The organism is Gracilibacillus oryzae (assembly GCF_009498735.1).
GTDB lineage: Bacteria > Bacillota > Bacilli > Bacillales > Amphibacillaceae > Gracilibacillus > Gracilibacillus oryzae.
In genome coordinates this window covers 140,537-183,362 of the sequence record NZ_ML762429.1, presented here as the reverse complement: position 1 = coordinate 183,362, position 42,826 = coordinate 140,537, and the positions used below count along the sequence as shown (strand labels likewise).

Here is a 42,826-nt window from a genome sequence, read left to right as displayed (position 1 = left end):
CATTCATACTGCATTGCAGAATAATCGTAAGATAACGACTGATTCAGAAGGATCTGAACCAAATCGGTATGTTGTAATCCATCCAGTTAAATAATAATGATAAAAAGTAATGGTTAGTTAATCTGGCCATTACTTTTTTTTATATCTTCAGGTCTTATTTCCCTCCATTCATTTCTGCCATCTATGAGAATTTTCCGATAATGATAAACAAAGTTTATTCACACCCTGCAACTTACGAAGAGAGAAACCACTTTTTTTAAAAAAAGTTATTCACATGTGGATAATTGCTCCGGAATATAAAACAATAAAATTAGTGTGGATATCTTTTCAAAAGGGGTCGTGTTGTGATATTCTAATAAGTTAGTGGTAGTTTTTTTATAAAAGAAGTTACAGGGTTATTAAAATAGATAAAAAAATGTATGTTTGGAGGTGAAATAATAATGGAAAAAGATACAATTGCGGCAATATCGACTCCAATAGGGGAAGGGGCCATTGCCATTGTGCGTTTAAGTGGAGAAGAAGCAGTTAAGATCGTCAATCCTTTGTTTGATGGCAAAGATTTAGCAACTGTTGACTCTCATACGATCCATTATGGTAAATTAATTGATCCCAATACAAATGAAATGGTCGAGGAAGTTATGGTAACTGTCATGAGGGGACCAAGGACGTTTACCAAAGAAGATGTAATTGAAATCAACTGCCATGGCGGTTTAGCATCTGTCAATCGTTTACTGGAACTTGTCTTATCAAGAGGGGCGCGTTTAGCAGAACCTGGTGAATTTACGAAGAGAGCTTTCTTAAATGGAAGAATTGACTTATCCCAGGCAGAGGCAGTAATGGATTTGATCAGGGCAAAAACAGACAAAGCAATGAACATTGCATTGAAGCAGTTAGATGGGAAATTATCAAAATTAGTCCAGCAATTGCGTCAATCCTTAATTGAAACAGTCGCACATGTGGAAGTGAACATTGATTACCCAGAATATGATGATGTGGAGCAGATGTCCCATCAATTATTACGGGAAAAAACAGTCGAGGTACACCAGGAAGTGGAACGCCTGCTTAGTATGGCACGACAGGGTAAAATATTGCGCGAAGGAATTGCAACAGCCATTATTGGGAGACCGAATGTTGGGAAATCTTCTCTGTTGAATGCATTAGTTCACGAGACAAAAGCGATTGTAACAGACATTCCTGGTACAACAAGGGATGTTATCGAAGAATATGTAAATATCAGAGGTATTCCTTTGCGACTTGTTGATACGGCTGGGATACGTGAAACAGAGGATATTGTGGAGAAGATTGGTGTCGAGAGATCCCGTCAGGCCTTGAAAGAATCAGATTTAATTTTGCTTGTATTAAATTATGGTGAAGAACTGTCAGAAGGGGACAGGCAATTATTTGAGGCAGTCAATGGACTGGAATTTATCGTTATTGTGAATAAAACAGATTTGCCGCAAGCCTTAGATTTAGAGGAAGTGAAACAATTAGCTGGTAATCAAAAAGTGATTACGACAGCATTGATTGAAGATAAAGGTCTTGATCAGTTAGAAGAAGCAATTGTTGCGACATTTTTTGCAGGCGACATTGATGCAGGGGACTTGACTTATGTTTCAAATGTACGCCATATTCAGTTATTGCAGCAAACAATGCAAGCATTAGAAGATGCAAAAGAAGCAATTGATGCAGATATGCCAATTGATTTAGTTCAGATAGATGTAACAAGAGCATGGGAGTTACTTGGTGAAATTGTTGGGGATACAGTGCAGGATAGTTTAATTGATCAACTGTTCTCACAATTCTGCCTCGGAAAATAATTGAAATAGAAAGAAGGAATCAGCGATGTCAACTTATGAAGCTGGTCAATATGATGTAATAGTTATCGGTGCAGGACATGCTGGGGTAGAGGCGGCCTATGCTGCTGCAAGTCGTGGTGCAAAGACATTAATGCTCACAATGAACCTTGATATGATTGCGTTCATGCCATGTAACCCATCAATAGGCGGTCCGGCAAAAGGGATAGTTGTTCGTGAAGTAGATGCGCTTGGCGGATTAATGGGGAAAGTAATTGATAAAACGTATATCCAGATGCGGATGCTGAATACAGCAAAAGGGCCTGCTGTAAGAGCCTTAAGAGCCCAGGCGGATAAACCTCTTTATATTCAGGAAATGAAAAAAATGCTAGAACAGGCGCCAAATCTTACCTTAAGACAAGGGATGGTAGAGAAGTTAGTAATAGAAGACGGTAAATGCCAGGGTGTTATTACAGAAACGAAAGCATTATACCGTGCGAAATCGGTTATTATTACAACAGGTACATTTATGCGCGGTCGTGTGATTATTGGCGATATCTCTTATGAAAGTGGTCCGAATAATCAGCGGGCAAGTGTGAAATTAGCAGAAAACCTTGAAGAGCTCGGTTTTGAATTAGTTCGTTTTAAGACAGGTACACCGCCACGTGTCATTAATCATTCGATTGATTACAGTAAAACAGAAATTCAGCCAGGGGATGAGAATCCACAGCATTTTTCTTATGAAACAACAGAAGCCATTACGGATCAAATTCCTTGCTGGTTAACCTATACAAATGAAAATACGCATGGAATTATTAATGATAATCTTGGTTTATCTGCAATGTATTCCGGGATGATTAAAGGAACCGGACCACGTTATTGTCCATCAATTGAGGATAAAATAGTTCGTTTCCATGATAAACCCCGTCATCAAATTTTCTTAGAGCCAGAAGGAAGAAATACAGAAGAGGTATATGTGCAAGGATTATCAACCTCCTTACCCGAATATGTACAAAGAGAAATATTAAGAAGCATTCCTGGGTTGGAAGAAGCAGAGATCATGCGTGCAGGTTATGCGATTGAGTATGATGCTGTAGTGCCTACCCAATTGTGGCCAACATTAGAAGTGAAGAATGTGGAAGGTATATTTACTGCAGGACAAATCAACGGAACTTCTGGTTATGAAGAAGCGGCTGGCCAGGGAATTATGGCAGGGATTAATGCAGCAGCGAAAGCATTGAATAAAGAGACACTTATTTTGGATCGTTCACAAGCATATATTGGTGTGCTGATTGATGACCTGGTGACAAAAGGAACAAACGAACCATATCGTTTATTGACATCCCGTGCGGAGTATCGTCTATTATTAAGACATGACAATGCAGATTTACGCTTAACAGACATTGGTTATAAACTTGGACTAATCCCGGAAGAGCGTTACAATAAATTTGAAGAGAAAAAACGTCTTATTGAAGAAGAGAAAAACCGTTTGCAGGAAGTTCGTCTGAAACCGACAGAACAATTGCAGACATTGTTGGAAGAAATCGGTAGTACAAGACTGAAAGATGGTATTTTAGCATTTGACTTACTAAAGCGGCCAGAAGTAACGTATAGGCTTATTGACAAAGTTTGCCCTGCTGACAAAGAATTAGCTGCAGATGTAAAAGAGCAAATTGAAATCCAGATCAAATACCAAGGATATATCGCCAAATCAAATCAACAAGTGGAAAAAATGAAGAAAATGGAAAATAAGTTAATTCCCGATAATATTGATTATGATGCCATTACTGGGATAGCAACAGAAGCAAGAGAAAAATTGAAAAAGGTACGTCCGTTATCTGTTGCACAAGCTTCCAGAATAGCCGGCGTTAACCCTGCTGATGTTTCCATTTTGCTTGTCTATATTGAACAAGGAAATGTTGCAAAAGTTTCCAATGAATAATGACTAGGCATTAATGAAAAGGAGCATATATTTCTATGAATGTAAATGCTTTTCGTGAGCAATTAAAACAAAAAGGAATTGAGTTATCTGATTATCAGGTAGCTCAATTCGAAAAGTATTATGAAATACTGGTTGAGTGGAATGAAAAAATGAATTTAACTGCCATTACTGAAAAAGAAGAGGTTTTTGTAAAACATTTTTATGATTCCATCTCGGCTGCATTTTATTTTGATTTTACCCAGGACATCCAATTATGTGATGTAGGGGCTGGAGCAGGCTTTCCCAGTATCCCGTTAAAAATCTGCTTTCCCAATATAAAGGTGACAATTGTTGATTCATTAAAAAAGCGAATCACATTCTTGAACCATTTGGCAGCAAACTTAAAATTGCAAGGGGTGTCATTTTATCATAACAGGGCAGAAATATTTGGGCAGGATGAACAATTCCGCCACCATTATGATGTCGTTTTAGCCCGTGCAGTTGCTAAGATGTCTGTCTTAAGTGAATTATGTCTGCCATTAGTTCGCACAAATGGTGTCTTTATTGCCATGAAAGGTGCCAATGCGGCCCAGGAAATGGAGGAGGCAGATGCTGCAATCGAATTACTTGGCGGCAAAATGGACAGAATAGAAACATTTCAGTTACCTGAGGATAATGGGGAAAGGAACATCGTTGTTTTAAATAAACGCAAAAAAACACCAAAGAAATACCCTCGCAAGCCGGGTGTTCCAAACAAAACACCACTATCTTAATATTTAGCTGAAAATATTGTTGGGAAAAGTAAATATTACGAATATTTTACTATCTTATTTCAATTTATTTATGATAAAATATAGAAGTAGATATATATTTGCTATGTTCCACGTGAAACACTTGGAATATAGATCGGCTTCTTTGACTTGCTTTCCGATTTAAAGCAAGTTTTTCTAACTGATATGGCTAGCTTAGCTCCAACTATCATTATTGCTGAAAAGGTTCACAGGATGCTAAGCAGGTGCTTATCTGCAATCATTAGTTTATATTATTTCGGTTAAGTTTTATAAAGGTGGTGTTTTTTTATGTTACACCCATTTGGTCGGTTATTTGGTATGGGAGATAAAGCGGATGACATAGAAACTATTGAAGAAGAAGTAACAGTTGACCATGATGAGGTTATTTTTCTTCCTATAGCTAATATACAAGCAAATCAGTATCAGCCAAGGTCTATTTTTGATGATGAAAAAATCAAAGAATTAGCACAGACACTCCATACGCATGGGCTTATTCAGCCAATTGTAGTAAGACCAGTAGAGAATTCAGAAGATCAATATGAGATTATCGCAGGTGAGCGTCGCTGGCGAGCGGCAACTAGTCTGAATTGGGACAAGATTCCGGCAATTGTTCGGGAAATGTCAGATAAAGAGACTGCTTCTGTTGCATTAATAGAAAATTTGCAACGGGAAGAATTGACAGTAATAGAGGAAGCTAAGGCATATTCCAAATTAATAGAATTGCATCAATTAACACAAGAAGCACTGGCACAAAGGCTGGGAAAAAGCCAGTCAACAATAGCTAATAAAATGCGGTTATTAAAATTGCCGGAAGAAGTTCATCAGGCAATAATGGAAAAAAAGATAACCGAAAGACATGCAAGAGCATTAATACTGCTGAAAGAGGAAGAACAGCAGCTGAAAGTTCTGCAGAATATAATAGAAAGAGATTTAAATGTTAAGCAGACAGAAGCACATATTGAAAAGTTACTAGATACTACTAAACCGAAAAAGAAACCAAGACTAAAAGGAATCAATAAGGATATGAGAATTGCTATGAATACAATCAGGCAATCACTAGACATGGTTTCTGAAACAGGTATAGATCTTGAAACAGACGAACAAGATCTTGAAGATTATTATCAAATAACGATTAAAATTCCTAAGAAGAAATAAACATCCTTCACTCATCTACACAAAAAGATGGGTGAATTTTTATGTGTGTTAAGAGAGAAATAGTTGTAATTCAGGTAAATTCACCATCAGAAAGACTTATAAAAAGGCGAATCTATAATTAAAATAAAAAATAAGTTGAAATTTGTAATTTTTAAGAAAAAATAAAAATATCAGTGTTATAATAGAATAGAAAATTTGAAAAGTTGCAAGAGGTAGGTGACGTCATGGGAAGAGTCATTGCTATAGCTAATCAAAAAGGCGGCGTAGGAAAAACTACTTCATCTGTCAATCTGAGTGCATGCATGGCACATTTAGATAGAAAAATACTCTTAGTAGATATTGACCCACAAGGGAATTCCACAAGTGGACTAGGGGTGAATAAGGCAGATGTAGATTCATGTGTTTATAATATATTAGTCGATGATATAGAAATAGCTGATGTAGTTGTCCAATCAAAAATCGCTAACTTAGATGTAATCCCTGCAACAATCCAATTAGCAGGGGCAGAGATTGAATTAGTTTCAACTATATCTCGGGAAATCCGGTTGAAAAAGGCGATTGACAGTGTAAAAGATCATTATGATTTTGTCATTATTGATTGCCCTCCATCATTAGGATTATTAACAATTAATGCATTAACTGCTGCAGATTCAGTATTAATTCCTGTTCAATGTGAGTATTACGCACTGGAGGGATTGAGTCAATTACTCAATACAATCCGCTTAGTACAAAAACATTTAAACCAGGATCTGGCAATAGAAGGTGTGCTGTTAACAATGCTTGATGCCAGAACAAATTTAGGACTACAAGTGATTGAAGAAGTTAAGAAGTATTTTCAGAGTAAAGTTTACCAATCTATTATTCCAAGAAACATAAGGTTGGGTGAGGCACCGAGTCATGGCCAGCCAATTATTACTTATGATCCAAAGTCAAAAGGGGCAGAAGTATACTTAGATTTAGCAAAGGAAGTGATTGCTAATGGCTAAAGGGTTAGGAAAAGGCTTGGATGCTTTTTTTCCTGGAATGGACGAGGATCCAGATGAAAAGATTGAAGAAATCTCATTAGCGAAATGTCGCCCTAATCCATATCAACCTCGGAAAGTATTTGAAGCAGATGCAATTGAAGAACTTAAGGAATCCATATTGCAACATGGAATTCTTCAACCAGTTATAGTAAGAAAAAGTCTACGAGGATATGAGATAGTCGTTGGTGAGCGAAGATACAGAGCTGCTAAAGAAGCGGATTTAAAAACAATTCCGGCAATTGTTAAAAAATTAACAGATGACCAGATGATGGAATTTGCTTTATTAGAAAATATACAGCGCGAAGACTTAACTCCGATTGAAGAGGCAAATGCGTATGACCGATTAATAAATGAATTAGGTATTACTCAAGAGACATTGGCACAAAGATTGGGAAAAAGCCGTTCACACATCGCTAATCTAATTCGTCTTCTGAGTCTGCCAGAGGAAGTCATTGCGAAAATTAATCATGGCGCAATTTCTATGGGGCACGGCAGGGCATTACTTGGACTGAAAGATAAAGAAAAGATGATACCTTTAGCCAATAAAATATCAACAGAAAAATTAAATGTAAGGCAAGTGGAAGCATTAATCCAAACATTGAATGAACAGAAACGAAAGAAGATAGAAAAGAAAGGAAAGAAAGATATCTTCCTTGAAGAAAAAGAGAATCATCTGAAAGATTACTTTGGAACAAATGTGAAAATTAATCGGGGCAAACGAAAAGGTAAGATAGAAATTGAATTCTTTTCCGAAGATGATTTGAACCGGATTTTGGATAAAATGGAAAGTTAACATTTAAATAAATGGAGCTAGTCTGATCACTCTTTCGTTTGAGAAGATCAGGCTTCTTCATGTTTAATCTTGCCTTTATAAGAATGGAGTGAGTTAATGGAATTGTATGGGACTTTAGTTAATGGGGTGCTGATTATTATTGGCACATTGATCGGTTTAGTATTCAGAAACATACCGGAGCGGATTAAGACTACCGCGCTTCAGGGAATCGGATTAGTCGTTGCCTTAATAGGATTACAGATGGCAATTCAGGCAGACAATATCGTGCTGATTCTGTTAAGCTTACTCATTGGTTCGATTATCGGCACTGCTATACAGTTAGAGGACCAATTAAATCGGATTGGTCAAAAATTGGAACGAAAGGTTAGTAAAGAAAATAAAGGCAACCTGACAGAAGGCTTTATCACCGCCACCTTGATATTTGTCATTGGCGCAATGTCCATTATTGGTGCATTAGATGGAGGATTACGAGGTGACCATGAAGTACTCATAACAAAATCCTTCTTAGATGGTTTTATGGCGATGGTATTATCGTCAACACTTGGGTATGGCGTTATTTACTCTGTTATTCCTGTAGTAGTCTATCAAGGTACCATTGCATTGCTTGCAGTACAAATTAACAAATGGATTCCAGATAATTTTCTGGATATATTTATCTCAGAAATGACAGCACTTGGCGGTTTATTAATATTAGCAATCGGTTTAAATATCTTAAATTTGACGAAGATAAAGATAGGCAATTTTTTACCATCTATCGTTTTATTTATTCTGTTTTTCTTTGGTTATCATTATTTCCTCTAAGTTTTAACCAGATCCATACATAAATCCTCATAGCATGGGCAATTGATGCATACTTTTATATTATCTGCTATTACATTCAATTTTAAAAAGTATGTAGCAAGATGGGGGAATAGCTATGTGGAAATCTGGATTGAAATGGATGTTTTTAATAATTGGGACAATGATTGGTGCGGGTTATGCTTCTGGAAGAGAACTTTGGCAATTTTTTGGCCATGAAAGTGGACTAGCTATCGTGCTTTTCACCTTGTTATTCATTATTGGTGTTTATATTATTATGCATATAAGTTACCTGCATAAAACTACCAGTTATTTCACTGTATTAGAAATATTAATGGGTAAAAAAACTGCTAAATATTATGATATACTCATCTTCTTTTATCTGGTTTCTACAACTGTTGTCATGATAGCAGGAAGTGGGGCCACGTTTGAAGCTTTTTCAATTCCATCATGGATTGGAATTATTTTTATTGTCTGTATTATGATTATTGTATTTATCCGCGGTGTTCAAGGTGTGGTCACATTAAATATATGGCTGTTGCCAATCCTGATTTTTGGTTTAATGTCCATTTTAATTATGTACAGTATTGATCAACAGCTGAGTTTTATAATTGATTGGGGGCACCAGCATAATTGGTATGCTGCTTTTACGTTTACTGCTCTTAATATTTTATCCATATTAGCTGTCCTTGGAGCAATTGGTGAAAAGATTAAAACAAAGGGTGAAATTTGGATAGCCAGCGTTGGGAGCGGGCTTATCTTAGGCATAATCTCTTATATTTACAATAATAGTTTAATCCAGATCTCGGAGATAATTATATTATATGAAATTCCCTTATTTGCTATATTAAAAAATTATCCTGCCTATACTTATATTGTGATGACAATTTTATTATGGGCTGCAATTTTTACGACTGCCATCTCAGGTTTATTAGGGATTGTGACAAGGATTCAATCATTCACCTCTATAGAAATATGGAAGATCGCAACAGCAACTGTGATCATCTTACTACCACTGACACAATTAGGATTTTCCAATCTAATTGCCTGGATCTATCCTGTATATGGAATTGTCAATTTGGTATTATTAGCAGCTATATTACTTTTTCCATTAAGTTTTAACAAATTCTCAAAGGATACGTTATGATTTATTTCTTTTCTATATTATAATAGAAGAATGAATCGATGGAGCAAGAAGGTGATGGAATGGAAAAGAAAGAATTTCAATTAAATGATATTGTAGAAATGAAAAAGGCCCATCCATGTGGAGAAAACCGCTGGAAAATCATCCGAATGGGGATGGATATCCGCATAAAATGTGAAGGATGCGGCCATAGTGTAATGTTACCAAGAAGAAGGTTTGAACAGAAAATGAAAAAAGTAATCCAAAGTGCTGAAGAGTAAAAATGTTTCACGTGGAACAAATTTTTAACTTTAGCAGCATGAATGGAAGAGAATATATTAATAGATGATAAAAACACTGTATTCCGTAAGTTATGCAGCGATAAAAAGCTATTTTTAAAACTTGTCAATCATGATAAGTAAATCTATAATTGGTATGACCGAAACGTTCATATGGACGGTAATCCTTAAGGAGTGAAAGTTTAATGGCATTGACAGCAGGAATCGTTGGTTTACCTAACGTGGGTAAGTCAACTTTATTTAACGCAATAACACAAGCTGGAGCAGAATCAGCAAATTATCCCTTTTGTACGATAGACCCCAATGTAGGGATTGTAGAAGTACCTGATACAAGATTACAAAAGTTAACAGAACTAGTAAAACCAAAGAAAACCATTCCAACAGCGTTTGAGTTTACAGATATTGCAGGAATCGTAAAAGGGGCGAGTAAGGGTGAAGGGTTAGGCAACCAGTTCCTTTCCCATATTCGTCAGGTTGACGCTATTTGTCATGTTGTCCGTTGTTTCCAGGATGATAACATTACACATGTCAGCGGGAAAGTAGATCCTATCTCTGATATTGAAACAATTAATCTAGAATTGATTTTGGCAGATTTGGAAACAGTGTCAAAAAGAGTCCAGCGTGTGGAAAAACTGGCAAAGCAAAAAGATAAAGAAGCTTTGGCAGAATTTGATGTACTGTCTAAGTTGAAGGAAGCATTTGAAGAGGAAATCCCTGCAAGAGCAGTGGAATTCACAGAAGAGCAAGAGAAGCTTGTCAAAGGCCTTCATCTGCTCACAAGCAAGTCTGTCCTCTATGTAGCAAATGTAGGAGAAGATGAATTACTGGATGCAGACAATAATGAGTATGTGCAAATGGTGAAAGACTTCGCTGAAAAAGACGAAGCAAAAGTAATTGTGGTAAGTGCTAAGGTAGAATCCGAAATTGCTGAATTAGAAGGAGAAGAGAAAGAAGAGTTCCTTCAGGAGTTGGGCATACCTGAATCAGGTCTGGATCAATTAATCAAAGCAACTTATCAATTACTTGGCCTGGCAACATACTTTACTGCAGGTGAGCAGGAAGTACGTGCATGGACATTTAAAAAAGGCATTAAAGCACCACAAGCAGCTGGCATTATTCATAGTGATTTTGAAAAAGGATTTATTCGTGCGGAAACCGTGTCTTATGATGATCTGACAGAAGCTGGATCGATGCAGGCAGCAAAAGAAAAAGGCAGAGTTAGATTAGAAGGAAAAGAGTACTTGGTGAAAGATGGAGATGTCATGCATTTCCGCTTTAACGTATAGTCTGAATCACCTGTAGACATATTTATTTAAAATATATTTGCAATGGTATGCAGTATTTGGTATAATATCTTATTGTGAGTAATGACGTATATTACTCCTTGCTCTATTTTCTAATATAGAGCCGCTAAGACCAAAAGGAGGTGCAAACGGATGAATAAATATGAAATTATGTACATCATCCGCCCAAATATCGAAGAGGATGCCCAAACTGCTTTAATCGAGCGTTTTAACGGAATCCTTACTGATAACGGTGCGGAGATCGAAAAAGTTGAAGAAGTAGGCAAGAAACGCCTTGCTTATGAAATCAATGACTATCGTGATGGTTACTATGTAGTTATTAACTTCAAAGGTGACGAAGCAGCAATTAATGAATTCAATCGTCAAGCGAAGTTCTCTGATGATGTAATTCGTTACATCGCAGTTCGTGAAGATGATCAATAATAAGGAGTGGTTCTGATGTTGAATCGTGTCGTACTTGTCGGCAGGTTAACGAAAGATCCAGACTTACGTTATACACCAAGCGGAGTAGCTGTAGCTAACTTTACCATTGCAGTTAACCGTCCTTTCTCTAATCAGCAAGGACAGCGTGAAGCAGACTTTATTAACTGTGTCGTATGGAGAAGACCAGCTGAAAACCTAGCCAATTTCATGAACAAAGGAAGTTTAATTGGTGTGGATGGACGTGTTCAGACACGAAGCTATGATGATCCTGATGGGAAACGTGTTTTTGTAACAGAAATTGTTGCTGATTCTGTTCAGTTCCTTGAATCTAAAGGCGGCTCACAAGGTGGACAGCCTGGTGGTCAAGGTTCTCAAGGTTACAATCAAAACCAGAATCAATCAAACCAAAACCAAATGAATCAGTATAATCAAAACAACAATCAAAATAATTCAAATAATCAGGGAAATAACAATGGCGATAATCCTTTCCAGGATAGCGGAGAGCCAATTGATATTTCTGATGATGACTTACCATTTTAAGCATTAAAGGAGGTTATGAATAATGGCAGCTCGTCGTGGACGCGCTAAGCGTCGTAAAGTGTGTTTCTTCACAGCGAACGGAATTACACACATTGACTATAAAGATGTTGACTTATTAAGACGTTTCGTTTCAGAACGTGGAAAGATTCTTCCTCGTCGTGTAACAGGAACTTCTGCAAAATACCAACGTAAATTGACAAGAGCAATCAAACGTGCTCGTCAAATGGCTTTATTGCCATACGTGAGCGAATAATAGAAAAAGGCACTTCAGGGGTTTCTCTCCTGTGGTGCCTTTTTTATTATTTACCCCCAGATTTCAACTAATATCCATTTCCAGCTTTCTTTCTAATGCTTAGTAAACCAGAATACGAAGGTAGTGTTTCCAAACTGAAGAATTGCCAGATTGCGAAAGCGGAACAGCTATTCACATGGATCGTGATCCAGCAAAAATCCCCCTATATAAATTCAGCTCTTATTGCAGATCTCTTTCTTTAACTCGTACTTGGATTTCTGTTAGAAACTCTTCACTACGCATCGTATCACGATTATCTATTTCATATATTTCGAATGGATCACCTAATAAATCGTAGTTATTCGCTTTTGCGTATTCAGTAATCTTAAGAACTTTATCATAACTTTGACTGTAATCACCCCGATAGTAGAGAGAAAGATATACTCCTTCCGGGAGAACAAAATCATACTCATTTGACTTATGATTATCCAGAATAAAAAATACGGAATTAAATACATCTTTTATTCCATTATCAAGATCTGCAACAGAAATAGATGCGCCATAAGACTGATTACCAAAATCCTGGATCTCGCTCTCGTGTTTCTGGTGAAGTTGTTTGATAGCGAAGTCCATTTCTTCGTCTCTTGTAATCCTTGTTTTTAACTGCAAACAAGGACGGTCTGGCAGTGATTTAACAGTGATGACATTTGGTCTTACTTGTAAGGCAGATGATAAGAATTGTATTCTCTCATTAATTTTGTACTGATTGCTCTTAAGCTTCTCGAGCTGTATCTCAATAAGCGCTTGTTCTTGATGTAACAAATCGAGTGTATTTTCAATGCTCTGGTTATCCAGATAAAACTTTATCTGTTTCATGGAGAAGTCCAGTTGGCGTAAATCGCGTATAATATTTATCTTGTAAATATCTTTCAGACCATAAAGTCTATAACCATTTGTATCACGCTGAGGGACCAGAACACCAATCTTTTCATAATATCTCAGGGAATCAGCACCGATACCGTAAAGTTTCGCTATTTCATTTATTTTATAGGAATTTTTCATCTTTTCACCTTTATTAGATAAGATTTATCATTTGACCTTAGTATTGTACCAGAGTTTAGCATAGAATACATGCCTCTGTTGAGCTCAAAGGAAAGGTCTGAGATTTATTGTTTAGTAAATATTTATTTCACACAAATAAAAGGTTATTCACCCAGGAGAAGATAGTAAAAATTCTACTTGGCACTGCATTCATCTCTTTTGGATTATATAACGTTCATCAGCAATCAAATATAACGGAAGGGGGAATCCTAGGGTTAACATTGTTGTTTAATTATTGGCTGGGTATCTCACCATCTACTATTTCGCTATTGCTTGATCTGACTTTTTATCTTTTGGCTTTTAAGTATATGGGAAAGGACTTTATCAAGCTATCAATAGCAGCATCTTTATCATTAGCTGGATTCATGAGGTTATGGGAGCAATTTCCTCCGATACTGCCTGATCTCTCTTCGATCCCTTTAATTGCATCTATATTGGGAGGTTTACTTGTTGGGTTGGGAGTAGGCATAGTGGTAAAGCAAGGAGGATCCAGTGGAGGGGATGATGCATTCGTACTGACCATTCATAAACTTACACGCTTGAGGATTTCGGTAGTTTATTTAGCAACAGATCTGATGGTATTGATCATGTCCCTTTCTTACATTTCCTATCATCGTATTGTATATTCATTCTTAACTGTTATTATTTCCTCTTTGCTAATTGATTTTGTTCAGAATGCTGGTAACAAGAGTAAAATACTTAGCGATAAACATGGGATGGCAAAATAGGGATTAAAATCCAGTCATAAGAAAAGTAAATCAAAGAGGGTAAATTTTCCTTCAGTAAATAATGTTCGGTTTTTCGTTAGTAAAATGTGAAAACAGGCAATTAATAGACCATTTTTATCTAAAAAACCGAATTATTATCGTTTAAATCTTGACAAACATAATCATTCTGCTATGATAGAAAAAAATGATAAATCAAATGGTTATGAGTATAACGAAATTTTTAGTTAATTCAAACAATTTATCATCGCACCCGCTCAGAGAATGATGTTATAATGGAAACAGAAGTAGATAGGCCAGATGATATAAAGTGAAATGTTTCACGTATCACTAATATAGGGATAAAAATGGAGGGACAACAATTATGGCATTTAAAGTACTAATAAGCGATCCATTAAGTGAAGATGGAATTCAACCATTAAGAGCAGCAGATAATATTGAAGTAGATGTCCAGACAAGCTTATCAGCAGATGAACTGGCAGAGAAAATCGGCGAATATGACGCACTGCTTGTCCGCAGTCAAACAAAGGTAACAAGAGATATTATCAGCCAGGCGAAGAAATTAAAGATCATTGGCCGTGCAGGTGTCGGTGTAGATAATATTGATTTAAGTGCAGCGACAGAATATGGGGTAATTGTAGTTAATGCACCAGACGGAAACACTAACTCAGCTGCTGAGCATACTGTCGCAATGTTAATGTCTTTAGCTCGAAAAATTCCTCAGGCATATGCAGCATTGAAGAATGGAAAGTGGGATCGTAAGACGCATGTTGGGGTAGAGTTAAAAGGAAAAACACTAGGTGTAATTGGTATGGGACGTATCGGTGCAGAAGTAGCGGCTCGTGCTAAAGGCCAACGCATGAATGTAATTGCATATGATCCGTTTTTAACAAAAGACAGAGCAGATAAATTGGGTGTTGATTTCGGTTCTGTAGAGGATGTTATTAAAGTAGCTGACTTTATTACAGTCCATACACCATTAATTAAAGAAACGAAACATTTAATCAATAAAGAAGCTTTCGCAAAAATGAAAGATGGCGTTCGAATTATTAACTGTGCCCGTGGTGGGATTATTGATGAGGACGCATTATATGATGCAGTTAAATCAGGGAAGGTCGCAGGGGCTGCTTTAGACGTGTTTGAGGAAGAGCCAGCAACGGATCACCGTTTATTGGAATTACCGGAAGTTATTGCTACACCACACTTGGGAGCAAGTACGGTAGAAGCACAGGAAAATGTAGCAATAGATGTCAGCCATGATGTTGTTCGTTACTTAACAGAGGGAGTAGCACGCAATCCAGTTAACTTGCCTTCTGTACCGAAAGAAGTATTAAATAAAATCGAACCATACTTCCATTTGTCTGAAAAATTAGGCACATTTTTAACCTATCTGGCAACTGGTGTAATTGAAGAAATCAATATTTCTTATTCTGGTGAATTAACAGAAATGGAAGTTGCTCCATTAACACGCAATACAATCAAAGGTCTTCTCAAACGACACCTAGGTGATCATGTGAATGATGTAAATGCTTCTTACTTAGCAGAAAAACGAGGTATTCAAGTAAATGAAAATAAATCTTCCACACCAAAAGGATTTACAAATTTACTAAAAGTAGAAGTGAAGACAAAGGATGTTACTCGTTCTATTGCAGGAACGTTATTAAATGGTTTAGCACCTCGTATTGTTCAGGTTGATGCCTATACAGTTGATGTTGTCCCTGAAGGTAACTTAGTTGTGATCAAGCATAATGACCGCCCAGGGGTAATTGGTAAAGTTGGAACAATGTTCGCTCAAAAGGATATTAACATTGGTGCAATGCAAGTGGGCCGCTCTGATGTCGGCGGGGAAGCAATTATGATTCTGACGGTTGATAAGAATTTAGAAGAAGAAGAGATCGAAGCTTTAAAACAAATTGATGAAATTGAAAAATTAACAGCAATGGAACTTTAATAGAAAGGAAACGAGCTCACCTATGTGGTCAATCAATTCAGACACAATAGGGAGCTCGTTTTTTACGCATTTGATTTTTTAATTTACTCCCCAAGAAGAGATAGATAAAAGGAAAGAGGAGTTATCTTTTACTAATAGGATGATAAATGGCATATCTCTTTTTGGAACAAGTTATCGGCTCCCTCCAAACAGCATCCTAAAAGTTAAATAATATCAAACAGTTCTTCCAAATGCTTAATTTCATAAGTTGGCTTCACATCTGTCGGTGTCTTATTTTCGCGGTTAATCCAGACACTCTTTATGCCTGCTCTGTTTGCACCAAGAATATCTGTCATTAAGTTATCACCAACCATAATCGCATCTTCTTTGTCCGCATCCGCTGTTTTTAAGACATGCTCAAAAATGCCGGCATCAGGTTTTCCTTTACCAAAGTCTCCAGAGATAATAATATAGTCAAAATAAGGCTTTAACTCAGGGGTGATTGTTAATTTGGTATTTTGCAGATCTGGTGATCCATTTGTCAGCATAATCAGCTGATAGTTACCGTGTAATTTCTTTAATACATCAAATGTTTCCTCATAGACGAATGGATTTTTTTTGCGATTCTCCGGGAACTGCTCAGCTAAATATGCACCAAATTCTGCATCATCAATTCCAACTTGCTTTAAGCCATTTGTCCAGGCGTCTTTTCGGTAATTTGGAACGATCTCTGCCATTTTTTTAAAGTATGTATGATCATCAAGGAAATTGCCCCAGAGACCTTCAAAAGGATTAATTCCTATCATCTGGGTAAATTCATATGTTTCGTAACCTTGGTATAGCTGTCTGGCTTGTTCCCGGACTGCTTCCTCCAGTTTCTCATTATCAATATCGTACTTCTCTGTTGCCTGCTTGCATGTCGCAACAAAGGCTTCTTTCACACTTTTCTTATCCCATAACAGTGTATCATCAAGGTCGAAAATAATTGTCTTTACCATATTGCTTCCTCCTTTTGTTATTGCTGATTTTATCAAAGCACTAACGGTCTGTAGTGCCCACTGATCAAAGTCTCACTTTATTATACTGGAATGATGACCTGTTCGTATAGGGAAAAAGGAAGAATATCCATTTTGAAACAAAGGGATTCTAATAGCATACTGTCGATACATGGTTTATAATTTTAAGATATATGGTCTTAAAAGAAAAGGGGAAAAGTAATGAATGAAAAATCAATCAATACTCAATACTTCCTATATATTTTGTTCTATATTGGTTTACTGCTAATTAGCGGGCTGATCCCGTTATTAGGATTTATAACGATCTTCCTGCTTCCGATTCCCATTGTGCTTTTGCTGTTACAATATAATCGAAGTTTATTTTCGCTTGCGGTTGCCCTCTTGATTATCGTCAGTATCGTCATTTTTCCAGTTTTATCGATACCGAACAGTTTGATTGCGATAGTAAGTGGAATTATGTTAGGTTTTTCTATGAAAAAAAAGCAGCATCCATACGAGACATGGTCAAAAGGGACATTAGGATTCCTGCTGGGATTAGTCGGAGTTTATCTGTTTGTTGAAGCGGTATTGGGTGTTTCCATAAGAGAATCCTACCTGAATGCAATGGATGACTCGATTGAAATGACTGAACAAATGATACAAGTGATCGGAATGCAGCAGTTATCTGCAGAGAATCTTAATTTATTAAGAGAGCAAATGGCAGGTTTTCTGCAACTTTTGCCGGTAGTTTTAGTAGTGATCTCCATGATACTTGCCATTATCACACAATGGTTATGCTACAAATGGATGAATCGCAAACTTTTGGAGAAGTATCTTTTTCCTCCATTTCGAAATTTCCAATTACCTAAACTTATCTTATGGATATATTTTCTTACTTTGATCTTTTCATTTTTCATTTGAGACAGCGGATTTAGTCAGATGATATTAGTAAATGTTTCGCACTTAGCGGGAATTCTGCTAATTTTACAAGGCTTGTCATTCATTTTTCATTACAGTTATGTGAAGACTAAATCAAAAGCAGTGCCGATTGTTAGTATCCTTATCGTTGTATTTTTTCCGATAATGGGTCTTTATTTGGCAAGAATCTTAGGTATAATTGACTTAGGATTTGAATTAAAGAAAAGAATTACTGAGTAAGATACGTATGCTTAAGTTAGGAGCTGACAGAAATGCCGTTTGAATTCTTCAAGAAACTAAAAATAGGCAGACATATTATAGGCATCTATCTACTATCCTTTATTTTATTAGTTTTTTTATTTTATTATGAGTGGATCTTAGGTACTGTAATGACTGTTCTTTTTACTATTTCTTTATATTATAGTGTGAAAAAAGAACAACAAATTGTAAATCAGACAGAGGCATATATTTCTACTATATCTTATCGTGTGAAAAAGGTCGGAGAAGAAGCATTGCTGGAAATGCCTTTTGGGATTGTGTTGTATGGCGATGATTATCAGATTGAATGGACGAATCCATATATGAACCAGTTCACAACACAGGAAACATTAGTTGGCGAGGAATTGGAAATTCTATCAGAACAATTAATATCTCAAATAAAGGATGAGAGTAAAGATAATTTCTGGTTACATATCAATGAGTCCGATTATCAGATTTATAACAAAAGAGATGAGCGGTTATTATATTTCTTTGATCGCACCAAACAAACAGAATTACAACAATTATATATTCAGGAAAAGACAGTTCTGGGAATCATTTTTTTAGACAATTATGATGAAATTACCCAGAACATGGATGATACAGCAAAAAGCCAAATTAACTCTCAAGTAACTTCGCATCTGAACAATTGGTCGAACGAGAATGGAATTTATTTAAAGAGGATCTCACAGGAACGCTTTTTAGCTGTTTTAAACCAGGAAATTCTCGAGCAATTAGAAAAGTCCAAGTTTGAAATTTTAGACAATGTAAGAGAATTAATAACAGACAGTAATGTACCGCTGACACTAAGTATAGGGATTGGATTAGGGGGAGCATCACTGCCAGCGTTGGGTGAGTTAACACAATCCAGTCTGGACCTCGCATTAGGACGAGGGGGAGACCAGGTTGTAGTAAAAGATGAGCAGTCAGGCAAAGTCCGCTTCTATGGTGGAAAAACGAATCCAATGGAAAAAAGAACAAGAGTCCGAGCGAGAGTTATCTCTCATGCCTTAAAAGAGTTGGTTAAAGAAAGTGACCAGGTGTTAATTATGGGGCACAGGGCTCCGGACATGGACTCTGTCGGCGCATCTATTGGTGTTCTGAAGATAGCTTTAGCAAATGATGTAGAAGGCTTTGTTGTACTTGATGAAAATGATATTGATACAGGTGTCCAGAGACTGGTGGATGAGATTAAAGAAGATGAGAATTTATGGTCTCATTTTATTGATCCAGAATCAGCATTGGATATTGTAACGAAAAATACTTTGCTCGTAGTCGTTGATACACATAAGCCATCGATCACAATTGAAGAGAAGCTAGTCCAAAAAACAGAGCATGTTGTTGTGATTGATCATCACCGAAGAGGTGAGGAATTTATTGAAAACCCTACTCTTGTTTATATGGAGCCATATGCCTCTTCAACAGCAGAGCTTGTAACAGAACTTCTGGAATATCAACCGAACAAATTAAGTTTAAATATGTTAGAATCAACCGCATTACTTGCAGGGATTATTGTTGATACAAAAAGTTTTACATTAAGAACTGGCTCAAGGACATTTGATGCTGCCTCTTATTTACGCTCCAGAGGTGCTGACACAGTACTTGTGCAGAAATTCCTTAAAGAAGACCTGGAGATCTATGTGAAACGCAGTCGCTTAATTGAGAACACGAATATATACAGAGGCAATCTTGCCATTTCTGTTGGAAATTCAAGAGAGACTTACGGACCTGTTGTTATTGCCCAGGCGGCAGATACCTTATTAACAATGACTGGTATTGAAGCATCATTTGTTATTTCTGAGCGGAAAGATGGTAGAATTGGTATTAGTGCACGCTCACTTGGCAAAGTAAATGTTCAGGTTATTATGGAGAAAATGAATGGTGGCGGGCATTTGACAAATGCAGCTACACAGCTTGATGATGTATCTGTTATAGATGCCTATGAATGGCTTAAAGAGATAATTGATGAGTATTATGAAGGAGGAGATCAGCAATGAAAGTAATCTTAACCAAAGACGTGAAAGGGCAAGGAAAAAAAGGAGAAGTAAAAAACGTATCTGATGGATATGCGAGAAACTATCTTTTGAAACACAACTTAGCAGTAGAAGCAAATTCTGCAAATATGAGTGCATTAAAAGCACAAAAAAATAAACAGGCAAAGCAAGAGGAAGAAGAAGTAAATGAGGCAAAACAGCTAAAAGAAAAGCTCGAAAAGCTGGAAGTAAAGCTTACCGCAAAATCTGGTGATGCCGGCCGCTTATTTGGCTCTATTACAAGTAAACAAATAGCAGAAGAATTAAAGAAATCACATGATATAAAAATGGACAAGCGTAAAATCGAATTAGATCAGCCAATCCGTACGTTAGGGTATACGAATGTACCTGTAAAGATTCATCCAGAAGTTACTGGAACAATCAAAGTACATGTTGTAGAAGCATAAAGAAATTGAGCCTGGGAGACAACTAAAATACTTAAACTAAAATACGAACGATACTATACTGTAGAAAATGTACGCACATACTAAGCGTAGTCAAAATGCGCAGACTCCTGCAGGAACAGCGCGAGCCGAAGATCCCGCAGGAAAGCGAAGTATTTTGACGGAGCGAAATATGAATCAGATTTTTCATGAACAAAAACCCGGACAAGCTATCGAATGTTCGGGTTTTGGTACGTATAATATAGTTTTGTCTCAGCCTCTATTTTTTTTTTTTGCAAAATCTATTGTTTTTCTGCAGGTTTCGTTATAGAATGGGTTGTATTTCTGTTAATTCTAAGAGGTGAGAAAAAATGAGTGATGCATTACAAGGCCGGACACCGCCACATAATATGGAAGCTGAACAAGCAGTATTAGGCGCAGTTTTTTTAGAGCCTGATGCGCTCTCAACTGCTTCCGAAATATTGTTACCAGAGGATTTCTACCGAGCAAGTCATCAGATTATTTTCCGTGTGATGATGACACTTTCTGATAGAGGAGAACCGATTGATATTGTTACAGTTACTACTAGTTTATCAAACAGTAAGCAACTGGAAGATGTCGGCGGGGTTTCTTATTTAAGTGATTTGGCTAATGCTGTTCCAACAGCGGCAAATATTTCCTATTATTGCCGGATTGTTGAAGAGAAATCAATTCTGCGCAGATTAATCCGAACAGCTACAGATATTGTCACAGACAGCTTTGAAAAAGAAGATGAAGTGGAAGAGGTAATGAATGAGTCGGAGCGACGCATTCTCGAAGTATCTAATCGAAAAAACGCTTCTTCCTTTAAAAATATTAAAGATGTCTTGATAAATGTTTATGATAATATAGATCAATTGCATAAAAACAAAGGGGAAGTCACAGGGATTGCAACAGGCTTCCGTGACTTAGATAAGATTACTTCAGGGTTCCAGCGCAATGATTTAATCATTGTTGCAGCAAGACCATCTGTTGGTAAGACAGCATTTGCCCTGAATATTGCACAAAATGTTGCGATAAGAACAGATGAGAATGTTGCCATCTTCAGTCTGGAGATGGGGGCAGACCAGTTAGTTTCACGTATGCTTTGTGCAGAAGGCAATATTGATGCCCAAAGATTACGAACAGGATCATTAGAAGAAGAAGACTGGCGTAAATTATCACTGGCAATGGGGAGTTTGTCCAATGCGGGGATTTTTATTGACGATACACCAGGTATCCGTGTAAGTGAAATCCGCTCTAAATGCAGAAGGTTAAAACAAGAGCACGGGCTTGGCATGATTTTGATAGATTATTTACAGCTGATTCAGGGTAGTATTAACTCAAAAGAAAACCGCCAGCAAGAGGTATCAGAGATCTCCCGTTCCTTAAAAGGGCTGGCAAGAGAATTGAATGTTCCTCTAATTGCTTTATCCCAGCTGTCCCGTGGTGTGGAAACAAGACAAGATAAACGGCCAATGATGTCGGATTTGAGGGAGTCTGGGAGTATTGAGCAGGACGCTGATATTGTTGGATTCTTATACAGAGATGATTATTATGATAAAGAATCAGAGAAACAGAACATTATTGAAATAATTCTTGCAAAGCAACGTAATGGTCCTGTTGGGACAGTAGAGCTCGCCTTTGTAAAAGAATATAATAAATTTGTTGATTTAGACCATCGCTATCAGGATAGTGATATACCACCAGCTTAAGACCAGTGCAGTTATTCTGCGTGGTCTTTTTTATACATTAAAAATGGGATAAGAAACAGTATAATTATTTCTAAAAGTGTAGAAACTACTATATATTTCATACTTCATACATGTTTGTAATTTTACGAACGATAAATCATTAAGCACTAAGATTGTTCGTAAATAAAATTGACATTACTCACTTGGATTGGTAAAATTGTTAACGTATTAATAAAATGATTAGGCGGAGGTGCCGTATATGTCTTCAGTAGTAGTAGTGGGAACACAATGGGGAGACGAAGGTAAAGGAAAGATTACAGATTTTCTTTCTCAAAATGCGGAAGTTGTAGCAAGATACCAAGGTGGAAATAACGCAGGTCATACAATTAAATTTGATGGAATTACATATAAATTACATTTGATTCCTTCAGGGATCTTCTTTGATGATAAAGTTTGTGTATTAGGGAACGGAATGGTTATCGATCCGAAGGCATTAGTAGAAGAACTGGCATATTTACATGATAAAGATGTGAACACAGATAACTTACGTATCAGCAACCGTGCACATGTTATCCTTCCATATCACTTGAAATTAGATGCCCTTCAGGAAGATGAAAAAGGTGCAAATAAAATTGGAACAACACGTAAAGGGATCGGACCAGCTTATATGGATAAAGCAGCACGTGTTGGAATCAGAATTGCCGATTTATTAGATAAGGAAGCATTTAAAGAAAAGCTGGAAATGAATTTAAAAGAGAAAAACCGTCTGTTTGAAAAAGTATATGAAACAGATTTAGTACAAGTGGAAGATATCTTAGACGAATATTTTGAGTATGGTCAGCAAATTAAAAAATATGTTGTAGATACATCTGTTGTACTTAATGATGCATTAGATGACGGCCGTCGTGTTTTATTTGAAGGTGCACAGGGAGTTATGCTGGATATCGATCAGGGAACCTATCCTTTTGTTACATCTTCTAACCCGATTGCCGGTGGTGTTACAATTGGTTCTGGTGTGGGGCCTTCGAAGATTAATCATGTTGTTGGTGTATCCAAAGCATATACTACTCGTGTTGGTGATGGTCCATTCCCGACAGAGCTTGAGAATGAAACAGGTGACAGAATCCGTGAAGTCGGTAATGAGTATGGAACAACAACAGGCCGTCCTCGCCGTGTAGGCTGGTTTGACAGTGTTGTTGTAAGACATGCCCGCCGTGTTAGCGGGATTACTGATCTTTCGTTAAATTCGATTGATGTACTGACAGGAATCGAAACATTAAAAATCTGTACAGCTTATAAATATAAAGGTGAAATTATGGAAGAGTTCCCTGCAAGCTTAAAGGTGCTGGCAGATTGTGAACCTGTTTATGAAGAGCTTCCAGGCTGGACTGAAGATATTACTGGAATGAAAAGCCTTCATGAATTGCCGGAAAATGCCCGCCACTATTTAGAGCGAGTTTCTCAATTAACTGGTATTCCATTATCCATCTTTTCAGTAGGACCAGACCGTTCACAGACAAATGTTGTGAGAAGTGTATATAGTTAAGAAGTTTACAAAAGGTGCAATCATTATGGTTGCATCTTTTTTCTATCATAAGAGGCATTTATTTACACATTTAAACAATATACAACAATATCTTGTTATATTTTTTCTATTTTTTGGTATTTATTATACAGTTGTGTTACATTACCATGAAAACCCTTTTCACCTTTCCTTATTCTATGTTACCTTATTAAAGGTGATTCATTTGAATTAAAGATAATATGGATCATTATAGGTAAATAGGAGGATATGCAAGATGCGAGAAAGCAAATTCCGAAATATGAAAAAAGTTTTCCGAAGTACTGTTTTAGCTGGTGTAATAGGATTCAGTATTTCTGCACCTGTTTTTGCTGATGAAACAGATCTTTCCGAGATCTATCATGTCTATGTTGATGGAACACATATCGGTGTAGTAGATAGTAAGCAGCAAATCACTAACTTTGTAGAACGAAAGATAGATAGTTTAGAAGAAGAATCACAGCATTCTGATTACACATATACAATAGATGAGAACATTACATATGTTCCGGAAACCGTCTTTACTGCTCAAACTTCAGAAGAACAGGTAATCGATTATTTAGAAGAAGAATTGACTGTACAAGTAGAAGCGAGTGCACTGACAGTTGGAGATAAAGTAGTCGGTTATTTTTCAAATGAGGAGAAAGCGGAATCGGTAATCAAGAAATATAAAGAAAAGTTTGTTAGTAATGAAGCTTTAGAACAGCTAGAAAATAATGAGGATACGGATGCTCTGTCTGTTGGTGAATCACGAATTACAGATGTCAGCTTATCGGCAGATGTCAGCATGATAGAAGAGAAGGTTGCAGCATCCCAATTACTAACAGTAGAAGAAGGTCTGACCCTTTTAGAAAAAGGAACATTGGAAAACAAGAAGTATACAGTAGCAGAAGGGGATGTATTAGGTTCGATAGCATCTAAGCATGATCTGACGCTCGATCAATTGATGGAACTGAATCCAGGTTTAACTGAGGACTCTTTAATCCAGATTGGCGATGAGTTAAATGTTACGGTATTAAAGCCTTTTGTAGAAGTAGTAGTTACAGAAGAACAAAAAGTAGAAGAAACTATAGAGTATGCTACTGAAATAAAAGAATCAGAAACTATGTACAAAGGCGATAAAGAAGTAAAACAAGAAGGTTCTGACGGCTCAAAGGAAGTTCAGTACGAGATTCAGAAAGTGAATGGCAAAACTGTAGCGAAAGAAACAGTAACAGAAAATGTAACAGAAGAAGCAGTGAATAAAGTAATAGTAAAAGGAACAAAGGTTATCCCTTCCAGAGGTACTGGTAATTTCCATTGGCCGGCTGTTGGAGGATATATTTCCAGCCATATGGGTGAACGATGGGGCTCTTACCATAAGGGAATTGATATAGCAAGACCAAGTGGCCGTTCTATTTTAGCTGCAGATAATGGAACAGTAGTAGAAGCTGGCTATAACAGCGGCGGTTATGGTAATAAAATTGTTATCGATCATAACAATGGTTACCGTACGGTTTATGCTCACATGTCTTCCATCAGTGTGTCTGTAGGCCAAACAGTTGAAAAAGGAAGTACCATTGGAGTGATGGGTTCAACCGGTAATTCTACAGGTGTCCACCTGCACTTTGAAGTCCATAAAAATGGTTCATTAGTTAATCCTGCCAGTCTTTTCTAGTGAGGTAAGAAAGTATATGTTCGCTGACAGAAACGGCCAAGTCCGGCTACAGCGCCCAGAGATTAGGCGCCTTTGTTCTATCTGTTAAGTGATTACCCTGAAATGAAAATATATAAACCCTTGTTACCAATAAAGTAGCAAGGGTTTTTCGTTTCAATTAAATGAACGGCTGGTTATTCAGAACACTCGTCAGAGACCTTGCATGATAATTACACATTCTTTCCTAATTTAGGGAATGGTGAACAAAAGACATTTGACTGAATATCGGTTAAAATAGATAATTAGGAGAAGTTTTATTCATAATAAATTTTAAAAAAAGGACGTGCTTTTATGAGTCAGAAAATATTAGTTGTAGATGATGAAAAGCCGATTGCCGATATATTAAAATTCAATTTGGAAAAAGAAGGTTATGAAGTAATCTGTGCTTATGATGGTGATCAGGCAATAGAGTATGCTGTTAATGAAGATCCGGATTTAATTCTTTTAGATATCATGCTGCCAAATAAAGATGGAAATGAAGTATGCAGAGAAGTTAGAAAAACAAAAAGTATGCCTATTATCATGTTAACAGCAAAGGATGCGGAAATAGACAAAGTATTAGGCTTAGAGCTTGGTGCGGATGATTATGTAACAAAACCGTTTAGTAATCGCGAGCTGATTGCAAGAGTAAAGGCGAACCTGCGAAGACTGAATCAGGAACCAGACCAGCAGAAACGTGATACGAATGATATTACGGTTGGTTCTTTAGTTGTCCATCCTGATGCATATACAGTGACAAGAGATGGCAATTATATTGAATTAACTCACAGGGAGTTTGAGCTGTTACACTATTTAGCAAGACATATCGGACAGGTAATGACGAGGGAACATCTCTTAGAAACGGTTTGGGGATATGATTACTTTGGCGATGTCCGAACTGTTGATGTTACGGTTAGACGATTACGTGAGAAGATTGAAGACAATCCGAGTAATCCATTATGGATTGTAACTAGAAGAGGTGTCGGTTATTACTTGCGTAATCCTGAACAGGAGTAATGCTACATGAGCAGAGTGAGTTTCTTTCAATCTATCCGGTTGAAAATAATAATCGTTTTAACGATGTTCTTATTATTGGCTATTCAGGTAATTGGAACATTTTTTGTTGGCCAGTTAGAAAACAGTTTGCATACAAGCTTTGATGATAATCTTAATGAACGGATTCACATCCTTGTTGCAAACCTGGAAGAAGTCTTTACAGAGGACCGATCGGCTGATGGTGAAGAAGGACCATCATTACAGCAAGAAGTAAGAGATATTATTGATCGCTATTCGACTGATATTTTTACTGATTTACAAGTGATTGATTCTCAAATGCGTATTGTTGGTTCAACCAGATTAGATCGAGTCGGAAAAAGGATTACAGGTGAAAATGAAATTGGTGTGGCTCTTCAATATGGCCAACCTGCCAGGGAAGAGTTCCGTAATCAATCCGATGATTATAAACGTACGATTAGACGCATTGTACCAATTGTCGACAGTGCAAGTGGAAGTCCTGTCGGAGTACTGCAGGTAGATGCGTCCATTGAGGGGATTTATGACCAATTAGAGAATGTGACCCAAATCTTTTTAAATGCAACAGCATTTGCGATTGTTGTTTCGATTGTTCTAGGTATACTTATTGCAAGATCCATTACCAAACCAATCACTGAAATGCGGAAACAGGCAATGATTATGGCAAGGGGAGACTTCTCCAAAAAGGTAAATGTGTACGGAACAGATGAAATTGGACAGCTGGCTGTCACATTCAATGATATGAATGATCGTTTAAAGCTTGCCAACCAGACAACAGAGGAAGAAAGGCGCAAGTTAAGCTCCGTACTTTCTAATATGTCAGACGGTGTGATTGCAACTGATGAACATGGTGTTATTACATTAATTAACGGCCCGGCCTCGAATCTGATAGGAAGATTGCCGGAAGATGCCAAAGGACAAAAGATTGTCGAAGTTCTCCAGTTAGAAGATAAAGTGATTGATGTCAAAGAACTGGAAGAGACAGGCTCTTTGACAATTGACTTTAGTACAGATGATGATCTGTTTCTTGTAAAGGCAAGCTTCTCAATTGTTCAGGATGATGAAGAGACATTTACCGGCCTTATTACGGTTATCAGTGATGTAACCGAACAGGAGAAAGTGGAAAGAGAAAGACGGGAATTTGTATCAAATGTCTCTCATGAGTTAAGAACACCATTAACAACGATGAGAAGTTATATCGAAGCATTAACGGAAGGTGCATGGGAAGATAAAGAGATTGCTCCTCGATTTTTAGAAGTAACTCAAAATGAAACAGAGCGAATGATCCGGTTAGTTAATGATTTATTACAATTATCTAAAATGGACCATAAGGAAAAGCAAATGAATAAAGTGAAAACAGATCTAGTACCAATCGTTCATCAGATTTTAGATCGATTTGAAATGAACAAAACAGAGCTGATTGGTATTGAAAGAAAAATTCCTGATGAGAAAATTGATGTCTGGATTGATACAGATAAGATTACACAGGTGATTGATAACATCATGTCGAATGCGATTAAATATTCGCCAGAAGGTGGTAAAATAACCTTCCAGCTTGTTAGAGAACGAAAGCGGATCAAAATCAGTATCCAGGACCAGGGATTAGGAATTGCCCGCGAGAAAGTAGACAAGATTTTTGAACGTTTTTACCGAGTGGATAAAGCAAGATCACGTGAATTAGGTGGTACAGGATTAGGACTTGCCATTTCTAAAGAAATTGTTGAAGCACATCATGGCCATATCTGGGCCAACAGTAAAGAAGGCCAAGGTACAACCATCTACTTTACACTGCCTCTGATGAGTTTGAAGAGAGGGGGAAGAAGATGAAATTCGAACTTGTAAAAACCATTATCCTAACTTTTCTTGTCGGATTAAGCTTTTTGCTTACGTTTGCTATATGGAACTATGACCGCTCATTTGACACTGCTGATAATACAGATCAATCGACAGAGGCCGTATTAAAAGGTGCAGAAGAGAACAAAGAGAGTCTGCTTGAACCATATCAAATGGTGTTTCACAGAGATGGAACAATAGTAGGTTTTGCAGAAAAAGAGAAGGAACTTGATACATTTCAATATGTTTCCCAGCTCCATTTATATGATTTCCGAATGCTTGATGACAATGATTCCAGCGGGGAGTCTGAGTCTGGAAATTATGTAGAGATTATTTTCCCGACTTCCATGCCTTCAAGCTATATTAGAGAGATATTCTCATCAGATGAACCATCGGAGATTGATACAGAATTTAAAAGCATTAAGCTGTTTTTAGATCAAAATAGAGAAACCAGTCAAATAATATTTGAAAATAGTGATCCTTATGGGATAGATATTCGAGCAAACATTCAAAATTTACCTCAAGTTATAAAGCATTTTGATGAAGTATTTACAGAAGGAGAATTTATTACCTATTTACCAGTGGAAGTGCGGAATGACCAAACGGTTTATTTACCACAGGACCCAAACATTAAAGGAAAACAATTTCGCTATACGACCATAAATACTGATTCGGAGACATTTCAGAGTATATTCTTCCTGAACCCGCAAGATGTACAGAGCTCGCCTAATCCTGAAGGTGGTCAAACATATTCAGATGGAAGTAGAGGAATGTTAGTCAGAAGATATTTTATGGAATTTACCGATTACTCTACTAATGAATTTTCACAGTCAAATCAATCAGAGGGTATGCCGTTACAAAGTATTGGAGATCAGTTATTAACCAATTCGATCGAACATATTAATTCACATAATGGCTGGTTGAAGGATGAAGATCAAATTGAATATCGATTGTATGACCTTGATGTATCTTCAGAGGAAATTGAATATCGAATGACATACAATAACTACCCAGTATTTTCACTAAATTCATCACAAGATATTGCGACAATGTCTTTAGAATACCTTAATGGCAAGTTATTTAAATATTCGAGACCATTAATGATATTAACCCAGTCATATGACAGGTCAGATAAGAAGTTAATGACTGCAGATGAACTGGTCAGCTTCCTGGAAGAAAGCGAACATTATTCATTAGATCGAATCCTTAACATTCAATTAGGATATCGCATTGAACAACAGGCAGCACAGGTATTTGATCTTATTCCAACATGGAGTGTGCAAACTTACAATGGCTGGCAGGTTATAACAAAAAGTATGGTTATTAATCAGGGAGGACAGACAAATGCAATGGGGACAAATTAAGACACTATTCATTTTATGCTTTCTGATTCTTGATATTTTCCTATTACAGCAATTTATAAACAATCAGGATACAGTATCTGTCTTGCCTGAATTGGAATTTGAAGATAACCTTCAGGGAAATATTGAAGGACTTGATAATATTCCAGAAGAACCTGCTGAAGCACCAATGCTTCATGCCCAGCGCAAAGAATTATCTGAGGAAGACTTAGATGCCATTAATGAATTGCCGAATCAGGATACTATTGTGCTTGATAATCATATGATCGTTTCAAGACTTAATGAACAGGCTGCTTTTAACACAGATAACGTTGGCGAAAGTATTACAGATAACGTTTGGAATGCGGATAATTATGATCTGGAGAATTATGCTTATGATCAAAAAACAAATACGTATATTTTCTTCCAGAAGCTTGATCAGCCAATTTTCTTTAATATAAGCGGGACTTTAATGGTTCATGTCAATGAAGCAGGAAACATGGCTTATTATGTGCAGACAATTCTTGAGAAAGCGGAAGAACAGCCAGAAGAGGAATACAGTCTTGCTAATCCGACCCAGGTTATTGCTGATTTGTACAGGCGTGGCAACATAGAATCAGGTTCAACCATCTCCAATATGGAGTTTGGCTACTTTAACTTATTGCAGTTGCCGAATGGGGTACAAGTATTGCCGCCGACATGGGGTGTGGAAGTGAATGACTCTGATTATTATTATGCCAATGCAGTAGAAGGTCATATATCAACAAGAAATGAAAATGATTTTGTCATGGATATGAAAGAAGATATTCAGGATTTTGTCTTAAATGATACAGGCGCTATTCAATCATTAGATTCGGATTGGGAAGAAGATAGTATTATCCGGTTTTTGAATCAATTATTAGAGAATATGGAGCTTACAGATGGAGTGAACAAAAATGACGTTTCAGTTTAGCGTATTAGCATCCGGCAGTACAGGGAATGCTTTTTATATAGGAACAGACAAGGAAAAAATATTAGTAGATGCTGGATTAAGCGGAAAAGAGCTAACAAGGCTTTTTGAACAAGCCCAAGTAGATCCAAATGAACTGTCAAAAATACTGGTAACACATGAACATAGTGATCATATAAAAGGCCTCGGCATTTTTGCAAGAAAATATAATCTGCCAATCTATGCGAATGAAAGAACATGGAAGGCCATGGACAATGCAATTGGAAAACTCTCGGTTGATCAGAAGTTTTTATTCAATATGGAAGAAACGAAAACATTTGCTGATATAGATGTTGAGTCATTCGCTGTATCACATGATGCAGCAGAGCCAATGTTTTATGTTTTCCACCATAATGGCAAGAAGGTAGCCCTTGTTACAGATTTAGGCTATGTATCCGAGCGAATTAAAAAAACAGTTGAAGGTGCGGATGCATTGGTATTTGAGTCCAATCATGATGTGGAAATGCTGCGGATGGGCCGTTATCCTTGGAGTGTAAAACGGCGAATTCTTGGTGATTCCGGGCATGTTTCCAATGAGGATTGTGCTCATGCATTAAAAGATATAATTAATGACAAAACAAAGCGTATTTATTTGGCACATTTAAGTAAAGATAATAATATGAAAGAATTAGCGCGCATGTCTGTTGAGCACAACTTAACAGACTATGGCTTTTCTATTGGTAAAGATGTAACTTTACATGATACCGATCCAAAGATACCGACACCTTTATATGAAGTAGGTTAGTTTCATAGCGTGAATTTGGTTAGGAATTATCAATAATAAATGGTAAAGGGTGACCAAATTGGGATATTATGATGATCATTATCCAAGACGGAAAAATAAGAAAAGCAGCTGGCTGCTTCCTTTAATCACTGGATTGGTGCTTGGCGCATTTCTATTTGCACTAGTGCTGCCGTCACTTGTAAACAATGGCTTATTGCCATATGAAGTGATTGTTGGAGAGAAACAAGCTGTAGAATCTGATCAGAACGTTAATGAGGGAAATATTTCATCAAATTTGCAAAATGTGCAGGTTGAGGTAAGTTCAACAATAACAGAAATTGTTGCTGATGTATCTCCTGCAGTTGTTGGTGTTGTCAATATCCAGTCACAAAGTTTATGGGATCAGGAGCAATATGGTGAACAAGGAACAGGTTCTGGAGTGATCTACAAAATTGACGGAGATACAGCCTACATTGTGACAAACCACCACGTTATCCAAGGGGCAGACCAAATAGAGGTTAACTTGTCAAATGAGGAAAATGTGGAAGCAACTTTGATTGGCAGTGACATGTATACAGACTTAGCTGTAATAGAGATGGATGCAAGTTATGCAGAAAAAGCAATTGAATTAGGTGTTTCTGAAGGTGTCCATGTTGGGGAACCTGCTATTGCGATAGGTAATCCTCTTGGTATGTATTTATCAGGATCTGTGACACAAGGTATCATTAGCGGAAAACAGCGTGCCATTCCTCAGGATTTTAATGGAGATGGCAGAGCAGATTGGCAGTCAGAAGTAATTCAGACGGATGCGGCCATTAACCCTGGAAATAGTGGGGGAGCTCTGTTGAATATGAAAGGACAGTTAATTGGTATTAACTCTATGAAGATTGCAGAGTCATCTGTAGAGGGCATTGGTTTTGCCATACCGATTGATGATGCCATCCCAATTATCGAGGAGCTGGAACAAACAGGTGAAGTGACACGGCCGTTCTTAGGTGTAGAAGCCTACTCCTTACAAGATGTAGCCCAAGTTGAATGGGAAAGAAGTCTAAACTTACCTCCTGAAGTTGAACAGGGAATATATATCCGCAGTGTTGAGCCATTGTCGCCAGCAGATAAAGGTGGACTGCAGGCATATGATGTTATCACAGAATTAGATGGCGAACCAGTGGGAGATATTGTAGATTTAAGAAAGCACTTATATGAAAGAAAAACTGTAGGAGAAGCATTAACAATCATCTTCTATCGGGATGGGCAAAGGCAGGAAACCAGTGTAGAGTTAACAACATTATCCTATTAAAAGGAGAGAAGTGTGGACAGAAGAAAAAACTTTTGTCCACACTTTTTATTTTGTTATCCACAAATTGTGGATTGTATGTGAATAGTAATATATATATGGTAGTCGAATTTATGTTCTATACGATATATGTATAAATGAATGTGGGTATGTGGATAAGTTTGTGGATATGTATTCATAATCGTTATTAACATGTGAATAGTATTCCATTTCTTTCTGATTAACATGTGGATAAATAGGTGATATAGATTGATTTTTCTGTAAGGTGATAGTATCTTTAAAGAAGATAAATCGTAAAATGGGGTGAGGAGCGAATGTATAAAGAACCGATCTTTTTATTACCTGTTTTTAAAGAACGAATATGGGGTGGAGATAAGTTACATACTGAATTTAATTATACAATCCCTTATGCAAAAACTGGAGAAGCTTGGGCTATATCTGCCCATGCCCATGGTCCAAGTAAAATAAAAAATGGGCCGTTAGAGGGGAAAACGTTGCTGGATGCTTGGGAGAACCATGGAGAGTTATTTCAAAAGGGAACTGACAATAAGGAGGCATATCCTTTATTAATTAAGATTTTGGATGCAAATGACAATCTGTCTGTCCAAGTTCATCCAGATGACCAGTATGCCCGTGAAACAGCAGGCGAGTCTTATGGCAAAACAGAGTGCTGGTATGTACTGAGTGCAGAAGAAGGTGCGGACTTGATCATTGGACATCATGCACAGACAAGAGACGAATTAGAGCAGCTTATTGACCAGGGCAAATGGGACCAACTGTTGCGTAAGATAAAAGTAAAAGCAGGCGATTTTGTTTATGTGCCGAGTGGTACCATTCATGCAATCGGCAAAGGAATAGTGATATTAGAAACTCAGCAAAGCTCTGATACCACGTATCGGGTGTATGATTATGACCGGACAGATGACAAAGGAAATGCAAGAGAGTTACATTTAGAAGAGGCAAAACAAGTAACAACTGTCCCGCATGAAACTCCTCTTCTTCAGCAGACAGAGGAAGTGAAGCAAGGATTAACGAGCAGGAAATTAGTTAAAGACACATATTTTACTGTCTATCACTGGAACTTACAAGGTTCTGTGGATAATGTCAGAGATCGTGATTTCCTGCAAGTCAGTGTTATCACAGGGGAAGCAAACTTAATTGTAAATGAACAAAAATATGAGATTAACAAAGGGGATCACTTTATTATTCCTGCAACAGTGGATGAGTATAAATTAGAGGGAAATGCGGAGTTTATCGTGTCCCATGTATGAGTTGAAAAAAGGAAGCGTCCCGCTGAATGAGAGCGAGACGCTTTTTAAAATTGTTAGAAAAACAACTCTTCAATAATGGCGGTTTCTTCGTTGTATATTTTCACCATAAAATACATAAGGAATGTGGCAGCAAATATTATATTACTTTCTTCTAGTGACTCCGAAAACTCAAATACTGTTTTGAAGATTCCATCATTTATTTTTATTGTAGCCATATGCACTTTATTTACTTTCAATTCAATATCTCCTGACCAGTTTTCCTCGAATAGAATATCCTGGTCATTCCACTTTCCATCAACAGAAAAATAAAGCAGATTTTTACCGATATTATCACTTAAATAATAGCTGTCTTGTTCAAAAAGCAATTCATATTCTGCAAGAACAAACCTTTTGAGCCCATTTTTCTTTATACCTAAAATAAAACTTTGCTGATTTTCTGTACATGTATAAGAGAAGACACTGCCCTTTTCCAAATTTGATAATTTACTTTTGGTTATATATCCTTTTTCCACTCCATGCTCATCCATGACGGATATTGCTTTTTTGTTTGAGAGGGAGAAAGGCACATCGTTTATATAATATTTGTTCAAAAATATCACCCTAACTCATTTAGCTCTATCACTTTTTACGTAGAATTAGGGGAAAGGTTTCAAGTTTGTGGTAATTCTTTCTTTTCAAGAAATGCTTCTACCTGTTTGCGGTGATGATTATCGTGCCAGACAAAACTGCAGAAATAATTAAATACAGAATGAGGATGGCCTGAATATTCATCGATTGCCTCCCCATTCAACTGGAAAGTAACAGAAAAATCCTCCTCAGGTATTTCTGTTACTTTTTTAAGCAAGTTTGTTCTTGCCTGAATCTGTTCCTGAATAATTTGCTGCTGGGAGATACCTGATTTAGCGTGAAGCGATGCTTTTTGATTCAGCGTATCAAAGTCAATACTCTCAATGTTTGCATCTTGTGCCATCTTCGGCAGAATATCATCCATTATGTAGTTATCCCAGAATGTAATATGTACAATAATCTCTGCTGTAGACCATTTGCCTTCCTTAACAGGCTCGAAGAACAGATCATTATCCATTTTCTGTAGCGATAGAACCCAATCATTAAATTGCTTCAGATCCACAATAAGGTCATTCACTGTATACATAAAACTCTCCTCCTTTTTTTTAACTATTTCGACCTCAGGGAGGAGATCTCCTTTATTTTTCTGCAAAAGTTATCTCATAAGCATCTGACTCATTTTCTCGATAAGGTATTAAGAAAGCATGTTGAGAAGCAGTATGTAAATCTCGCCAGATTCGATTCAGTTTCGAAGGCTGCATTACTATCTCCATTCCCATATAACGAAATAGATTCTGGGCACAGGTTAATGAGGTAGAAGCTGCCTTTTTACAGACTAGTGAGAATTCTGCTAATTGGTCTTCTGATAGTGGCGATCCTTCTTGATAAAGGTTCCATACCTGATCGATCTGTTTGTAGAAGGTTGTTTCAGCAATTTTCCATCTTTCCATTTCCTTTTCCCATTTGCTAATGACAAACTGATATTTATCAAAATGGCCTTTTGCCCAATTTAATTTATTTTTTTTGGTATTTACTTTTACTTCATTGAGAAAATTCTTCCCTATACCAAGTACAACAGAAGCGAAAGATGCTTCCGAGAATGGAACAAATGGAAACTGATGAATATCCTCCGTAAAGTTATTATTCATCTCCGTTATAGAAAATGTTCGCTCTGATGGGATAAATTGATTGGATATTCTTATCGAATGACTGCTTGTTGCAACCAAGCCAAATGAATTCCAGTCATACATTACTTCCACTTCTTCAGGTTTTAGAATAAACGAAAGGACAGTTGCCTCCTCTTCTATTAAACAGTTGGCGGTGAAAATAGTGGCATATGGGGATCCACTGCAAAACTTCCATTCCCCATTCACAAGGTATCCCCCATCTGTTTTTACTGCTTTTCCACCAGGAAACCCGCTGCCTGCGATTACGGCATTCTCCTGGGAAAATAAATCCTTGGCAAGCTGTTCACTAAAATTGGCTGAGAACATTCCCCCGCCGGAACCTATCGTGACAGCCCAGCCCAGATTCCCATCAATAGTGGAGGCTTCCTGGAAAATCTTTAGTGCACCAGGCAGATCCATTCCTCTACCACCGAGTGATTCAGAGACAAATAATTTGAATAACTTCTTTTGATAAATGACAGCAAGAACCGATGATGGCAAAACTTTCTTATTTTCGATATCGATTAATTGCTGCTCTAATTGCTGAACTTCTTTACTAGTAAACTCCATGATTGCTGCTCCTTTTTGGTAAATTCATATGTAAAAACACCTCATTTGACATGAGGTGTTTTCCATTATTTCAGGATCTCGTTTATTTGTTTCATTTCATCCGCAGAGAATTGGATATTCTCTAACGCACGAACATTTTCTTCGATTTGACTTGCACGGCTCGCTCCAATTAAGGCAGATGCGACAGATTTCTGTTGTAACACCCAGACCAGTGCCATTTGAGCAAGTGACTGGCCGCGTGAAGCTGCCAGATCATTCAGGCTTTTGACCTTTTGTAAAACACTTGATGAGATATCTTTTTCATTTAAGAATGGAATATAATCTTTAGCAGCACGAGAATCTTTTGGGATTCCATTTAGATATTTATTTGTAAGCAATCCTTGAGCTAATGGTACAAAGGCAATACAACCAATGCTATTCTTCTCTAATACCTCAGTTAAACCATGCTCAATTTTCCGATCAAGCATAGAGTATGCTGCCTGGTGGATTATAAATGGCGTGTTCTGTTCTTGCAGAATCTTGACTGCTTCTTTTGTCTGATCGGCATCATAATTGGATATTCCAACATACAATGCTGTCCCCTGCCGGACAATTTGATCAAGAGCAGCCATTGTTTCTTCAAGTGGTGTATTTGGATCTGGACGGTGATGGTAGAAAATATCAACATATTCCAGTCCCATTCTCTTTAGGCTCTGGTCAAGGCTTGCAACTAAATATTTTCGTGAACCCCAATCACCATATGGTCCATCCCACATGCGGAAACCTGCTTTGGTAGAAATAATCATTTCATCCCGGTAGGCAGCAAGGTCCTCTCGTAAAATCCGGCCAAAATTGATTTCAGCTGAACCTGCTGGCGGGCCATAATTATTAGCTAAATCAAAATGAGTGATGCCAAGATCGAATGCTTTAAACAACATCACACGTTGATTTTCGATTGGATCATTGTCACTGAAATTATTCCATAATCCTAATGATATTGCAGGCAGTTGAATCCCTGAGTTCCCACATCGATTATAAACCATGTCCCTGTAACGATCAGTGTTTGCAACATATCTCATCAAGATTCCTCCTCTTAATAGCCTACTTCGACAGCGGCATTTACGATATACATCAGATCATTTTTATCATCTTTATCTTCAAGGATAATACCAGATGTTGTGGCCATTCCTCCATCAATAATATCAACAGTAACAGTGCCATAAGGAATTTCCTGTTTTACTTTTTCAATATCAACATTTTCTTTATCCATTGGCACTGCCAATCTTACGTTGACTTTCATATTATGCAAATCCTGTCCTGGCAAGTAATCTTTAATCCCTGGCATAGAATTATAGTGAATCGCATTTTCCACTGCACGGACACAAGCTTTTGTAACATTTTGTCCGTGTACATCAATGCCTGTCCCTGTTTCGACAAAGATAATTTTTTCCATGTAATCGTCTCCATTTCTTATGATTAAGCTTTTGTTATCCTATATTCTAGATTAAGATATATATGGAAGAAAATCAAATGAGAGATTTGCTAAAATAGAGGGAACCAGCTATGGTAATCTCGGCAAAGGGAATTTGTCGAATATTCCCCAATAATTATTCAGTTATTTCCCAGGAAATATGGAAACCAGTGCGAGACCTAATGAGAAATTTGGCGAAATAACTAAATCAGACTGAATACCCTCCCAATTGGTTACAGCCCTTTCTCGAAGGGTATAGCCTAGTACCAGAGATAAAAAGGATGTGGACATATGTCAGAAAACAAACCTGTTGTTGTAATAGCTGGAGCGAGCGGTTATATCGGCCAGAATCTGCTTTCCAAGCTGCGTGGACGGATGAATATTATTGGGCTTTCCAGAAATGGGGATAAGCATGAAGATACAGATGATCTCACTTGGCGTTCCTGTGATTTGTTTTCATTGAAGGATGCAGAAAAAGGCCTGGAGGGTGCAGATATTGCAGTATATCTGGTGCATTCTATGATGCCTTCAGCCAAGCTTACACAGGGCAATTTTGCTGATATGGATGTAATCCTTGCCGATAACTTTGCCCAGGCCGCCAAAAAGCAGGGAGTCAAGAAAATTATCTATCTTGGCGGCATTGTGCCACAAGGAGAAAAGAGGCTGTCGGCACACCTGAAAAGCAGACTGGAAGTGGAAAAAATCCTTCGAGCATATGGTACACCTGTAACAGCTTTGCGCGCAGGATTAATTGTTGGGCCAAAGGGTTCCTCCTTCCCGATACTGGCGAAGCTGGTTAAACGTCTGCCTGTAATGATTTTACCAAAGTGGACCAGAACCAAGACACAGCCGATTGCTTTAAAAGATGTGTTACAATCCTTGAATAAGACTGTTGCAGATGAAAAGAGAGTGAATGACTCTTATGATCTCGGTGGTCCAGAGGTACTGACATACCGGCAGATGATGGAGCAGACAGCCGAGGTAATGGGCAAAAAGCGGAAAATGTATAATGTCCCTTTTTTCTCCTTGTATCTGTCCCGTCTTTGGTTACGCCTGATTACACAAACACCAAAGGAAACGGTTTACCCGCTCCTGGATAGCCTGAAACACCCATTGACAGTACAAAGAGAAGCAGAAGGGATAAGTGATGGGAAGATCTCTTTTAAAGAAGCAGCGGCTTATTCGCTAAAAGAAGAAGACAATAAACGTAAGATTCTGAAGAAACCGGACATTGGGCCGCTAAAACGAGATGTCCGCTCCGTACAAAGAATCCCGCTTCCGGAAGGCTATCGCGTTGGTGAAGTGGCAAGGTATTATGTTCAATGGCTGGAAGACTTCCTTAACCCTTGGGTGCGTACAACGGTTGATGAGGATCTCAACTGTCAGATTGGCTGGATCGGCAACAAAAAACCATTGCTTGAGTTGTCTTATGCGCCTGACCGCAGTACGGAAGACCGTGACCTTTATTATATAACGGGAGGCTTCCTGTCAGATGCCGAGCATAATGAAAGAGGACGTCTGGAATTCAGGAAAATACCGGAGACAAATGAGGCGATTATTGCGATACATGACTATCTTCCGTCTATGCCATGGTTTATTTACAAATATACGCAGGCAAATGCCCACCTTTTGGTTATGAGCTGTTTTCGTCGTCATATGAAGCGGATTGGGGAAGAACAAGCGAGGGAACAGATGGGATGAGAAAAAGGCTGGGACATAACAAAAATAGTTAATCTAAAAGCCGAACAATAAATGTCAATAGTGTGTCACTCACTAATGTACTAATATAGATAATGCTAGTACACCGCTGGGGAAAATACTCGCTTTCTGCCGGCACGGCGGTCTGCTAACTTGTTAAAGAAACCCGCTTTACCAAGTGGATCTTCAGCTCGCGCTGTTCCCGCAAGAGTCTCGCATTTTCTAAAGCTTTATGATTTCTAGACTAATAAGTGGAACGAATATTGTCCCTTTAAGACAGCATTAATTAAGCTAAGTTTTGGCACGATCATCCATTCTATTGAAAGTCTCTCTTCCATAGCAAGAATCTGAGATCAAGTGGAGGATGATAAATCCTTTTTCAAAAAGCTAATCATCCGAACGAATTACGGATCATCCGGATTTCAAGATCAACAAACTACTTTTGTCCCAACCTTTTCGGGAAAAGCTTATCGTATATCCAGTCCCAACATGGAAGCAAAGTGAATTGCCTGGTGCTGGGAGACGATGCAGCCTTTTAAATCCTCTATTTTCACCACGAGTGTTTCAAATTGAGACGTACTAATATCAACCCCTTTTAGCTTGGTAGAGTCGAAATTAGCCCCAGTCAGGTCACAGTAAGAATAGATTGTTTTTGCCAGTTTGCAATTAAAGAAATCCGCATTCTGGAGGTTTGATTCGGTGAATTGTGTTTTTTCTAATTTGGAATCACCGAAATTGCACATGGATAAGACGCAATTATCAAAAGTTACATTGCCAAATCTCCCCTCAATAAACTGCACCCCTAATAGCTTACAGTTCTTGAATGCCACTCGATGGATGCTCGCTTTACTTAAGTCGGCATTGGAAAGGTCACAATTCTCAAAAAGAACATCTGTAATGTCGATATTTTCGAAAGACGTATGCTGAAATGTCGATTGTTTAATCACCATATTATTTAAATGAACACGATCCAGCACCTCGTTATCAAAATGAGATCCTTCAATTTCCATGTTACTTAGGTGTGGGTCTTCCTCATAGAGTATGTCCTGGAAATTTCCTTGTGGTAGTTCTGCAGGTATATTTGGTTTAATTACTTTCATATTTTTTCCCCTTCATTTCTAAATGGTATCCAACATTCTTATCTCTATCAATAAGTATATCATTTCAAAAAATGTATGTCTTCGTTTCATTAGTCTGTGTTAAGGCACTATGTTAAGTCAATACAGAAAAGGGTGAAGGAAAAAAATAGAGACATGTCTCTTAGGACAGTCTCCATTTTTATTAGATCTACTTCTCTTCACTTTTTTCCTTCGCAAGTTCCTGCGTTAATTTTTCACCCTCAATGTCCAAGTTAGGCAAGATTTTATCTAACCATTTTGGCAACCACCAAACTTTGTCACCGAATATGGACATGACAGCTGGTACGAAGATCATTCGAATTAAGAATGCATCGATCAAAATACCAAAGGCAAGGGCGAACCCTATTTGTTTAATCATAATGTCATCTGTAAAGATAAAGCCTGAGAAGACGGAAACCATGATTAATGCTGCCGCAACAACCACTCTACTTGCAATGGTATAGCCGTTAATAACTGCATTATCCCCTTTGTGGCCATGAATATAAGCTTCACGCATGGAGGATACAAGGAATACTTGGTAATCCATCGCTAGACCATACAAGATACCTGTTACCATAATCGGAATAAAGCTTAGTAAAGGACCACCAGTATCGATTCCGAATATAGCACCTATTCCGAACCAGTTCCATTGAAAGACGGCTGTCGTTACACCAAACGTGGCCATAATACTCAATAAGAAACCAACTGTTGCTTTGATTGGTACAATAACCGATCTGAACACAACCAGTAAGATAACTAAGGATAACAGAACGATAATACCAATATAAATTGGAAATACCTCAGATAGGTTATCCGAAATATCAATATTAATCGCCGTTAGTCCACTTACCCCGATATCAAGATTGGTATTCTCAACTACAGAGTCATTTGTTCTCAAATATTCTACTAAATCATGTGTTTCTTCATCTGTAGGGCCAGCAGTTGGGGTGATGCTCACAATCCCTATCGTTCCATCGTCATTAAACCCACCTGGTGATACCTCTACCGTACTATCAAGTTCATTAATATTAGATAGCAATTGAAGATACTCTTGTGTATCAATTGCATTGCCATCCTTATCATTTGCTACAAGAATCAAGGTGCTGTTATAACCTTCGCCAAAGCTTTCTGAAATAATGTCATAGCTTTGCCTTTGGGCTGTATCCTTATTCGCACTGGCCCCTGAAGGCATTCCTAAGTTCATATCGGAAACAGGAATCGTTAGTGTACCTAAAATAAAAATGATCAGCACAACAACAGGCCATCTAAGCTTGATAATCCCATTAATCCATTTACTTGCAAAAGTAGGCTTGTTCTTGTCTTTCTTATTATGTTTTTTTCTTGCCTTTGCGGATACAATTCTCTCTCCAACTAATCCTAAAATAGCAGGTAATAATGTAAGTGCCACAAGTACATCGATAAATACCGTCAAGGAAGCAACAAGAGCCATACTGCTTAAAAAGGAAATCCCGATAACTAATAATCCGCACAGCGCGATGATCACCGTTAATCCGGCAAAGAATACGGCACTTCCTGCTGTTCCTACCGCACGTGGCGCAGCTTCCTTAGCTGACAGATTTTCTTCAAAAATTATCTTCCTTTGTCTATTCACAATAAATAACGCATAATCAATCCCTACTGCCAGACCAACCATTAAAGCTAGGACTGGAGTAAGGCTGTTCATTTCAAACAGACTCGACATGGCAAAGGTACCACCGACTCCAACACCCACACCGACAAGTGCAACAAGAAGTGGTAATCCTGCTGCAATAAGTGAGCCTAATGTCACCACAAGGACAATCCCGGCAACAATCAGCCCGATGATTTCATGGGTGCCCCCGATTGGGATATCCGTACCTTGAAGTGAACCTGTTGAGAGAGCATTAATTGATGTATCCTCTTCAACGTTATCCGCTAGATCTGTTAATTGGTTTAATTGATCTTCAGATAAGTTCTCCGCTTGTTCTGTCATTTGAAATTGAAAAAGCGCTATGTTCCCTTCTTCAGAGACCTTGACTCCTGGAATAGGCATCTGGTTAACCACTAAGGGTCTATAAGAGATTTCGCTTTCCTGCATTTGCGCGAGCTGACTTTGCAGCTCTTGCAGTTGAGCCATATCTTCACTATCTCCTACTATATCAAGCGGATTGACGACAAAGTCTAACTCATAAATGTTGTTAATCACGTTTGCAAGTGATGCTGCATTAGCTTGATCGTCAACTTGCTGCCCTTCAGGGACTTCAAATATAAAGCTTCCTTGACCACCTGAAGCGACCGGGAAATC

General features: G+C 37.7%; 38 protein-coding genes and 1 pseudogene (1 of these 39 only partly in view). 30 read left to right on the top strand and 9 right to left on the bottom strand.

Annotated elements, in window-relative coordinates; genetic code table 11:
* Positions 1-13 precede the first annotated feature (13 nt).
* The 14 genes from F9U64_RS22975 (at position 14) to rpsR (ending at position 12,218) form a co-directional block, all read left to right on the top strand.
* A complete protein-coding gene (locus F9U64_RS22975; protein WP_407647313.1) occupies positions 14-94 on the top strand; it encodes a hypothetical protein in 81 nt (26 codons plus the stop codon).
* 346 nt (positions 95-440) lie between these two features.
* The gene (gene mnmE, locus F9U64_RS10105) at positions 441-1,817 is read left to right on the top strand and encodes a tRNA uridine-5-carboxymethylaminomethyl(34) synthesis GTPase MnmE (protein WP_153403010.1); all 1,377 of its coding nucleotides are present in this window, start codon (positions 441-443) and stop codon (positions 1,815-1,817) included.
* Between the two features lie 25 nt (positions 1,818-1,842).
* Positions 1,843-3,735, top strand: coding sequence for a tRNA uridine-5-carboxymethylaminomethyl(34) synthesis enzyme MnmG (gene mnmG, locus F9U64_RS10100; RefSeq protein ID WP_153403008.1), 1,893 nt, complete (start codon positions 1,843-1,845; stop codon positions 3,733-3,735).
* Positions 3,736-3,770: 35 nt separating this feature from the next.
* On the top strand, positions 3,771-4,487 hold the full coding sequence (gene rsmG, locus F9U64_RS10095; protein ID WP_153403007.1) for a 16S rRNA (guanine(527)-N(7))-methyltransferase RsmG: 717 nt from the start codon (positions 3,771-3,773) through the stop codon (positions 4,485-4,487).
* A gap of 306 nt (positions 4,488-4,793) precedes the next feature.
* Positions 4,794-5,660 carry a nucleoid occlusion protein gene (gene noc / locus F9U64_RS10090; RefSeq protein ID WP_153403005.1) on the top strand — a complete coding sequence of 289 codons (867 nt, stop codon included), beginning with the start codon at positions 4,794-4,796 and terminating at the stop codon, positions 5,658-5,660.
* Between the two features lie 224 nt (positions 5,661-5,884).
* Positions 5,885-6,646 carry a ParA family protein gene (locus tag F9U64_RS10085; protein ID WP_153403003.1) on the top strand — a complete coding sequence of 254 codons (762 nt, stop codon included), beginning with the start codon at positions 5,885-5,887 and terminating at the stop codon, positions 6,644-6,646.
* Positions 6,639-7,478: a ParB/RepB/Spo0J family partition protein gene (locus F9U64_RS10080; protein ID WP_153403001.1), complete on the top strand. Its 840-nt coding sequence runs from the start codon at positions 6,639-6,641 to the stop codon at positions 7,476-7,478. The genes F9U64_RS10085 and F9U64_RS10080 overlap by 8 nt, the downstream gene beginning before the upstream one ends.
* Positions 7,479-7,574: 96 nt before the next feature.
* The gene (locus tag F9U64_RS10075; RefSeq protein WP_153402999.1) at positions 7,575-8,279 is read left to right on the top strand and encodes a DUF554 domain-containing protein; all 705 of its coding nucleotides are present in this window, start codon (positions 7,575-7,577) and stop codon (positions 8,277-8,279) included.
* Positions 8,280-8,394: 115 nt separating this feature from the next.
* Positions 8,395-9,423, top strand: a complete 1,029-nt coding sequence (locus tag F9U64_RS10070; RefSeq protein WP_153402997.1) for a YkvI family membrane protein — start codon at positions 8,395-8,397, stop codon at positions 9,421-9,423.
* Positions 9,424-9,482: 59 nt separating this feature from the next.
* Positions 9,483-9,680 carry a DUF951 domain-containing protein gene (locus F9U64_RS10065; RefSeq protein ID WP_153403098.1) on the top strand — a complete coding sequence of 66 codons (198 nt, stop codon included), beginning with the start codon at positions 9,483-9,485 and terminating at the stop codon, positions 9,678-9,680.
* 203 nt (positions 9,681-9,883) lie between these two features.
* Positions 9,884-10,984 (top strand): redox-regulated ATPase YchF, encoded by a 1,101-nt coding sequence (gene ychF, locus F9U64_RS10060; protein ID WP_153402996.1) that lies wholly within the window; start codon positions 9,884-9,886, stop codon positions 10,982-10,984.
* A 150-nt stretch (positions 10,985-11,134) separates the two neighbouring features.
* Positions 11,135-11,425 carry a 30S ribosomal protein S6 gene (gene rpsF, locus F9U64_RS10055; RefSeq protein WP_153402994.1) on the top strand — a complete coding sequence of 97 codons (291 nt, stop codon included), beginning with the start codon at positions 11,135-11,137 and terminating at the stop codon, positions 11,423-11,425.
* 15 nt (positions 11,426-11,440) lie between these two features.
* On the top strand, positions 11,441-11,965 hold the full coding sequence (gene ssb, locus F9U64_RS10050) for a single-stranded DNA-binding protein (RefSeq protein ID WP_153402992.1): 525 nt from the start codon (positions 11,441-11,443) through the stop codon (positions 11,963-11,965).
* 22 nt (positions 11,966-11,987) lie between these two features.
* On the top strand, positions 11,988-12,218 hold the full coding sequence (gene rpsR / locus F9U64_RS10045) for a 30S ribosomal protein S18 (protein WP_153402990.1): 231 nt from the start codon (positions 11,988-11,990) through the stop codon (positions 12,216-12,218).
* A 219-nt stretch (positions 12,219-12,437) separates the two neighbouring features.
* Here rpsR and F9U64_RS10040 read toward each other — a convergent pair whose 3' ends face one another.
* Positions 12,438-13,259 carry a MerR family transcriptional regulator gene (locus tag F9U64_RS10040; RefSeq protein ID WP_153402988.1) on the bottom strand — a complete coding sequence of 274 codons (822 nt, stop codon included), beginning with the start codon at positions 13,257-13,259 and terminating at the stop codon, positions 12,438-12,440.
* Between the two features lie 107 nt (positions 13,260-13,366).
* Here F9U64_RS10040 and F9U64_RS10035 point away from each other — a divergent pair, with 107 nt between their 5' ends.
* Positions 13,367-14,026 (top strand): YitT family protein, encoded by a 660-nt coding sequence (locus tag F9U64_RS10035; protein ID WP_153402986.1) that lies wholly within the window; start codon positions 13,367-13,369, stop codon positions 14,024-14,026.
* 361 nt (positions 14,027-14,387) lie between these two features.
* Positions 14,388-15,974: a phosphoglycerate dehydrogenase gene (gene serA, locus F9U64_RS10030; RefSeq protein ID WP_153402984.1), complete on the top strand. Its 1,587-nt coding sequence runs from the start codon at positions 14,388-14,390 to the stop codon at positions 15,972-15,974.
* 203 nt (positions 15,975-16,177) lie between these two features.
* Here the strand turns inward: serA and F9U64_RS10025 are convergent, their stop codons facing one another.
* Complete coding sequence (locus tag F9U64_RS10025; protein WP_153402983.1) at positions 16,178-16,951, bottom strand: HAD family hydrolase; 774 nt, start codon at positions 16,949-16,951, stop codon at positions 16,178-16,180.
* A 219-nt stretch (positions 16,952-17,170) separates the two neighbouring features.
* Between F9U64_RS10025 and F9U64_RS10020 the strand changes: the two are divergent.
* The 13 genes and pseudogenes from F9U64_RS10020 (at position 17,171) to manA (ending at position 33,973) form a co-directional block, all read left to right on the top strand.
* Positions 17,171-18,106, top strand: a pseudogene (locus tag F9U64_RS10020) (DUF2232 domain-containing protein).
* Positions 18,107-18,138: 32 nt separating this feature from the next.
* On the top strand, positions 18,139-20,121 hold the full coding sequence (locus F9U64_RS10010) for a DHH family phosphoesterase (RefSeq protein ID WP_153402977.1): 1,983 nt from the start codon (positions 18,139-18,141) through the stop codon (positions 20,119-20,121).
* On the top strand, positions 20,118-20,564 hold the full coding sequence (rplI, locus tag F9U64_RS10005; protein ID WP_153402975.1) for a 50S ribosomal protein L9: 447 nt from the start codon (positions 20,118-20,120) through the stop codon (positions 20,562-20,564). The genes F9U64_RS10010 and rplI overlap by 4 nt, the downstream gene beginning before the upstream one ends.
* A 347-nt stretch (positions 20,565-20,911) precedes the next feature.
* Positions 20,912-22,273, top strand: coding sequence for a replicative DNA helicase (gene dnaB, locus F9U64_RS10000; RefSeq protein ID WP_153402973.1), 1,362 nt, complete (start codon positions 20,912-20,914; stop codon positions 22,271-22,273).
* A 238-nt stretch (positions 22,274-22,511) separates the two neighbouring features.
* Positions 22,512-23,798 carry an adenylosuccinate synthase gene (locus F9U64_RS09995; protein WP_153402972.1) on the top strand — a complete coding sequence of 429 codons (1,287 nt, stop codon included), beginning with the start codon at positions 22,512-22,514 and terminating at the stop codon, positions 23,796-23,798.
* Between the two features lie 253 nt (positions 23,799-24,051).
* On the top strand, positions 24,052-25,470 hold the full coding sequence (locus F9U64_RS09990; protein ID WP_153402970.1) for a M23 family metallopeptidase: 1,419 nt from the start codon (positions 24,052-24,054) through the stop codon (positions 25,468-25,470).
* A gap of 330 nt (positions 25,471-25,800) precedes the next feature.
* Positions 25,801-26,505, top strand: a complete 705-nt coding sequence (gene yycF, locus F9U64_RS09985) for a response regulator YycF (protein WP_153402968.1) — start codon at positions 25,801-25,803, stop codon at positions 26,503-26,505.
* Between the two features lie 6 nt (positions 26,506-26,511).
* Positions 26,512-28,347, top strand: a complete 1,836-nt coding sequence (gene walK, locus F9U64_RS09980; protein ID WP_153402966.1) for a cell wall metabolism sensor histidine kinase WalK — start codon at positions 26,512-26,514, stop codon at positions 28,345-28,347.
* Entirely contained in the window at positions 28,344-29,717 is a 1,374-nt protein-coding gene (locus F9U64_RS09975) for a YycH family regulatory protein (RefSeq protein WP_153402964.1), read from the top strand. Before walK ends, F9U64_RS09975 begins: the two co-directional genes overlap by 4 nt.
* Positions 29,698-30,645, top strand: coding sequence for a two-component system regulatory protein YycI (locus F9U64_RS09970; protein WP_153402962.1), 948 nt, complete (start codon positions 29,698-29,700; stop codon positions 30,643-30,645). The genes F9U64_RS09975 and F9U64_RS09970 overlap by 20 nt, the downstream gene beginning before the upstream one ends.
* Positions 30,629-31,426, top strand: coding sequence for an MBL fold metallo-hydrolase (locus F9U64_RS09965; RefSeq protein ID WP_153402960.1), 798 nt, complete (start codon positions 30,629-30,631; stop codon positions 31,424-31,426). Before F9U64_RS09970 ends, F9U64_RS09965 begins: the two co-directional genes overlap by 17 nt.
* Positions 31,427-31,484: 58 nt before the next feature.
* Positions 31,485-32,705 (top strand): S1C family serine protease, encoded by a 1,221-nt coding sequence (locus F9U64_RS09960; RefSeq protein ID WP_153402958.1) that lies wholly within the window; start codon positions 31,485-31,487, stop codon positions 32,703-32,705.
* Positions 32,706-33,016: 311 nt separating this feature from the next.
* The gene (gene manA, locus F9U64_RS09955) at positions 33,017-33,973 is read left to right on the top strand and encodes a mannose-6-phosphate isomerase, class I (protein WP_153402956.1); all 957 of its coding nucleotides are present in this window, start codon (positions 33,017-33,019) and stop codon (positions 33,971-33,973) included.
* 53 nt (positions 33,974-34,026) lie between these two features.
* Here the strand turns inward: manA and F9U64_RS09950 are convergent, their stop codons facing one another.
* From F9U64_RS09950 to F9U64_RS09930, 5 genes are all read right to left on the bottom strand, one after another.
* A complete protein-coding gene (locus F9U64_RS09950) occupies positions 34,027-34,563 on the bottom strand; it encodes a hypothetical protein (RefSeq protein ID WP_153402954.1) in 537 nt (178 codons plus the stop codon).
* A 59-nt stretch (positions 34,564-34,622) separates the two neighbouring features.
* On the bottom strand, positions 34,623-35,126 hold the full coding sequence (locus tag F9U64_RS09945; RefSeq protein WP_153402952.1) for a DinB family protein: 504 nt from the start codon (positions 35,124-35,126) through the stop codon (positions 34,623-34,625).
* Positions 35,127-35,178: 52 nt separating this feature from the next.
* Complete coding sequence (locus F9U64_RS09940; RefSeq protein WP_153402950.1) at positions 35,179-36,276, bottom strand: acyl-CoA dehydrogenase family protein; 1,098 nt, start codon at positions 36,274-36,276, stop codon at positions 35,179-35,181.
* A 65-nt stretch (positions 36,277-36,341) separates the two neighbouring features.
* Positions 36,342-37,334, bottom strand: coding sequence for an L-glyceraldehyde 3-phosphate reductase (gene mgrA / locus F9U64_RS09935; RefSeq protein WP_153402948.1), 993 nt, complete (start codon positions 37,332-37,334; stop codon positions 36,342-36,344).
* A 14-nt stretch (positions 37,335-37,348) separates the two neighbouring features.
* On the bottom strand, positions 37,349-37,708 hold the full coding sequence (locus tag F9U64_RS09930; RefSeq protein WP_153402946.1) for a Lin0512 family protein: 360 nt from the start codon (positions 37,706-37,708) through the stop codon (positions 37,349-37,351).
* A 309-nt stretch (positions 37,709-38,017) separates the two neighbouring features.
* Between F9U64_RS09930 and F9U64_RS09925 the strand changes: the two genes are divergently transcribed.
* On the top strand, positions 38,018-39,427 hold the full coding sequence (locus F9U64_RS09925) for an NAD(P)H-binding protein (RefSeq protein ID WP_153402944.1): 1,410 nt from the start codon (positions 38,018-38,020) through the stop codon (positions 39,425-39,427).
* 464 nt (positions 39,428-39,891) lie between these two features.
* Here the strand turns inward: F9U64_RS09925 and F9U64_RS09920 are convergent, their stop codons facing one another.
* On the bottom strand, positions 39,892-40,524 hold the full coding sequence (locus tag F9U64_RS09920; protein ID WP_153402942.1) for a pentapeptide repeat-containing protein: 633 nt from the start codon (positions 40,522-40,524) through the stop codon (positions 39,892-39,894).
* Positions 40,525-40,711: 187 nt separating this feature from the next.
* Positions 40,712-42,826: the 3' portion of an MMPL family transporter gene (locus tag F9U64_RS09915; protein WP_153402940.1), read on the bottom strand. It continues 183 nt past the right edge of the window; only the last 2,115 of its 2,298 coding nucleotides appear in the window; its start codon lies beyond the right edge, outside the window; its stop codon occupies positions 40,712-40,714.

Coding starts and splice junctions, on each gene's coding strand:
- F9U64_RS10070 (WP_153402997.1), top strand. CDS start 8,395: ATGTGGAAATCTGGATTGAAATGGATGTTTTTAATAATTGGGACAATG.
- serA (WP_153402984.1), top strand. CDS start 14,388: ATGGCATTTAAAGTACTAATAAGCGATCCATTAAGTGAAGATGGAATT.
- F9U64_RS10010 (WP_153402977.1), top strand. CDS start 18,139: ATGCCGTTTGAATTCTTCAAGAAACTAAAAATAGGCAGACATATTATA.
- F9U64_RS09990 (WP_153402970.1), top strand. CDS start 24,052: ATGCGAGAAAGCAAATTCCGAAATATGAAAAAAGTTTTCCGAAGTACT.
- rsmG (WP_153403007.1), top strand. CDS start 3,771: ATGAATGTAAATGCTTTTCGTGAGCAATTAAAACAAAAAGGAATTGAG.
- F9U64_RS10040 (WP_153402988.1), bottom strand. CDS start 13,259: ATGAAAAATTCCTATAAAATAAATGAAATAGCGAAACTTTACGGTATC.
- rpsR (WP_153402990.1), top strand. CDS start 11,988: ATGGCAGCTCGTCGTGGACGCGCTAAGCGTCGTAAAGTGTGTTTCTTC.
- yycF (WP_153402968.1), top strand. CDS start 25,801: ATGAGTCAGAAAATATTAGTTGTAGATGATGAAAAGCCGATTGCCGAT.
- F9U64_RS09945 (WP_153402952.1), bottom strand. CDS start 35,126: ATGTATACAGTGAATGACCTTATTGTGGATCTGAAGCAATTTAATGAT.
- F9U64_RS10075 (WP_153402999.1), top strand. CDS start 7,575: ATGGAATTGTATGGGACTTTAGTTAATGGGGTGCTGATTATTATTGGC.
- F9U64_RS09940 (WP_153402950.1), bottom strand. CDS start 36,276: ATGGAGTTTACTAGTAAAGAAGTTCAGCAATTAGAGCAGCAATTAATC.
- F9U64_RS09970 (WP_153402962.1), top strand. CDS start 29,698: ATGCAATGGGGACAAATTAAGACACTATTCATTTTATGCTTTCTGATT.
- walK (WP_153402966.1), top strand. CDS start 26,512: ATGAGCAGAGTGAGTTTCTTTCAATCTATCCGGTTGAAAATAATAATC.
- F9U64_RS09920 (WP_153402942.1), bottom strand. CDS start 40,524: ATGAAAGTAATTAAACCAAATATACCTGCAGAACTACCACAAGGAAAT.
- mnmG (WP_153403008.1), top strand. CDS start 1,843: ATGTCAACTTATGAAGCTGGTCAATATGATGTAATAGTTATCGGTGCA.
- ychF (WP_153402996.1), top strand. CDS start 9,884: ATGGCATTGACAGCAGGAATCGTTGGTTTACCTAACGTGGGTAAGTCA.
- noc (WP_153403005.1), top strand. CDS start 4,794: ATGTTACACCCATTTGGTCGGTTATTTGGTATGGGAGATAAAGCGGAT.
- F9U64_RS09975 (WP_153402964.1), top strand. CDS start 28,344: ATGAAATTCGAACTTGTAAAAACCATTATCCTAACTTTTCTTGTCGGA.
- F9U64_RS10065 (WP_153403098.1), top strand. CDS start 9,483: ATGGAAAAGAAAGAATTTCAATTAAATGATATTGTAGAAATGAAAAAG.
- rpsF (WP_153402994.1), top strand. CDS start 11,135: ATGAATAAATATGAAATTATGTACATCATCCGCCCAAATATCGAAGAG.
- manA (WP_153402956.1), top strand. CDS start 33,017: ATGTATAAAGAACCGATCTTTTTATTACCTGTTTTTAAAGAACGAATA.
- F9U64_RS09925 (WP_153402944.1), top strand. CDS start 38,018: ATGTCAGAAAACAAACCTGTTGTTGTAATAGCTGGAGCGAGCGGTTAT.
- F9U64_RS09995 (WP_153402972.1), top strand. CDS start 22,512: ATGTCTTCAGTAGTAGTAGTGGGAACACAATGGGGAGACGAAGGTAAA.
- dnaB (WP_153402973.1), top strand. CDS start 20,912: ATGAGTGATGCATTACAAGGCCGGACACCGCCACATAATATGGAAGCT.
- F9U64_RS09965 (WP_153402960.1), top strand. CDS start 30,629: ATGACGTTTCAGTTTAGCGTATTAGCATCCGGCAGTACAGGGAATGCT.
- F9U64_RS09930 (WP_153402946.1), bottom strand. CDS start 37,708: ATGGAAAAAATTATCTTTGTCGAAACAGGGACAGGCATTGATGTACAC.
- ssb (WP_153402992.1), top strand. CDS start 11,441: ATGTTGAATCGTGTCGTACTTGTCGGCAGGTTAACGAAAGATCCAGAC.
- F9U64_RS10085 (WP_153403003.1), top strand. CDS start 5,885: ATGGGAAGAGTCATTGCTATAGCTAATCAAAAAGGCGGCGTAGGAAAA.
- F9U64_RS10025 (WP_153402983.1), bottom strand. CDS start 16,951: ATGGTAAAGACAATTATTTTCGACCTTGATGATACACTGTTATGGGAT.
- mnmE (WP_153403010.1), top strand. CDS start 441: ATGGAAAAAGATACAATTGCGGCAATATCGACTCCAATAGGGGAAGGG.
- F9U64_RS10080 (WP_153403001.1), top strand. CDS start 6,639: ATGGCTAAAGGGTTAGGAAAAGGCTTGGATGCTTTTTTTCCTGGAATG.
- rplI (WP_153402975.1), top strand. CDS start 20,118: ATGAAAGTAATCTTAACCAAAGACGTGAAAGGGCAAGGAAAAAAAGGA.
- mgrA (WP_153402948.1), bottom strand. CDS start 37,334: ATGAGATATGTTGCAAACACTGATCGTTACAGGGACATGGTTTATAAT.